The sequence below is a fragment of the Bacillus sp. PK6-16 genome (genome assembly GCF_056530295.1).
On record NZ_CP096511.1, the window covers coordinates 3537632 to 3595302 of the forward strand.

The 57671-nt window shown below is 34.6% G+C and carries 54 protein-coding genes, 2 pseudogenes, 1 riboswitch and 1 other annotated feature (2 of these 58 running past the window's edge); of the genes and pseudogenes, 13 read left to right on the forward strand and 43 right to left on the reverse strand.

Annotated elements, in window-relative coordinates:
* The 6 genes and pseudogenes from M1D66_RS18010 to M1D66_RS18035 form a co-directional block, all read right to left on the reverse strand.
* On the reverse strand, positions 1-79 hold the 5' end (the start) of the coding sequence (locus M1D66_RS18010) for a DUF4037 domain-containing protein (RefSeq protein ID WP_065223431.1). The gene continues 749 nt to the left of window position 1, outside the view; the window shows 79 of its 828 coding nt (coding positions 1-79); its start codon is at positions 77-79; its stop codon lies beyond the left edge, outside the window.
* A 92-nt stretch (positions 80-171) separates the two neighbouring features.
* Positions 172-684 carry a GNAT family N-acetyltransferase gene (locus M1D66_RS18015; RefSeq protein WP_242554671.1) on the reverse strand — a complete coding sequence of 171 codons (513 nt, stop codon included), beginning with the start codon at positions 682-684 and terminating at the stop codon, positions 172-174.
* A 78-nt stretch (positions 685-762) separates the two neighbouring features.
* On the reverse strand, positions 763-1680 hold the full coding sequence (gene cysK, locus M1D66_RS18020; RefSeq protein WP_086385848.1) for a cysteine synthase A: 918 nt from the start codon (positions 1678-1680) through the stop codon (positions 763-765).
* 10 nt (positions 1681-1690) lie between these two features.
* Positions 1691-2902, reverse strand: coding sequence for an MFS transporter (locus tag M1D66_RS18025; RefSeq protein WP_001149413.1), 1212 nt, complete (start codon positions 2900-2902; stop codon positions 1691-1693).
* A gap of 211 nt (positions 2903-3113) precedes the next feature.
* Positions 3114-4373, reverse strand: coding sequence for a GTPase HflX (gene hflX / locus M1D66_RS18030; protein ID WP_000393291.1), 1260 nt, complete (start codon positions 4371-4373; stop codon positions 3114-3116).
* Between the two features lie 483 nt (positions 4374-4856).
* Positions 4857-5410 (reverse strand): annotated as a pseudogene (locus tag M1D66_RS18035) (cobalamin biosynthesis protein CbiN).
* Positions 5411-5610: 200 nt separating this feature from the next.
* Here M1D66_RS18035 and M1D66_RS18040 point away from each other — a divergent pair.
* Positions 5611-6594, forward strand: a complete 984-nt coding sequence (locus tag M1D66_RS18040) for a ketoacyl-ACP synthase III (RefSeq protein WP_242554672.1) — start codon at positions 5611-5613, stop codon at positions 6592-6594.
* Between the two features lie 46 nt (positions 6595-6640).
* On the opposite strand, the gene M1D66_RS18045 is transcribed toward M1D66_RS18040, so the two are convergent.
* The 4 genes from M1D66_RS18045 to M1D66_RS18060 all read right to left on the reverse strand — a co-directional run bounded on the left by M1D66_RS18045 (position 6641) and on the right by M1D66_RS18060 (position 11406).
* Positions 6641-7915, reverse strand: coding sequence for an MFS transporter (locus M1D66_RS18045; RefSeq protein WP_149215405.1), 1275 nt, complete (start codon positions 7913-7915; stop codon positions 6641-6643).
* A 210-nt stretch (positions 7916-8125) separates the two neighbouring features.
* The gene (locus M1D66_RS18050; protein ID WP_063264146.1) at positions 8126-9874 is read right to left on the reverse strand and encodes an MDR family MFS transporter; all 1749 of its coding nucleotides are present in this window, start codon (positions 9872-9874) and stop codon (positions 8126-8128) included.
* A gap of 36 nt (positions 9875-9910) precedes the next feature.
* Positions 9911-10450, reverse strand: coding sequence for a PadR family transcriptional regulator (locus M1D66_RS18055; RefSeq protein ID WP_006916931.1), 540 nt, complete (start codon positions 10448-10450; stop codon positions 9911-9913).
* A gap of 152 nt (positions 10451-10602) precedes the next feature.
* Positions 10603-11406, reverse strand: a complete 804-nt coding sequence (locus tag M1D66_RS18060) for a polyphosphate kinase 2 family protein (protein ID WP_000427319.1) — start codon at positions 11404-11406, stop codon at positions 10603-10605.
* 411 nt (positions 11407-11817) lie between these two features.
* On the opposite strand from M1D66_RS18060, the gene M1D66_RS18065 reads away from it, so the two are divergent.
* Positions 11818-12282, forward strand: a complete 465-nt coding sequence (locus M1D66_RS18065; protein ID WP_049107139.1) for a hypothetical protein — start codon at positions 11818-11820, stop codon at positions 12280-12282.
* Positions 12283-12301: 19 nt separating this feature from the next.
* Here the strand turns inward: M1D66_RS18065 and M1D66_RS18070 are convergent, their stop codons facing one another.
* Positions 12302-12580, reverse strand: a complete 279-nt coding sequence (locus M1D66_RS18070) for a hypothetical protein (protein WP_063547025.1) — start codon at positions 12578-12580, stop codon at positions 12302-12304.
* Positions 12581-12606: 26 nt separating this feature from the next.
* Complete coding sequence (locus M1D66_RS18075; protein WP_016122270.1) at positions 12607-13869, reverse strand: MFS transporter; 1263 nt, start codon at positions 13867-13869, stop codon at positions 12607-12609.
* Between the two features lie 137 nt (positions 13870-14006).
* On the opposite strand from M1D66_RS18075, the gene M1D66_RS18080 reads away from it, so the two are divergent.
* A complete protein-coding gene (locus tag M1D66_RS18080; protein ID WP_242554673.1) occupies positions 14007-14492 on the forward strand; it encodes an 8-oxo-dGTP diphosphatase in 486 nt (161 codons plus the stop codon).
* 29 nt (positions 14493-14521) lie between these two features.
* Here M1D66_RS18080 and M1D66_RS18085 read toward each other — a convergent pair whose 3' ends face one another.
* From M1D66_RS18085 to M1D66_RS18095, 3 genes are read right to left on the reverse strand one after another with little or no spacing between them, the layout of a single operon-like run.
* Positions 14522-16147: a YndJ family protein gene (locus tag M1D66_RS18085; protein ID WP_242554674.1), complete on the reverse strand. Its 1626-nt coding sequence runs from the start codon at positions 16145-16147 to the stop codon at positions 14522-14524.
* Between the two features lie 5 nt (positions 16148-16152).
* Positions 16153-16764, reverse strand: coding sequence for a DUF4166 domain-containing protein (locus M1D66_RS18090; RefSeq protein ID WP_086385842.1), 612 nt, complete (start codon positions 16762-16764; stop codon positions 16153-16155).
* Positions 16765-16768: 4 nt separating this feature from the next.
* The gene (locus M1D66_RS18095; RefSeq protein ID WP_086385841.1) at positions 16769-17677 is read right to left on the reverse strand and encodes a DoxX-like family protein; all 909 of its coding nucleotides are present in this window, start codon (positions 17675-17677) and stop codon (positions 16769-16771) included.
* Between the two features lie 192 nt (positions 17678-17869).
* Positions 17870-18056, forward strand: a riboswitch (Lysine riboswitch).
* Between the two features lie 202 nt (positions 18057-18258).
* Between M1D66_RS18095 and M1D66_RS18100 the strand changes: the two genes are divergently transcribed.
* Entirely contained in the window at positions 18259-19488 is a 1230-nt protein-coding gene (locus M1D66_RS18100) for an aspartate kinase (protein ID WP_086385840.1), read from the forward strand.
* A 228-nt stretch (positions 19489-19716) separates the two neighbouring features.
* Entirely contained in the window at positions 19717-20169 is a 453-nt protein-coding gene (locus M1D66_RS18105; RefSeq protein WP_086385839.1) for a VOC family protein, read from the forward strand.
* Positions 20170-20231: 62 nt separating this feature from the next.
* Here M1D66_RS18105 and asnA read toward each other — a convergent pair whose 3' ends face one another.
* On the reverse strand, positions 20232-21215 hold the full coding sequence (gene asnA, locus M1D66_RS18110; RefSeq protein WP_000284917.1) for an aspartate--ammonia ligase: 984 nt from the start codon (positions 21213-21215) through the stop codon (positions 20232-20234).
* Positions 21216-21285: 70 nt separating this feature from the next.
* Positions 21286-21544: a binding site (T-box leader), on the reverse strand.
* A 408-nt stretch (positions 21545-21952) separates the two neighbouring features.
* On the opposite strand from asnA, the gene M1D66_RS18115 reads away from it, so the two are divergent.
* Positions 21953-22087 carry a DUF3934 domain-containing protein gene (locus M1D66_RS18115; protein WP_000047591.1) on the forward strand — a complete coding sequence of 45 codons (135 nt, stop codon included), beginning with the start codon at positions 21953-21955 and terminating at the stop codon, positions 22085-22087.
* A 98-nt stretch (positions 22088-22185) separates the two neighbouring features.
* Here M1D66_RS18115 and M1D66_RS18120 read toward each other — a convergent pair whose 3' ends face one another.
* The 6 genes from M1D66_RS18120 to M1D66_RS18145 form a co-directional block, all read right to left on the reverse strand.
* The gene (locus M1D66_RS18120; protein ID WP_144596495.1) at positions 22186-25380 is read right to left on the reverse strand and encodes an SNF2 helicase associated domain-containing protein; all 3195 of its coding nucleotides are present in this window, start codon (positions 25378-25380) and stop codon (positions 22186-22188) included.
* A gap of 118 nt (positions 25381-25498) precedes the next feature.
* Positions 25499-26431 carry a response regulator gene (locus M1D66_RS18125; protein WP_000500302.1) on the reverse strand — a complete coding sequence of 311 codons (933 nt, stop codon included), beginning with the start codon at positions 26429-26431 and terminating at the stop codon, positions 25499-25501.
* 2 nt (positions 26432-26433) lie between these two features.
* Positions 26434-27732, reverse strand: a complete 1299-nt coding sequence (locus tag M1D66_RS18130) for a sensor histidine kinase (RefSeq protein ID WP_242554675.1) — start codon at positions 27730-27732, stop codon at positions 26434-26436.
* Between the two features lie 64 nt (positions 27733-27796).
* Positions 27797-29509, reverse strand: a complete 1713-nt coding sequence (malS, locus tag M1D66_RS18135; RefSeq protein ID WP_242554676.1) for an oxaloacetate-decarboxylating malate dehydrogenase — start codon at positions 29507-29509, stop codon at positions 27797-27799.
* A gap of 74 nt (positions 29510-29583) precedes the next feature.
* Complete coding sequence (gene aspA, locus M1D66_RS18140; protein WP_000224194.1) at positions 29584-31023, reverse strand: aspartate ammonia-lyase; 1440 nt, start codon at positions 31021-31023, stop codon at positions 29584-29586.
* 24 nt (positions 31024-31047) lie between these two features.
* A complete protein-coding gene (locus tag M1D66_RS18145; RefSeq protein WP_000713293.1) occupies positions 31048-32319 on the reverse strand; it encodes a cation:dicarboxylate symporter family transporter in 1272 nt (423 codons plus the stop codon).
* A gap of 376 nt (positions 32320-32695) precedes the next feature.
* Here M1D66_RS18145 and pyrH point away from each other — a divergent pair, with 376 nt between their 5' ends.
* Positions 32696-33439 carry a UMP kinase gene (pyrH, locus tag M1D66_RS18150; RefSeq protein ID WP_001248059.1) on the forward strand — a complete coding sequence of 248 codons (744 nt, stop codon included), beginning with the start codon at positions 32696-32698 and terminating at the stop codon, positions 33437-33439.
* Positions 33440-33650: 211 nt separating this feature from the next.
* Here the strand turns inward: pyrH and M1D66_RS18155 are convergent.
* The 11 genes and pseudogenes from M1D66_RS18155 to M1D66_RS18205 all read right to left on the reverse strand — a co-directional run bounded on the left by M1D66_RS18155 (position 33651) and on the right by M1D66_RS18205 (position 44155).
* Positions 33651-34219: pseudogene (locus tag M1D66_RS18155) on the reverse strand (imm11 family protein).
* A 226-nt stretch (positions 34220-34445) separates the two neighbouring features.
* A complete protein-coding gene (locus M1D66_RS18160) occupies positions 34446-35018 on the reverse strand; it encodes an imm11 family protein (RefSeq protein WP_076775842.1) in 573 nt (190 codons plus the stop codon).
* Between the two features lie 51 nt (positions 35019-35069).
* On the reverse strand, positions 35070-36686 hold the full coding sequence (locus M1D66_RS18165; RefSeq protein WP_144596564.1) for an AHH domain-containing protein: 1617 nt from the start codon (positions 36684-36686) through the stop codon (positions 35070-35072).
* On the reverse strand, positions 36683-37045 hold the full coding sequence (locus tag M1D66_RS18170) for a DUF3958 family protein (RefSeq protein WP_153595226.1): 363 nt from the start codon (positions 37043-37045) through the stop codon (positions 36683-36685). Before M1D66_RS18170 ends, M1D66_RS18165 begins: the two co-directional genes overlap by 4 nt.
* 42 nt (positions 37046-37087) lie before the next feature.
* Positions 37088-37366 (reverse strand): TIGR04197 family type VII secretion effector, encoded by a 279-nt coding sequence (locus M1D66_RS18175; protein WP_144596566.1) that lies wholly within the window; start codon positions 37364-37366, stop codon positions 37088-37090.
* Between the two features lie 354 nt (positions 37367-37720).
* Positions 37721-38932, reverse strand: coding sequence for a cardiolipin synthase (gene cls, locus M1D66_RS18180; protein WP_242554677.1), 1212 nt, complete (start codon positions 38930-38932; stop codon positions 37721-37723).
* Positions 38933-39042: 110 nt separating this feature from the next.
* Positions 39043-40188, reverse strand: a complete 1146-nt coding sequence (locus tag M1D66_RS18185) for an ABC transporter permease (RefSeq protein ID WP_000651881.1) — start codon at positions 40186-40188, stop codon at positions 39043-39045.
* Position 40189: 1 nt separating this feature from the next.
* Positions 40190-41299, reverse strand: coding sequence for an ABC transporter permease (locus tag M1D66_RS18190; protein ID WP_001020154.1), 1110 nt, complete (start codon positions 41297-41299; stop codon positions 40190-40192).
* 37 nt (positions 41300-41336) lie between these two features.
* Positions 41337-42275: an ABC transporter ATP-binding protein gene (locus tag M1D66_RS18195; protein WP_086384930.1), complete on the reverse strand. Its 939-nt coding sequence runs from the start codon at positions 42273-42275 to the stop codon at positions 41337-41339.
* Positions 42276-42411: 136 nt separating this feature from the next.
* Positions 42412-43512 (reverse strand): sensor histidine kinase, encoded by a 1101-nt coding sequence (locus M1D66_RS18200; protein ID WP_000397683.1) that lies wholly within the window; start codon positions 43510-43512, stop codon positions 42412-42414.
* A gap of 4 nt (positions 43513-43516) precedes the next feature.
* Complete coding sequence (locus tag M1D66_RS18205) at positions 43517-44155, reverse strand: response regulator transcription factor (protein ID WP_000694093.1); 639 nt, start codon at positions 44153-44155, stop codon at positions 43517-43519.
* A gap of 325 nt (positions 44156-44480) precedes the next feature.
* Here M1D66_RS18205 and M1D66_RS18210 point away from each other — a divergent pair, with 325 nt between their 5' ends.
* Genes M1D66_RS18210 through exsE form a run of 4 tightly spaced genes read left to right on the forward strand, consistent with a single transcriptional unit; the run spans position 44481 to position 47377 of the window.
* Positions 44481-44921, forward strand: coding sequence for an RNA polymerase sigma factor (locus M1D66_RS18210; RefSeq protein WP_229163507.1), 441 nt, complete (start codon positions 44481-44483; stop codon positions 44919-44921).
* Entirely contained in the window at positions 44918-45361 is a 444-nt protein-coding gene (locus tag M1D66_RS18215; RefSeq protein WP_000972344.1) for a hypothetical protein, read from the forward strand. Before M1D66_RS18210 ends, M1D66_RS18215 begins: the two co-directional genes overlap by 4 nt.
* Entirely contained in the window at positions 45354-46424 is a 1071-nt protein-coding gene (locus M1D66_RS18220; RefSeq protein ID WP_242554678.1) for a hypothetical protein, read from the forward strand. Before M1D66_RS18215 ends, M1D66_RS18220 begins: the two co-directional genes overlap by 8 nt.
* Positions 46421-47377: an exosporium protein ExsE gene (exsE, locus tag M1D66_RS18225; protein ID WP_001261426.1), complete on the forward strand. Its 957-nt coding sequence runs from the start codon at positions 46421-46423 to the stop codon at positions 47375-47377. Before M1D66_RS18220 ends, exsE begins: the two co-directional genes overlap by 4 nt.
* A gap of 30 nt (positions 47378-47407) precedes the next feature.
* Here exsE and M1D66_RS18230 read toward each other — a convergent pair whose 3' ends face one another.
* A complete protein-coding gene (locus M1D66_RS18230) occupies positions 47408-48655 on the reverse strand; it encodes a DUF445 domain-containing protein (RefSeq protein ID WP_000058294.1) in 1248 nt (415 codons plus the stop codon).
* Between the two features lie 153 nt (positions 48656-48808).
* Entirely contained in the window at positions 48809-50140 is a 1332-nt protein-coding gene (locus M1D66_RS18235) for a D-serine ammonia-lyase (RefSeq protein ID WP_000658530.1), read from the reverse strand.
* A 150-nt stretch (positions 50141-50290) separates the two neighbouring features.
* Between M1D66_RS18235 and M1D66_RS18240 the strand changes: the two genes are divergently transcribed.
* The gene (locus tag M1D66_RS18240; protein ID WP_000427653.1) at positions 50291-50836 is read left to right on the forward strand and encodes a helix-turn-helix domain-containing protein; all 546 of its coding nucleotides are present in this window, start codon (positions 50291-50293) and stop codon (positions 50834-50836) included.
* A gap of 54 nt (positions 50837-50890) precedes the next feature.
* Here the strand turns inward: M1D66_RS18240 and M1D66_RS18245 are convergent, their stop codons facing one another.
* The 6 genes from M1D66_RS18245 to M1D66_RS18270 all read right to left on the reverse strand — a co-directional run bounded on the left by M1D66_RS18245 (position 50891) and on the right by M1D66_RS18270 (position 54665).
* Positions 50891-51571, reverse strand: a complete 681-nt coding sequence (locus M1D66_RS18245; protein WP_153595229.1) for a prolipoprotein diacylglyceryl transferase family protein — start codon at positions 51569-51571, stop codon at positions 50891-50893.
* A gap of 17 nt (positions 51572-51588) precedes the next feature.
* On the reverse strand, positions 51589-52143 hold the full coding sequence (locus M1D66_RS18250) for a TlpA family protein disulfide reductase (RefSeq protein WP_000733174.1): 555 nt from the start codon (positions 52141-52143) through the stop codon (positions 51589-51591).
* An 18-nt stretch (positions 52144-52161) separates the two neighbouring features.
* A complete protein-coding gene (ccdA, locus tag M1D66_RS18255; RefSeq protein ID WP_242554679.1) occupies positions 52162-52875 on the reverse strand; it encodes a cytochrome c biogenesis CcdA family protein in 714 nt (237 codons plus the stop codon).
* Positions 52876-52928: 53 nt separating this feature from the next.
* Positions 52929-53741: a M56 family metallopeptidase gene (locus tag M1D66_RS18260; protein ID WP_000871957.1), complete on the reverse strand. Its 813-nt coding sequence runs from the start codon at positions 53739-53741 to the stop codon at positions 52929-52931.
* Between the two features lie 4 nt (positions 53742-53745).
* The gene (locus M1D66_RS18265) at positions 53746-54159 is read right to left on the reverse strand and encodes a BlaI/MecI/CopY family transcriptional regulator (protein ID WP_000495059.1); all 414 of its coding nucleotides are present in this window, start codon (positions 54157-54159) and stop codon (positions 53746-53748) included.
* A gap of 107 nt (positions 54160-54266) precedes the next feature.
* Complete coding sequence (locus M1D66_RS18270; RefSeq protein ID WP_000347525.1) at positions 54267-54665, reverse strand: DUF3942 family protein; 399 nt, start codon at positions 54663-54665, stop codon at positions 54267-54269.
* Between the two features lie 392 nt (positions 54666-55057).
* On the opposite strand from M1D66_RS18270, the gene M1D66_RS18275 reads away from it, so the two are divergent.
* Positions 55058-55756 (forward strand): peptidase E, encoded by a 699-nt coding sequence (locus tag M1D66_RS18275; protein ID WP_000762111.1) that lies wholly within the window; start codon positions 55058-55060, stop codon positions 55754-55756.
* Between the two features lie 56 nt (positions 55757-55812).
* Here M1D66_RS18275 and M1D66_RS18280 read toward each other — a convergent pair whose 3' ends face one another.
* Both M1D66_RS18280 and M1D66_RS18285 read right to left on the reverse strand, forming a co-directional pair.
* On the reverse strand, positions 55813-57222 hold the full coding sequence (locus M1D66_RS18280; protein WP_000804129.1) for an MATE family efflux transporter: 1410 nt from the start codon (positions 57220-57222) through the stop codon (positions 55813-55815).
* Between the two features lie 97 nt (positions 57223-57319).
* Positions 57320-57671 carry the 3' end of a DUF2087 domain-containing protein gene (locus M1D66_RS18285; RefSeq protein ID WP_001280279.1) on the reverse strand. Its footprint extends 413 nt past the window's final position, so 352 of the gene's 765 nt are visible here — the last part of the coding sequence; its start codon lies off the right edge, out of view; the stop codon is at positions 57320-57322.

Sequence of the window (57671 nt, forward strand, 5' to 3'; positions counted from 1 at the left end):
CCGCTAAAATAATAGCTTCTACTTTCGGATTTTTCCTATAAATCTCTGACATCTCTATCGCTTTCTCTTTTAATCCCATTTCATTTCCCCCTAAAATTGCAGTAATCCCCTATATTTCATTTATCTATTTCGATATTATAGCTTGCATTACCTTTTCAAATTCCTACTTAATCATATTTCTATCCAATAGCGCTGAATAACTTCACCAGTACGAGAAGAAACTACTTCATTTTCTAATACACCTCCAACCTTTTGAATCGTTTTAGCAGAACCGATATTGGATTTATCGCAAGTTATTAATACTTTCTGCAATCCTAATTTTTGCGCTTCAGCTAATGCAAGCTTTAGTTGTTTCGTAGCGTAACCGTGGCGACGTTTATTTGGATGGACACTATATCCAATATGACCGCTTTCCCGTAATAATTCTGGAGTTAATCTATGTCTAATATTCACAAAACCTATAAGTTCTCCTTTTTCAAAACTTAAAAACTGACTAGATGGCACTCGATTAGCTAGTAAATTTTCTCCTAGTTCTTGTTTACTCACTTTTTCAAACCATTCATCAAGAGAATCAAAGTTTTGTAAAGAACTACTTCCATGTGGTTGTTCCCCTGAGTGTAAAAACGCTTGTCTATACGCCGTAATATGCTCACTATATTCATGGATTGGTTTTAATAGTTTCATTGTTCTTCTCCCCCTCTTCATTCCATAAAACAAACACCTTAATAGCAGCTATTCACTATTAAGGTGTTTCTATCCTTTTTATTCAAATAACCCCATGCTCAAATAACGTTCACCTGTATCAGGCGCAATACATAAAACTTTTTTACCAACGCCTAGGCGTTTCGCTATCATGATTGCAGCGTAAACAGATGCTCCAGAAGATGGCCCAACTAATAATCCTTCTTGTCTAGCTAAGTTTCTCATTGTCGTTAAAGCCTCTTCATCTGCAATTTGAATAATTTCGTTATACACTTCTGTATTTAAGTTTTTCGGAATAAATCCTGGGCTTGTTCCTACTAGTTTATGAGGACCTGGTACACCACCGGATAAAACGGGAGATCCTTTCGGTTCCACTACTGCAATATATAAGTTTGGCAATTTCTCTTTTAACGTTTCACCAGTCCCTGTAATCGTTCCGCCTGTTCCTGCCGTTGCAACAAAAGCATCAAGCTCTCCATCCATTTGTTCGTAAATTTCAAGTGCAGTCGTATAACGGTGAATATTCGGATTAGCTGGATTTTCAAATTGTTGCGGGATAAAACTATTCGGTATTTGTTTTTGCAGTTCTAACGCCTTCGCAATTGCTCCTGGCATTCTTTGTTCTGCTGGTGTTAAAACTAATTCTGCTCCGTATGCTTTCAATAAATTAATACGCTCTTTTGACATATTATCTGGCATAATTAAAATCGCTTTATACCCTTTAGCTGCTGCATTCATCGCTAAACCAATCCCTGTATTCCCGCTTGTCGGTTCAATAATTGTATCTCCTGGTTTGATGAGACCATTCTCTTCTGCAACGTGAAGTAAATTATAAGCAGCACGGTCTTTCACACTGCGCGATGGATTAAACATTTCTAGTTTCACATACACATCTGCTGCGTCTTCCGGAATAAATTTAGATAATCGGACGACAGGTGTATCTCCTATTAATTCCGTAACGTTTTCACACAATTTCATAGCGCATCCCCTATTCTATCGTTTTCTTATCACTTGGCAGTAACCATGAAGTGAGTCCAATTAATGGTAGACAACTACATAATAGCATAATAAATTGCAGGCTATATACATCTGCTAATTTCCCAAGAACTACAGCACCTAATGCTCCAAGTCCAAATGCAAGACCTACGATTAATCCTGACACCATTCCCACTTTTCCAGGCACAAGCTCTTGTGCATATACAACAATTACACTAAAACTACTTGAACTAATAAAACCGATACATAAAAATAACGGTACGACCCACACAAGTGAGACATGTGGTAATAACAGTGCAAGTGGCGCTGAACCTAACATTGAAAATACGATGATATTTTTCTTACCAAATCGATCTGCTAACGGTCCTCCGAAGAAAGTGCCTAACACACCAGCAATCATAAATGCGAATACGAAATACTGGGCATTTTTTATAGATAAACCGTAATGCTCTATTAAGTAAAATTGATAGAAATTCCCGATACCAGCACCGTACCAAGAGCGTACAAAAGTAAGAAAAACAAGAAGTATAATAACGAATTTAATGTGTGTACTTACAATTGCATTTTCCGCCTCAAGTGCAGCCCTCTTCTTCCTTCTTACAGCACCGGTTGCTAATTCATTTTTGTACCAATTCGATACGAAAATTAATAATGCAATTCCTACTGCTGCAAATGCTGTAAAACCCAATGAACCAATTTGACCGAGTGGAACGAAAATTAGCGCTGTAAAAATAGGAGCTAAAGAATTCCCCGTGTTTCCCCCAACTTGATAAATCGCTTGCGCTAACCCTCGTTTTGCACCTGCCGCCATATACGCAACACGAGCGCCTTCTGGATGAAAGACTGCGGAACCTAAACCAATAAATAAAACAGAAATAATAACAATAATAAAGTTTGGTGCAAACGCGAGTCCAATCATTCCAAGCATACTTGAAAACATGCCGAGTGGTAATAAAAATGGTGACGGCTTCTTATCTGAATACATACCAAACACCGGTTGCATAATCGATGACGTCATATTTAACGCAAACGCAATCCACCCTACTTGCATATAGGATAAATTCATCGTTTTTTCCAAAATAGGAAACAACGCCGGCACAACTGCTTGCATCGAATCATTTAAAAAATGTCCAAAGCTAATCGCAAATAATATTCGATATATTGTCGGTGTTTCTACTGTGTTTTTTTGCGAAACTGCCTGCATATGTGAATCGCTCCTTTCTGTACAAAAAATATATTTATTACAGTAGGTGTAATAAATTCTGACTTTTGAAACATTTCTATTCTATACTGCTTTCATTTCTTTTTCCAGAAATATAACTTAACTCCCATGATTGACTTGCATCCTTGTAACTTTCAGCAGTAAAACATTATAGAAAAAGGCAACCCAATCACAAACTGGGTTGCCTCTTACATTAAATTGCAAAACGCTTATACTTCTCGTAATCGCTCGTCTTACATTCCACTTCTAGTTTCGTACCTTCATTTTCATAACTCGTTGATAAAACGTGCGCATGATTATTGAAATACGAAACTACCTGTCCTTGATCATACGGAATTAACATTTCACATTTCGTATATTCTTTATAAATATGGGAACGAATCATTTCTACAAGCTCTTCCATTCCAACATGTTTCTTCGCAGATAAATACACGCGGTCTTCTTGTACTTTCGGAATTTCAACATCCACCATATCTGATTTGTTATAAGCATAGATCGTTGGAATATTTTCTACTCCAATTTTCTTTAACGTTTCATTTGTAATATCAATTAATTGTTCATAATTTGGATTTGCGTAATCTACGACGTGAATAAGTAAATCTGCTTCCGCTACTTCTTCTAACGTTGAACGGAACGCCTTCACAAGATGATGTGGTAATTTACTTACAAATCCAACTGTATCTGTTAATAAAAATGATTTATTATCTGGCAAATCAATATTTCGTACAGATGTTTCTAACGTCGCAAATAACATATCTTTTTCAAATACTTGCTTTTCTTCTGTACCATTATAAATTTCAAGCATTGCATTCATCGTCGTTGACTTTCCTGCATTCGTATAACCTACTAATGCTACAACAGGTATTTCATTTTTCTTACGTTGCTTTCGCTGTGTTTGACGCTGGGCAACGAGCGCTTCTAAATCTTTATTTAAAACTGAAATTTGTTCTTCAATTTTACGACGATCTAACTCTAACTTTTTCTCACCAACACCTTTATTTTTCGTACCAACGCCGCCGCTCTGTCTTCCTAACGATTCACGAAGACCGATTAAACGAGGCATCATGTACTGAAGATGTGCTACTTCTACTTGTAGCTGTGCTTCTTTCGTTTTCGCACGTTGCGCAAAAATATCTAAAATTAAAATGGTACGATCAATTACCTTACAATCTAAATCCTCTTCTAAATTTCGAATTTGTGAAGGAGATAATTCATCATTAAAGATGACCATATTCGCATCTATTTCGCGTACATACGCTGCTACTTCTTCAATCTTTCCTTTTCCGATATAATGCGACGGATTTACTCGTTGTAAATTTTGCGTTACTTGCCCAATTACCTCTACATCACAGGCTTCCGCAAGATTTGTTAACTCTTCCATCGAATACGCAAAATCATCTTCATTACCTACATTTACTCCAACTAAAACTGCTCTTTGTAATACTTCTTCCATATATTTATTCCTCCATTTCGATTACGTAAAATAAAAAACACAGGTCGCTGCCTGTGTTTTCGTAAACGGATAAGGGTTCACCAAAGAAATAGAAGAAAGCTATGCTTTCATCCTATTTTATAGTCAAAAAGTCCCAAGATCGTATACGTATCCACAATAAGCGTTCACCTATACAATCCCATTCTATTTATAAAGGCAAAACAAAAAGAGGGCGTATTCGTCCCTCCCTCTTTTTCACATATAAGCTTAATAAAGGGTTCCTTTAAAATAGGCAGACCAATCCCGTTCACTCTGTACACAGACAGAGCCTTTGAGCGCTATTCAATTATTGGCACAAAGTATTGAGACGTAATCTGATTAAGATCAAAGGAAGCCCCTCCGTTCATTTTAAGTTACATAAAGTGTAGCATAAGTAATTCGCTTTCACAAGGTTTAACAACCTATATCACACGAAAGAAAATCTTTATATTTTTACTTTAATCGTCATTTTTTGCGAGTTTTTCTCACAACAAAAATAAAAAAACAATCATCAATAACAAACCAATCATCAATAACAAACCAATGGAAATAATAACAACTTGCCGCCAATTTAAACCGCTCACCATCTCACCTTTTAAATCCACTTTCTTCGTCGGAACAGACTCTTTTGCAATTTGACTTAAAGCCGCTTTGTCCGCCCCTGCCTCATCCAATCTCTTCGTTCCACTACAACTATTTGTGTGTAATTGTTTTTCTGATCCTCTTTGAGTAGAAAATACTAAGTACCCTCCTCCTTCTACAAAGCGAAACATACAATCACCACCCTTTGTATATACGATAATTTGCGAAGAAGTTGTCCCTTTCCAAATTTTCTTCACTTCAAATAACACTTCAGTTCCAACCTCTTCTTTCCTTCCAACCTCAATTACTTTTCCCTCAAACACTACATCGTTTTTTTGAAATGCAGCTTCTGTTGATACTTTAATACAATCACAAGCATAAGATTTCTCAGGAAAAATAATAAGAATAAAGCTACAAATGATGACGACAGGAAACATGTGTAAAATCCTTTTCAAGGAGCTCAACTCCCTTCATTATCAATTTTAGAAACTTCTCGTATATTATTTTTACAGCACTCGCCAAATTCCTTCATAGTAAGTTAAGTATTATCGTTTTAATACAACAAAAATCTTTATCGACATTTTTATAACCTAATATTAGTATCAGGTTATAAAAATAAAAGTTAGGAGATGTTCCTATGCATTCTAAATCTCGTATTACTGCAATTGGTACTTATGTTCCAGATCAAATATTGTCTAATAACGATTTAGAAAAGATGGTCCATACGAATGATGAATGGATTGTACAAAGAACAGGAATAAAGGAAAGAAGAATCGCTAGTGACGAAGAATACTCCTCAAACTTAGCCATTAAAGCAATTAAAAATTTATGTACAACATATAAGAAAAACTTAGAAGATGTCGACTGTATCATTGTCGCTACTACTACTGCTGATTACGTTTTCCCTAGTGTTGCTTGCCAAATACAACAATACTTCAACATACCTCATACACTAGCTTTTGATTTAAATGCAACTTGTGCTGGTTTTACATATGGACTACACGTCGGTAATAGCTTAATCACTTCTGGATCACATGAAAAAATACTTGTCGTAGCGACAGAGACATTATCTAAAGTTACTGATTATAGCGATAGAACGACCTGTATTTTATTCGGTGATGGTGCTGGAGCTATTTTATTAGAAAGAGATGAAGACACCCCAAGCTTTATCGCTGCTCACATGGGAACAAACGGTGATGGCGGCATTCATCTATATAGAACAAACTTATCTACTACTATGAATGGCACATCACTGCAAACAAATGAAAAAATCGTTCAAAATGGAAGAGAAGTATATAAATGGGCAACACGCACAGTGCCAAAAGGCATAAAAGATTTAATACATACCGCAAATATGCAAGTAGATGATATAGACTGGTTCATACCCCACAGCGCTAACTTACGAATGATTGAATCTATTTGCGAAAAATCTCAAATTCCAATACAAAAAACATTAACGAGCGTGGAATATATGGGGAATACCTCTTCAGTCACCATTCCACTCGCTTTAAATTTAGCTATAAAAGAAGGAAGGTTAAATAACGGAGACACACTTTTACTATACGGATTTGGTGGCGGACTTACGCATTTAGGACTTATTGTAGAGTGGAATTTAATTTAAGTGTATAAAAAGAGGTTCTAGTCAGTAACTAGAACCTCTTTTTCATTTAATTTCTTGCCCCTTTTCGAGACCATATCACAACAGGAATAAGTAATAACGCTAACACGCCTCCAGCCAATGACAATGCCGCATAACTTGAATTCGCTACTACCATACCTGACATTGCTCCACCAGAAGCTCCAGCTAGCGCAATAAAAACATCTATTTTCCCTTGTGTTTTAGCACGTGTAGACGGTGTTGTGGAATCAACGATTTGTGCTGTACCACTTATCAATCCGAGGTTCCATCCTAGCCCAAGTAAAGACAGAGCAACGATTAATAATAATAAAGAATCACTTGGCGCTATCGCAGCTATGACACCCGCTGCAAGTAAAATCACTCCACCAGCTATGCTCATTGTAGTTCGGCCAATTTTATCAATTAACATTCCTGTAACGAGAGATGGAAGATACATTGCACCTACATGAAAACCTATCACAAGTCCTACTGCACTTAAACCGTGACCGTGGTGTCCCATATGAACTGGCGTCATCGTCATAATCGCAACCATCACTATTTGCGTAAGTATCATTACGATTGCTCCCACTGTAATACCTCGTTTATTTTCTTTCGCTTCTTCTGTTATTGGTTGTCCTTTATATGTATGTTCCTGTTTATATCTTTCTATTATGTTAGCAATAATCAAAGGATCTGGACGAAGCATAACAAAAAGAACTAGACCCGCCAGTATAAATGCTGCTGCCGATAGTATGAACGGACCTGCAAGCTTAGGAACTCCAATTGAATGAGCAAAACTTCCCATTACCCCTACTAAATTTGGTCCTGCAACTGCACCGAAAGTCGTCATTACCATCGTAATACTAACAGCCGTTGCTCTCTGCTTCTTATCTGCTAAATCTGTACCTGCATAACGAGCTTGTAGATTCGTGGCTGTACCGGCACCATATATAAGTAAAGAAATAAGTAAAAGAATAATACTATTTGTTAAAGCTGCCATTACAACACCAATTGCTCCAAATCCACCTACTATAAACCCTGTTGCAAGACCTATCCGGCGTCCATATCGTTGCGAAAGCTTCCCTACTATGAAAGCTGCTAATGCCGATCCTAATGTAAACATAGCAGTTGGTAATCCTGCAAATGCATCTGTTCCAAGCATTTGCTGCGCAAGAAGTGCTCCCACTGTAATACCAGCAGCTAGTCCTGCACCGCCAAACATTTGTGAAATGCTGACGATTATTAACGTTCGTTTGTATAGTTTTTGTTGCTCTTCTCCTGTGTACACATGATTATCTATTAAAGCCCCTGCCTTATCTAGCAATTCCCCATCCTCCTTTTAAAATTAATCCCTCTTGTTAATGTACTATGTATAACGTTACATATTCAATGGCATTTTCCATTCATCCCTTTCATTCTAAAAAACTTTCTAATCATACTCGACTTATCCCATGCTATATTAAAAATACTACTATTCACAATATGCAAGGAGAAAACAATGAAAAAAAACAGGCTAATAGCAGCCTGTTTTTCTTTACGCTTCTTCTACTAATCTTCCCCTTCTCTTTTTACTCAAAGCTTTCCCTTCCCAAAACAACAAACTTACGAAAGCACAAATTAAAATAATTGGCACACTTGCTTTATATAAATCTGTAAAACTCATAGCCATCTGATTCTTGGCATAATGATTCACATCATTCGAAAATGTGAGTACCTCTTTCTTTATACTTTCCTCTTGTTTTTCAACTTCTTTTGTCACTTGCCTCATAACTTCTTCTCTTTTTACATCTCTATATTCTACTGGAACTTCTCTTAATATTTCATCCGTCTTGTCGCGAATCAATTCTTCCTTTTTCTCTTTACTTAATCCCATTGTCATTGCATTTTGTTTCTTATTTATATTCGACTCTAAACTTTGATTCTCTATTTTTTCTTTAGTCATTTGTAAAATTTCAGTTTGCTCAGTACTATTCACATGAATATTACGCACCTTTTCTTCTGCATAACGATATACTTTTTCTTTATTTACAGTTAAATTGTGAGTTAAGTTCGAGACAAATATTGCGACCGCCAATACAATTCCGACTTGTCGTAACATTGATACAACACTTTGAGAAGCAGTTAACAATTCTCCTTCAAACGAAGACGCACTTAAAACTGTAATTGGCCCCACTACTAAACCATATCCAACACCTAATATCATACATGGAATAATAATTTCTATATTTGTTGAATGAACATCAATCATTTGCAACCAATAGTAGGAAAGCCCCATAATAAGAAATCCTGACAAAATAATAGTTACTTTTCCGAGTTTTTTAATTAAAGTTGCTGCAACTGGTGAGACAAAAAATATCATTGCTGAAATAGGTGTCACTAAAAAAGCCGCTTCAATTTCCGTTCGACCTTGTAGTTTCGTCAAGAACGTTGGAAGCAATACAGTAACTCCAATTAAAAATAAATTACTTAATATAACAACGATAGACGCTCCGACAAACATTCGATCTTGAAATAACTTTAAATTCACCATTGGATTATGAATCTTTCGTTCTACTAAAACAAATAGAATAAGAGAAATAGTGCTAATTGCATAACAAGACAAAGCAATATTACTTTGCCATCCCCATGTATTACCTTTTACTAATATGAGAGTAAATGAAAAAATTGCTGTGCTACTTAATAGTAGTCCTATCCAATCTATTTTTGAGATAATACGTTCTTCATTTTTTATTTGTAGCATGATGCAACATAACACGATTCCTATTATACAAACCGGAACATTAACGAAGAACACCCATCTCCATCCTAAATTTTGTGTAATAATTCCACCTATTACTGGTCCCATAGCAGCTGACAATCCTTGTGTTACTCCTAAAATCGCAAGCGCAACATGCCTCTTAGCTAATGGCATAGCTGATACACCAATTACCATACTTGTTGGAAATAAAATCGCTGCCCCAATACTTTGTATAAAACGAGAAAAAATAAGAAAATCACCTGTATTAGCAAAAGCGCAAAGTACCGATCCACCACCAAAAATCACCAGACCAAGAATATACATCTTTGCTTTTCCAAAAATATCAGCTATCCGCCCTAACGGAATGGCAAGTACTGCAATCGTCATTGTATAAACATTTAATACCCAAGACATCTTTTCTAATGAAGTATTTACACTCGATTGTATTGCCGGTAAAGCTATATTCATAATTGTCGTATCAATCATACAAAGAAAGATACCTAGACACATTAAAAAGACAATCTTAATACCCTTTGATTGCTCCATCTTTATATACCCCTTTATTTATTGTGAATGCGTTTTTCATTCTTCTGTTTTATTGTTTTCTTTTGCCTCTAACTCTTCTAATTTTCTCTTCAAAGTCTCCACTTGTGCACTATACGATGCAATACCTACATCTAGTGAAATTTCTTCGACGAAAGTAATACCTACTCTCCACTTTTCATATTTCAATCGAAGATCTGCAATGTACGCTTCTTTTCTTTCAATTTCATCTTTAATCCATTTTTTTATTGTCACATCATCACTATAGTTGCCAAAATACATTCTCATTAAAAAATCCGAACGTAAAACATCCTTCTCTACAGGCGTCTGCATGTATTGATAAAACTCTTCACGTCCTTCATCTGTAATAAAGTACATTTTCTTATTCGGTTTCCCCTCTTGCATGACAACCTCTTTTTTTATTTTCCCTTCATTCTCCAATTGTCGTAACGTTGGATAAATCATTCCAAAACTTCCATCAAAAAAATGAGTAAATACGTCTTCAAACACAATTTTAATATCGTAACCAGACAATTCCTTTTCCATTAATAAACCTAAAACAACATCTCTTCCCTTCAAAGTAAAACCCCCACATAGTATATAATCAATAATCATATTAACAATGTTAATATGATTATTGATTATATACCTTATTCTGTTAATTGTAAAATGTTTCTAAATAAAAAAATCCCATAATTTGGTTTCACCAATTCACAGGACCATTTTCTTTTTTACTCTTTAACACCTACATCTTGCAAAACTTCAATATCCTCTTTCATTTCATAATAATAAGAAGGCAATTCTATACCATGTTCTAAGAAATAATCCTCAATGAATGAAATAATGATTTTTAACGTTTTCACACGGGCATACAATTTATCGTTACTTTCAATAATATGCCACTTCGCATTTGGCTTACTTGTTTTTTCAAACATGTCTTCCATTGCTTCAACATATTCATCCCATTTTTCACGATTACGCCAATCTTCGTCTGTAATTTTCCACCTTTTTAAAGGATTTTTCTCTCTATCTTTAAATCTCTTTAACTGTTCCTCTTTACTTATATGGTAGAAGAACTTCCCTATTATGTAATGGTCATCTGTTAGTAGTTTTTCAAAATCATTAATCTCATCATATGCTCTCATCCACTCTTCCTTTGTAGCAAATCCTTCAACACGCTCAACTAACACACGACCGTACCATGAGCGATCAAAAATGGTGATTTGCCCGTACTGTGGAATTTTGCGCCAGAAACGTTGTAAATAATGGTAACGTTTTTCATGAGGTGCAGGCGCTCCAATTGGATTTACTTGGAACCCACGCGGGTCAAGATGTTCCGTCACCCGCTTAATTGCCCCACCTTTACCAGCCGCATCCCATCCTTCCATAACAAGCATAACCGCGATTTTTTCTTCTTTCAAAATTTGCTGTAATGCTAATAAGCGCCTTTGATATTTTTCGAGTTTCTTGTTGTACTTAGATTTTGATTCAATTTTTTTCGTTAAGTCTACTTTAGCAAGATGTCCATTTTCCATAAAACAAATCCCCCTTGTTGTATGACAATGTTATTTTAACATATTTTTGGGAATTTTTTCATATCCTAAAAAGCTGTGTAGAAACATCTCTACACAGCTTCCTTCTCTAATTTCACATATATAAGCACATTTAACTACATTAAAATAAATAATTTATACGGAACTCTTAGGAAATTCTTTTTATTAAAACGTAAAAATAGCCCTTTTAAAAAGAGCGGCAATCTAAGTATAGAAAGAAAGAAAAAATAAATTTATTCTTTCTTTCTACATACGTAATGATGCCAGCTATAAGAGTAGTGAATAAGATATTAATTCACTACTCACAATACCCATTTTACATTATATGGTATATTCACTCGTAAAAAGAAGATAATAACAAGTAAATCCATTAAAGAATGGGAGCTCTAAAAAATGAAACGAAAAATATTAACTCTCTTTACGCTTATATGTTTAGCACTACCAATGCAAGCTAATGCTTACACATTTCAGTCACTGCCGATTGCGTCAAAGTCTAAACAATGGTATGTCGAAATTGATAAATCTCATAACTCAAACAAGCAAGCAATTCAGCCAAAACAAGGTGTATTTGATACGTATAGTTTACTCGTAAAAAACATCGGTCATGATGTATCAAATGTATCTGTGGAAATACTTGATAACAATCCTACCTCTAAAGCTACCTTTAAACCTACTACACCTAATGAAAATATTTCTAAAAGTCATACAAGCTTTGACTACATGGTATTCCCATTAGACTTTAATAGTCATAATTTTAAAGTTGTGATCACTTGGGAAGAAAAGAATTTCTCTTATAACGGCCATCCGGTAAATGAAGGTAAGAAAATGAAACAAACATTTGTATTTAATGAAGAATAAGTCCTAATTTCTTTAGGGCTTATTCTTCATTTTTGAAACCTGCTTGTATCGCTTCCGTCACTTCTTTTATGATTTCTAATTTTGTTGCTTCCATACTAATCTTTTTGTGCCAAATATGTACGGACGGTTTTTCATTACAAAGGTGTTTTATTAATACTAATTGATTATATGCTAAGTTATTTTCTATTTGGGTAGCGATATAGACTGTAAAATTTTTCGCTTCAAAGACCTTTTCTTCCAAAATATATTTACTCTCTAATTGCCTTGTTACTATATCTTTCAAGTTTTCTATAGTCATGCATATCGCCCTCTTTTCCCATATAATCAATTAAATCGACGAATACTCGGTACAGACAATGCTATGCCAATTGTTAAAATTACTAAACTAGCTAGTGTTATAATAGTTATCTCGCCACCTATGACAGTAGCTAACCAGCCTACAACTACGTATCCTAATGGCAATAAAGCAAAAGAACCCAACATATCAAGGCTTGCCACTCTTCCGAATGCTTCTTCTGGTACAAGCTCCTGTAAACTCGTTTCCCAAATGAGTCCAAATATCATCATGCCAAATCCTTCAATTGCCATTAAGAATATTAAAGCGGGTGCCCAAGAAATGAATGGCATAATTAATAAAGCAATGCCACTCATCAAAACACCTCCATAAGCCAGTAATCCTCTCTTATGCCACAGCTCTTTCCCACCAAATATTAATGCGGCAATTACAGCCCCACCACCAGAAAAGGCCATGCCAAGTCCATACACGTAAGCTTCAAAATGATGATGAACATTAAATAACCATGGAATTAATACGACGATAATGCCGGCATAACAAATATTTATAAAAGAAAAAACTAAAATTGTAATCCACAGCCACGGATGACTTTTTAAAACGAAAACACCTTCCATAAACTCTTGTTTGTAATTAAGCTTACTCTTTTCAATGGGTTTTACTTTTTTAAACTTAATTTCTTTTAAAAATAATAAACATAAAAATGATACTAAGTAGGTTGCTGCATCTAGTCCGAAACCTATCCCTGCAGATGCAACCGATACGATTAACCCACCAAGTGCTGGCCCAATTAATCGTATACCTTGATTACTCATTTGAGTGAGTGCGTTAGCTGCATTACGAATTTCAGGGACGAATACTTTCGCCCTTACAGCAGAATATGCTGGTTGGAATATCCCTTCCATAAGTCCGTATATGGCAACGAGAATATATAAAATCGTAATTGTTAATAAATCCATAAATATAAGCGATGCAAGTAATAGCATTAATATACAGCGGATTATATCCGTAAATAACATTAACCTAACCCGATCAATTCGGTCTACAATTAAACCCGCAAACGGTAAAGCAAGAATATTAGGTAGCATGTACATTGCCATCGTCATCCCCATTACAACTGTTGAACCAGTTAATGAATACACAACAACTGGAAGTATGACCATAGTTATCGAACTACCTAAGGCCGAGAGTAATTGTCCAATCCATAAAAACTTAAAGTGCGTTGATACTTTAACTGGTAATAATAATTTTCCAATATAACCTAAACTTTTTTCCTTTTGTATTTCCCCTTGCATGTCTCTCCCCTCTTTTCAAATGACTATAGAATACAAAATATATGACTGAAAATTTATAATATTATATTTCTAATTATATAAGAAACAATTATGTTATGGTAAAATTATCAAAAAAATATAAAGGAGAATACATCATTATGCCTCTAAATTCACATAACATCGAACACCAGATCTATACAATGTGTATGATCCAACGTAACAATGAAGTTTTACTCATAAAACGCCCCAACCATCGAGGTTTCCCTGGCTACATCGCTCCTGGCGGCAAAATAGATTTCCCCGAAAGTATCGTTCAAGCCGCTATAAGAGAAGTAAAAGAAGAAACTGGACTACTTGTTTCCAATTTAACTTTTAAAGGATTAGATGAATATGTAAATCCGAAAGGGAATGTTCGGTACATGGTATTCAACTATTGGACAGACTCATTTGAAGGTGAACTTCTTTTGAACCCTCCTGAGGGTGAATTATTATGGATGCCAATTGATACAGCACTAAAGCTACCTATGCAAACTTGGTTTAAAGAAAGATTCCCATTATTTTTTGAAACAGGCACTTTTGAAATTCAACGTGTTTGGGATAATGAGCTAAATAAACAAATTTCTATGACAATTACCCATACATAAAAAAGCTTGGAAACCCATCCAAGCCTTTCTTACTTCTGTGCAATTTTTTCAATCTTATAATGAATATGTAAAAATTCAAGTCCAAATAGCCACATGCTATGATGAGCTGTTAACATTTTATCCTTACCCTCTGTAATGATGAAAGTCTCTGCTAACGGTAAACGGATTGTTAAGAACCGAGTATGTAAATAAATCCCCTCATCTCCCTGACCATTTTCTCTTAACTTACTAGTAATGATTAAATCATGACTATCATTATATAGTTTCAAAATACCAGTCATATTCGAATAAGGTAAAGGTAAGGCGATATTCATATATGTCTCATTCTTATTTGTATGCTTTGAATAAAGAGCTACAAAAATAGATTCACCTGCTTCATTTTTCCTTATCCAAGCCCTTACATTCTCTCTTCCATCTTTCTCATCTATTACACTAATGATAGAGCCATGCATCGTTTCCCAATTGCCGCCCATCCCTAAATGTATTTGTTCTACACGCTTACTCATTTTCTCATAGCAAAGTGCGAACGGACGGAACCAACGAGTCCATTTAATATTCGATTGCAATTCATACTCTGCTGTATTTTCATAAAAATGAATCATACTTAAAGGAACCTTCGTCACATCAAATGCCTCACTATGAAAGTCATTTACTTTATCGACTAAACCGTTGTATTCCTTACTGTCTACTAAATTGCTGCTATATAAATAAGCCTCACCAATTGCCACATTTCCTCTTAACTTACTCATTGGTTTCCCATAGTATTTATAATTCGGAACACTCTTTTCAATCACCCAGCCGATAAATGCCGGTAAAGCTACTCCAATTCCATTGACAACACCATGAATCCAAACCATTTGAGCAATTGTAATCGTCATTACATGCTTCAAATTTCCGTATGAATATATAAGTGAGAACATAATTGTAACCATGAGTGTACTAGACGAAACAATTAGAAGAATCTTTGCACTGATAGCATTAAATTTTGCTCTCCAAACGTAAAATCCATACCCATAAATTGCACATAAATATAGGAACACTGCAAAAAATTCAAATATTCTTGAGTATGTAATTCCTATTGCAACTGTCATAGGTGAAATCATGATGATAAACATAATAGCATCATACACTTTACTTCTCTTTTCTCTTTTTCTCCCTATTAAACCAGCTGATAATGGCAATAGAAACGCCGAATAATGAAAATGTGCAGCTGTGAGTAAAACAATGTCAGAGCTAAAATGCATAATTGAAAGTTTTGCTACTGAAGCAGAAAACCAAAAACCACCTAAAAACAAATAAATAAACGCACTATCTATGGCGATCTCTTCTAACGGCTTCCATCCTCTTTCTAGCAATCTACTTACACCAAATAACGCAACAATTCCTGTATATACAAACCAAACTAGCGCAAATACATATTGATTTGTGACGAAAGCTAGCATTGCACAAATTGCTGCGATTGGATATAAAAATGATACGGATTTATAAAATAATAATTGCGATCCATCTCTTTTTCTTTTATCAATAATACAAAGTGACATTGGTATAAATAATAAAACAGATAATAATATAATTGCTTCAACAGGATTTATATTTGACCACTCACATATTAGAAAAATAACATAACAAGCAAGCCCAAATATTATATTTTTCATATCGTTTATTCCCTTTCCACAAATGTTCCCTTATATGAAAAAAGCGAACCAATTAACGGGTTTCGTACTTGTACATGAATTCGAAAACACTGAAGTGTTTCATCATAACTTTCAACAATTTTTGCCTCACCATACAAAAATTTTGGTAACGGCATTTTTCTTCCAAACATATAAAACCATTGTTTCTTTGAAGAAATATGCATTGCCCCTAACTCATCGATATGAAAATGCAGTGTAGAAACGAGTAAATGTGGTTCACCAAAATAATCTACAATTTCATTTTCGTTTTCATCCAATTGCATAACTGCATTAAAATATCTTTTCTTATTATGGAAATAAAAAGTACGGTTCCACCTTACTAATTCTCGTCCATATTCATCTCGCTCAGCTATGTTTTGTATCGTAAATGGAATTTCCTCTCCTCGTTCCGAGAAAAACATTCGAAACTTCGATGTAATGTTCAATATAAATTTCACGAAAAAAGAGCCACCGTAAATTTCATCCATCTTTCCTTCCCCTGTAAAACTATTCTCTTCTGTAATCGCATAACGCTTCTGCAATTCAGGATGAAGATTTTTATAGGTATCCCCTAATAATCGTTCATACATATTAGCCATACACTTATCCCTTTCTCGCCCTCTTGCAATTTTTCGCGCTTGGTAAATCGAAACTATTTATATAACCGACAATTGATAACCCCATTAGAAGAACATTTAATGTAATCGGATTAAACGCCCCTGTAAAGCTTGCAATATTCGTAAATCCTGCTGCTAACGTTAAAACTAGTAATACAATAATATGCAGTATAAATAATTTTCGTTTTATTATTGGCCACAGCCATACGACACCGAAAATTATTTCTAACATCCCAATTATTTTAAGTATACATATACTACTTTCATTTGAACCGATTAATACAGAAAGCATCTTTACTTCTTCTAAATGAGTAAACAGTAGTTTTGGCACTATCCCTTGATATATCCATACAAAAGCAAATAAAAAACATACGAGCCAATACGTCATTGTTCTTCTAATTAGTAACCTAGGATGAAGCCCCTTTTCTAACCATAATTTTAAAGCATCAAAACTCCAAGCAGTCGCCCAACCTAATAACGGCCGAAATATATAGCAATCTATTACATTCCCTACACGACCAAATCTTGTATCATAATCATATTGTGTCTCAAAATGGATGTATTCTTTATTTGGCGTATACTTCCAATAACCACGTCCTATTTGAATAAGAGATAATGTATTATCCGTCCAAAATTTTAAAGAAGAAATTCTTTCACCAGTTTCTTTTCTTATTTCACCTATTGATTCCCCTTCTCCAGCTATTTCAAGCCCAAATCCAATCTTTGTTTTATACAAAAACTTCTGTGGTTCTCCTTCTTTTTTCTCTAAATACGAAATTTCAGTAAAGCGAGCATCCCACTCTGTATGTATATGTGGTTCTTGCGTATATTCCCATAATTTTTCCATCGTCGTGTTCATTTTTGTCGCAACATAAATAGGCTGTTTCCTTTTCATTCTCCCCACCTCCTATGCACTATAAGTTTAATGTACATGCAATGAATTTATTTTGCTACATTTTTCACAAACTTCCCCAAAAAAAGAAAGAATTTTTAAAATATATATAAAACACTTGATTCCCCGAAAAATTTAAATTATTATAAAACAAATGTTACCAACAACTTCATAAATCAAACACTCTCGCCTAAAACGTGAGATAGAGGTTGCGATACTTATGAGTATTCTAATGGAGACACAGAGATGTCTATGAAGTTAGATAAAAGGAAGTATTGCCGAAATTGATAAATTTCTCTGCATTTATCAATTGGGGCTGTTTTCGAATAGAAACAGAACTGTCATATGTACAAACGTGTACGTATGAAGAGCTATCTACAAAAAAGAGATATCATTTTTTATGATATTCCTTTTTTGGCGGTTTTTTTATTAGCTCCGTTTTCTGTTTCCCTTTTCCTGTAACAGCACCATCCTCACTTATTTGAGATGGTGTTTTTTGTTTGTCTTTCTGGTAACTACAGGAGTATTGGGATTTATATATTTCCTAATCTATTCTTAAAAATAGACGAAAGAAGGAATCTGTAATGGAAACAATTGTTCAAAAATTCGGTGGCACTTCTGTCGGAAGCGTCGAACGCATTCAACATGTAGCAAATTTAATTATTGAAGAATATGAACGAGGTCATAGCATTGTCTCTGTCGTTTCAGCAATGGGAAAAAGCACAGATGAACTTGTCGCACTCGCTAACGCTATCACAGAAAATCCAAGTAAACGTGAAATGGATATGCTTCTATCTACAGGAGAACAAGTAACTATTTCATTATTAACAATGGCACTGCAAGCAAAAGGCTATCATGCAATTTCATTAACAGGGTGGCAAGCAGGTATTACGACAGAATCTGTACATAGTAGCGCACGGATTACTGACATTCATACAGATCGTATTCAATCTTATCTTGCTGAAGGTACGATTGTTATCGTAGCTGGTTTCCAAGGTATAAGTGTAGAAAATGAAATTACAACGCTTGGCCGTGGTGGCTCTGATACGACCGCTGTCGCACTAGCCGCTGCACTTAAAGCAAAAAAATGTGATATTTATACGGATGTTACAGGCGTATATACGACGGACCCACGAGTTGTAAAAGATGCTTACAAATTAGACGAAATTTCTTATGACGAAATGTTAGAGCTTGCTAATCTCGGTGCTGGCGTATTACACCCACGCGCCGTTGAGTTTGCTAAAAATCATAACGTAGTTTTAGAAGTTCGCTCAAGTATGGAACAAGAAAACGGAACAATTGTAAAAGGAGAATGTAACATGGAACAACAATCAATCGTTAAAGGTATTGCATTTGAGGATAATATTACACGTGTCACAATTAAAGGACTAGAACAAGGCTCGCTTTCAACAGTTTTCTCTACATTAGCATCAGCACACATTAATGTAGATATCATCATTCAAAGTATTACAAATGAAGGAACTGTACATCTCTCCTTCTCCATTCACTCGAATGATTTAAGAGAAACTTTAAAAGTTTTGGAACAAAATCAAGAAACTCTTCACTATGAATCTGTAGAACATGAAAACCACTTAGCAAAAGTATCAATCGTAGGATCTGGCATGGTATCTAACCCAGGTGTCGCTGCAAATATGTTCACTACTTTAAAAGAAGAAGATATTCATATTAAAATGGTAAGTACATCAGAAATTAAAGTGTCTGTCGTTATTGACCGCCTTCATTTAGTAACAGGCGTTGAGGCGCTGCATCAATCATTTATGGCGAAAATTGAGCCTTTCGTGCAAATGAGCTAATTTGATATGTTTAGTAACGCTTATAAAAAAATCATATTAATCTACTTCCTTCCTATTAAATAAAAAGCTATTCGTTAACAAGATGCTATATGACATATTAAAAGCACCTTGTCACATTTTCCTATACTGTGACAAGGTGCTTTTGACTGAAAGGAATTTGTAACTACTTAGTAGTATAATTATGAGGATGATTAAATAATGAACTTTTATACATAAGGAGATAAGACTATGGCAAAAAACAAATTACTACGAATGGACAATGTCAGCATCGTTGTAGAATCTCTTGATAACGCAATCTCTTTCTTTGAGGAGATTGGCTTGAATCTCGAAGGTCGAGCCAATGTCGAAGGTGAATGGGCTGGTCGCGTAACTGGACTCGGTTCTCAGTGCGTAGAGATCGCTATGATGGTCACTCCAGATGGCCACAACCGAATTGAACTTTCGCGATTTCTCACCCCTCCTACTATAGCAGATCACCGAAAAGCTCCGGTAAACGCCCTCGGTTATCTACGCGTCATGTTCACCGTTCAAAATATTGACGAAATGGTATCAAGACTCACTAAGCATGGTGCAGAGCTCGTTGGCGAAGTAGTTCAGTACGAGAACTCGTATCGTCTCTGCTACATTCGTGGAGTCGAAGGAATTTTAATCGGTTTAGCGGAAGAACTCGGTAATAAATAAGCAAGTGAAGTTTTATAAAAAAGAGGGAATAGCTCTATATTTAAGCTATTCCCTTACTTCTATTAAAACAGATGAATGTTTTCTTTCTTGCAAGCTTCACGTAAATCGTCAGGCCATACAGAAGATTGAACTTCACCGATATGTGCTTTACGTAAGAAGTACATGCACATTCTTGATTGTCCAATGCCACCGCCGATTGTTAATGGTAGTACGTCTTCTAGTATACCTTTATGGAAATCATACTCACGTTTGAAGTCTTCACCAGTTTTCGTTAACTGCTCATCAAGTGATTTACTATCAACACGAATTCCCATTGATGATAACTCAAATGAAGATTGTAGTACTGGGTGCCAGAATAAAATGTCACCGTTTAATTTCCAATCGTCATAATCAGCTGCGCGTCCGTCATGCTTTTCACCTGAACGAAGTGCATCACCAATTCCGATAATGAAGACTGCACCGTGTTCTTTTGCAATTGCATGTTCACGATCTTTCGGTGTTAATTCTGGATATTTATCTTCTAATTCTTGAGAAGTAACGAAAACAATTTCTTCCGGTAAATACTTTCCAAGGAACGGATATTTTTCAAATAAGTGATCTTCTAAATCTTTGAATATTCCATAAATTGTTTGTACTGTTTTTTGTAAGTATTCGACAGTACGCCATTCTTTTTGAACGATTTTTTCCCAATCCCATTGGTCAACATAAATGGAATGCGTTGCATCAAGTTCTTCATCACGACGAATCGCGTTCATGTTTGTATATAAACCTTCACCAGCTTCATATCCGTATTCATGTAATGCAAATCGTTTCCATTTCGCTAGTGAATGAACAATTTCTAATTCTTCTCCTGAATGTAACATATCAAATTCAATTGGACGTTCTACACCGTTTAGGTGATCGTTTAATCCTGATTTTTTCGTTACGAATAATGGTGCAGATACGCGGAATAGTTCAAGGCGTTTTGCTAATTGGTCCTCGAAAAATGTTTTAACTTCCTTAATTGCAATTTGAGTCTCTCTTACTGTCATTAATGATTGATACATGGTGGTTTCCTCCTAAAATGTTTGGATGTTGTGAAAAGAAGCCAACAAAAAAAGCCCTTCTTTCCCAAAAAACTGGGACGAAAGGCTTTGGTTCCGCGGTACCACCCAAATTAGCAACAGAGGTTGCTCACTTATACAATACGGAGATGAAATATCTCGATACTGTTCTTCTTGTAACGGCGAAGTTCCCGGCTAAGTCTACTTTCCTATAAAGGATTTCGGTTAGCAACTCCAGGAGGTTCTTCATAATAGGCTTCGTATCAGGCTCACACCACCCCTGACTCGCTTAAACTACGTCCTACTACTACTCGTCCTTTCATAGTCGTTTTGTTGTCACATCTCTGAAACATTTTATTAATGATTATTCTATACAAAAAATAAAGAAAGTCAACAAAAAGTTTTAAAATATTTTTCAATTCTTTATTTTACGGCTTTATTGATTGTTGTTAATTTAACATCTTTACTTTTTCTGCCTCGTCAATCCAAAAAATGTTTCACTGACCGAAACTAACGTATACACAATAATTAATGTGATCGTTCGGAATATAGAATCCGCAGTATTTCTTATTATTTTCATTTTCTTTATAATTCCTTTCAGTTTACTTGCAATTTCATGATATACTATAGCATTCAAGCAGTTTGTTTTTACTTAAAACAAACATAGTCATTTATCCAGAATATTTTTCTAAAACATTGGCTATTATTAAATAAGATTTTTTATATAACGGAGTGATCACATGAGTAAAACGAAAGCGAAACCCAAAAAAGGTGTAGGACAAGGTACAGGAAGTAAAGGATGGAACCGTTGGCAATCGAGTGCAAAGAAAAAGAAAGCTGCAAAGCCATACAAAAGTAAAGGTACAAAGAAGTAATTTAAATAACATTTGATTTCTTTACTTTGCACAAAACAAAATATAATTATTACAACAAAAAGCTATGCTTTCACATGTGAAAGCATAGCTTTTTCATATTAAATCATTAAAATATCTCGTATTTCTTCCTCCGTGATGGATGCTAATTTTTCTTCTCCCGGCTCAATCACTTCAGCAATTAAATTTTTCTTACTTTCTTGCAGTTCATGCATTTTCTCCTCGATTGTACCGTGGGCTACTAGCTTTATAACTTGTACTGTATTTTTTTGCCCCATTCGATACGCTCTATCAGCCGCTTGTTGTTCAACAGCTGGATTCCACCATAAATCGTATAATATCACTGTATCTGCACCAGTTAAATTAAGTCCGGTACCACCAGCTTTTAAAGAAATGAGAAATAGATCCCCTTCTCCTTCGTTAAACCGATTGCACAGCTTTACACGTTCCTGTGCTGGTGTGCTCCCGTCTAAATAAAAGTATGGAATTGCTTGGCGATTTAACTCACGACCAATAATAGAAAGCATCTTCGTAAATTGAGAAAAAATTAATATTCTCTTTCCTGTACTTCTACATTCCTCTAAAATCTCTAACAGTTGTTCAAATTTAGCTGAACTTCCTTTGTAATCATCAACAAATAAAGCAGGATGACAACAAATTTGTCGCAATCTCGTTAAACCAGCTAAAATTCTAATTTTATTTTTACGTAACGTATCTTTGTCTAAATGCTTTAACGTTTCTTCCCTTAACTTCGCTAAATAAGCAGCATAAAGACTCTTTTGATCGGGTAATAACTCCGATGATTGTAAGTGCTCTATTTTCTCTGGTAACTCATTTAATACGTCTCCTTTTAATCGTCTTAATACGAATGGTTTCACTCGCTTCGCTATATCTTCACGCCTTAAATCACCGAACTCTTTTCTTCCTGGTAATAATTCTGGGAAGACGACATGGAAGATAGACCATAGCTCTTCTAATGAATTTTCTACAGGTGTACCCGTTAGCCCAAAACGGTATTCAGCTTGAATTGTTTTCACAGCTCTTGCCGTTTGCGTTGTAGGGTTTTTAAACGCCTGCGCTTCATCAAGGAATAGTGTATGAAATGGTCTTGCATACAATCTTATATCTCTTCTCAGTAATGGATATGACGTAATTACAACATCAAATTCTGTTATATCTTTCAAAATTTTCCGGCGCTCTGCTTGAATTCCATCTGCAATAACAGCTCTAATATGCGGGGCGAATTTTTTCAATTCACTAAACCAATTATAAACAAGAGATGATGGTGAAACGACTAATATAGGCAGTTTCTTTTCTCGAATCTCAGGCAAAACAGAATCTATAAAAGCAATGCTTTGCAACGTTTTTCCAAGTCCCATATCATCTGCTAAAATACCCCCAAAACGGTAATGAGCAAGTGTTTTCATCCATTCGAACCCATATACTTGATACTTTCTCATTTCTGCATTTAAAGTATTTGGCACAGCAAACTTTAATTTTTTCGGGTTTTGAATGTTTTCTACTAACTCTTGAACAGAATCATCCAAACTTAAAACATTACCTTCATGAAGTCCGTTCATCCATTTTACACTTCGAATAAGCGGAACATTTACCTCTTCTCCATGTAAAAATTCTTTCCGAATACCTGATTCTTTTATAAACTGATTAATTTCATTAAACTCTTTACTCTCTAGCGATAAAAACGAACCATTCGCCAATCGATAATATTTACGTTTCTCTTCAAGGGCCGCTAATACACCTTTAATTTCTGCTTCTGGTATTCCTTTTATATCAAAACGAAATGACAACCAATCAATTCTTTCTTTTCTTCTCACTCTAATAAGAGGAACTGCATCCCCTTTACTAATTCGCAATTTGATTGCTGTCGTCGCATAAATATCAACTAAACCTTTTAATGTTGGCACAACGTGATATAAAAAGTTATACTCAGCTTCTTCATTATGCATAAAGTAACCGCCTTCTGTTTTTGCAAAGGCACTTTCACTCATAATGTCTAAAATCTCTTTTTCCTTTTTCTCATCACGATTAAAAACAGAAGGCTGTCCATCCTCTTGTAGCGGATTAATCATGACGTTCCCATAGTGAAATTCAACACCTGCTAATAAGCGATTTTTCACGCGGTCTAAATACAATTTCGCTTTTAGCGAGGGTGTTTCAACACGATCCGATATTACTTCATCAATGTGTACAGTTCCGAGCTTCATTAATCCTGGTACAACTTTCGCGACGAAATGTTCCATCTTACTTTCTGGAATATAAAACTGATTACTATTTGAGCGACTCATCATCTTTTGTAATTCAATAAGTCGCATACAATCTTCAATGTGTAAGTGATATAATTTCCCATCGTAAAGTGCATTGTTATACATATCCATAACTTGTACACGATTTAGACCATCTATATGAAGTGTAAATCCGCCATTATTTCCCTTCGTAAATTCAAAGTGTAACGGCAACAAACCTTTTGAAACTTGTAATCCCTGAAACAGTTGTTTATTTTGTTTCAGCTGTACATATTCAACTTTAGAAAGTGAAGAGAGCATATCTTTCCATGAAGCTGGTGGTATAAATATCATACTTTCATCTTGTTTCGCATGTACTTCTAACGCATCCTCATACATTTTTTCGTTATGATACATTTTAATGAGCTGCTGAATAATCGCATCCGTTTCTTGTTTGAAACTATGTACATCTGGTGTATATGTAAATTCATTTGAACAATGAAAAGACTCTCTTTTCTCCACCTTAGAAAGAAATTCTCTAATATAATTTATGAAATACACTTTGGCAAGTTTCAATTGAATTCCAAGTAGAGCCCCACCACTTCTCGTAGCTACTGGTGTACATATAAACTCAACATCTAATATTTCACGTGTATCAAAACGGTGTTGTTTACTTTTTGGCCTCAGTGGTTTGTCCGCGAACAGCTGAAACATACCACTTGTCAATTGATCATTTCTGTTACTAGTGGAGCTCATTCCACCTGTTTGTTGATTATAGTTTATTTGTATTAATACTGCTGCAACATGTTGACAGTACGTTTGAAAAGACGCTAATGAAGGACAACTACATTTTGCAACAATATCACCTTTTTTAGCTTTTTTTACTGTAACACGGAAATCCTCGTTCCCTTTTACTGTCGCCTCACAAATTTCTTTATTTTCATCGTAATGATCTATTATCACTTTATTTGATTTATAATAGGCTTCACCTCTTTTATATGAGGTCTCTCCGCACACTTCTTTAATAATCGATTTATTCAATGTGAAACTCATCGCTTTGACACTTCCTTAATATAAAACCATTTTCTCTTACTTAACATTTTACATGCTCCACAAGAAAATATAAAATGTTGATTTAACAAAAGAAGATGCTTATTTATAAGCATCTTCTTCACTCTATCTCCATCAACCTCTTCGCCTCAAAATACAACACTTGAATAAACTTCTTCGTATTAATTCGCGTATGACCAGAAGATGCGAGTTCATCTTTCGTCATTTCTGTCATCCGTTTTCTAACTACGGTAAAATCGAAAAATTTTGGAGCATAGCTTTCAAATTTTGGATTTGAAAAGTCTGTTAATCCTAAAGAAGCCAAATGATTTAACGACTGATAAATAGCTCGACGTACTCTTTGTTCAGACGCTTTTTTCTCTTTATCAATATCCGCCTCTAAAGCTAGATCCCCTAATTTCCTTATCGTAATATGATGAAAAATTTCTTTTAACGCAGGAAAGCCAAACTCAAATGTCTGTGCCTTTTCTTGACCATATAAATATTCCAGCATACTAAGTAAATCTTTACTTCCATTCTCTCCGGCAATACCGAGTTCTGATAGTAAAAAGCGCCCTAAATCCCCTATCTTTTTTCCTTCTTGCACTGGTTCAGTACGCAATTGCGGCTTTTCCCACTGAAACACGTTATTCAATGATTTTTGAATATCATGTATAGAACGCTCCAATCTAATACGCTCCATCACTTTGCGTACAACAGATACAACTTCGATTTTGTTTAATGGTTTTGTAATATAATATTCTACACCAAGTGTATATGCCTCACCTATAAGCTGCTTCGATTCCACTTGAGAAATCATAATGATTTTCCCCGTGAAAGTTGACGCAATGTGACGAACTGTTTCAATTCCGTCCCTCATCGGCATCAACAAATCAATAAATAAAATATCTACTTTTTTAAAATTTAGTTGATCCGCTTCAATAAAAGCTCCGTCATCCGCCTCACCAATTACTTCTCCAAGATCTCCATCTTCAATAATTTGCGAAAGCATCGAACGGAAAACTTCATCATCGTCTACGATATAATAAAACAAATCTATTCCCCTTCCTGCTTTAAACTATCCTCTGGTAAACAAACGATAAACTTACATCCTCTTTTATTTTCTCGGTCTTCTAATTTCACTTCTCCGCCTAGCTCTGTTACCATTTCATTTATGTAAGAAAGCCCAATACCAGTTGACGGTGTTCCCGTTTGATCATACTTGGAAGTAAATCCTGGCTTAAATACTAATTTCTTATACTTTTGTGTAATACCAGGCCCATCGTCAATTACTTCAAAAAATATATGCTGATTTCTTTTATATAGCTTAATAATAACGAAACCTTTATCTTCAATTGCTTCAACTGCATTTGCAACTAAGTTATTAAAAATTGATAGCACTGTATACACGTGGTATGCAGCATGCTCACCTTCTATATGTTTAGAAAAACGTATATCCTTTTCTAGCATTTCAGCATACTTCTCGTTTATTCTAACAATCATCTCTGCTAACTCATGTCCTTCTACATATTCAGCCACATTTTTATCTAATAACAGTTTAGATAATCCTGCAAATATCCTTTGATTATCCTTTTTTATTTCATGCACTTCCCCCGCTATTTTCAATGCTGTTTTACTACTTGAATCAGCGCTTACTTGTAATTTTCGATATAGTTGATATGCTTCTTGTGTAATTAACTCCGCATTTTGTAACGTCTTTTTCAAATGAACAGATTCCACATATAAATTAGAAAGATGCATTAACATATTTTCATTTTCTTTTCGAACTTGCGATTCTTTTAATTTCGTTTCATATAAATTCATCATATTTAAAAAACCAAGTGCAAAGAAACTACGAAAAATAGCAATAATAATAAGTTTATTCACTTCAGAAATCGTTATTGTTGTACCTAGTACTAACATGTGATAAAACGCAAGTTCTGACATACTTGCAACAATTTCAATTGAAATTCCAAGGCATCCAATAATGATTGGTTTCTGATGGAACTTATTTACCCTACAAAGCGAAAAAAAACTGCCATAAATAAAATAATAGAAGAACACAGGATAACGCAAATAAAATGATTCTGTCATATGAAATGAACCTTGCATGATCCAGTCAAGACATACTCGGAATAAGACTACAGATATACCAACAAGAATACCTGCAACTCCTGCTGGTACTCTTCTTAAAAATAATAATAAAAAGAAGAATAGCGGTGTACCGAAGCTAACTCGAAACGTATCATTAAAGGGATGAAAGTTCAGCTCCCCAGCAATCGGAACAACGACCATTAATATAATTAAAAGGGACATATCTTTCTTCCATAATTGATTCCAATTCAAAGGTGACACTTCCTATACTTTTTTTCAGTAGTAAAAGTGAAAGCCCGCTTATTGTTATAAACGGGCTTTTTTTCTATATTCTAACCTTTTCTACCGCTTTTATTTGGCGATACTCTGGCTTCCACATTGCTTCTTGCACTGCCATCTTGATATCGTTATCACTTAAGTTCACTCTTGCAACACCTTCTGCAACTGCAACTTTCGCTACTTCAATTGCAACCATTTCTGAGATATTACGTAATTCTTCGACCTCTGGTAAAATAGGTGCTCCTGGCTGACTTGTATCTACCATACTTGCAACTGCTTCAGCTGCTGCTGCGAACATTCCATCCGTCATGACACTTGCTCGTACTACAATTGTTCCAAGACCAAGACCTGGGAAAATCAGTGCATTATTTGATTGTCCAATCACATACGTTACACCGTTATATGTAACTGGTTCAAATGGACTTCCTGTTGCAACTAACGCTCTTCCTTCTGTCCACTCGATTAAATCTGCTGGTTTCGCTTCAGCAAGTGGCGTTGGATTCGACATTGGTAAAATAATTGGTCTTTCTACGTGAGAAGCCATTTCTTTAATAATCGCTTCTTTAAATGCACCTGCAACAGTAGATGTACCAATTAAAATTGTCGGTTTTACATGTTTCACAACTTCAGCAAGTCCGATCACATCATTTTGCTTCCACCCACTTACTTCTGCTTCTTTTCTTGCGTACGGAATTTGGAAATCAAGAAGATCTTCCATATTATCTGTAACTAACCCGTTACGATCAATACACCAGAAACGCTTATATGATTCTTCTTCAGATACGCCTACGCGGACCATCGCATCTCTAACTTGATCTGCGATACCGATTCCAGCCGTACCAGCACCAAATACAACAACGCGGTGTTCACTTAGCGGTACACCAGAAGCTTTCACTGCCGATAATACTGCCGCAAGTGAAACTGCACCTGTACCTTGAATATCATCATTAAACGTACAAACATCATGACGATATTTATCTAAAATTTTTCGTGCGTTACGAGAGCTAAAGTCTTCCCAATGTAAAAGTGCTTTCGGGAATTGTTTATTTACCGCTTGTACAAACGTATCAATAAATTCATCGTAAGCTTCACCTGTTATACGAGGGTGACGATTTCCAATATAAAATGGATTGTTTAATAGCTCCTCACGGTTTGTACCTACATCTAAAATTACCGGTAATACACGACTAGGATCGATTCCAACTGCAGCAGTGTAAACAGCTAATTTTCCGATTGCGATGTTAATACCACCAACGCCCCAGTCACCAATTCCTAATATGCCTTCTCCATCTGTTACAACGACTAAATCAATGTTCTCAGCTGTTGCACCGATATTCGTGAATGCTTCTTCGATACCTGATGGATCGTTAATTGATAAATAAACACCACGTGGTTTACGATATTCATGACTATATCTTTGAATTGCTACACCGACAGTTGGTGTATATACAATCGGTAACATTTCACGTAAATGATCTGTTAATATACGATAAAATAATACTTCATTTCGATCATGTAACGCAGTTAAGTATACATTCTTTAATAAATCATCCGGCTGAGAACTAAATTGTTCGTATGCTCGGCGTGCCTGTTCTTCTAACGTTAAAACCGCTGGCGGTAATAACCCTTTTAAACCTAACTCTTCTCTTTCATTTTGTGTGAAAGCTACCCCTTTATTTAAAAGTGGTGTTGATAATACTTCTGCTCCTCTTAATGTTGTTTCTAATGCACCATTAGGAGCTACTGTAAACTTGCTCATAACATCCCTACCTCTATTCATATATAGCATTTCTATATTGTAAACAAAAAAGAGGGGATTGTCCCCCTCTTCTTTTAATTTTTCTTTAAAAGAGTTGCTCCTGCAATCCCTGGGTGTGTCATTTCGAATGGATCTAGAATTAACTCTAAGTCTTCTTGTGACAATACACCATTTTTCACACAAAGTTCTCGAACGGATTGGCCTGTTGCAATTGCTTCTTTCGCAACGCGAGCTGCTGCTTCATAACCGATATGAGGGTTCACGGCTGTAATAATTCCTACACTTTTCTCAACATACTCTTTTAAGCGATCTTCATTCGCTTCAATTCCTTTTAAGCAATTATCTGTAAAGGCACGGAAACCGTTATTCATAATGCTAATCGATTGCAGTAAGTTGAAAACAAGTACTGGTTCCATCACGTTTAATTCTAATTGTCCTGCTTCTGAAGCAAGGCAAATTGTATGATCATTACCTATTACTTGGAACGCAATTTGATTAATAACTTCTGGCATAACAGGGTTTACTTTCCCTGGCATAATAGAAGAACCTGGTTGACGAGCTGGTAACATAATTTCCGCTAAACCAACACGTGGACCTGATGCCATTAAGCGAAGGTCATTTGCAATTTTAGACATATTCATCATACATACTTTAAGCGCTGCAGATACTTCAGTATAAGCATCCGTATTTTGTGTCGCATCTACTAAATCTTCTGCACCAACAAGCGGTAATTCACTAATTGCAGCTAAATGTTTTACAACTGCTTCAATATATTCTGGATCTGCATTTAAGCCTGTACCAACTGCAGTTGCCCCCATATTTACTTCATATAAATGTTGACGCGATTGTTGAATTCGTTTCATATCACGTTCAAGTACGCGAGAGTATGCTTTAAATTCTTGTCCAAGACGGATTGGCACAGCATCTTGTAAATGTGTACGACCCATTTTAATAACATGGTCAAACTGTTCTGCTTTTAATTCAAATACATCATGCATATAACCCATCGTTTGTAATAAGCCTTCTAATGCATTTAATGTTGCGATATGAATCGCCGTTGGGAATGCATCGTTTGTTGATTGCGCCATGTTTACATGACTATTTGGACTAATATAATGATAATCTCCCTTTTCCATCCCTAATAATTCAAGCGCACGATTGGCAATGACTTCATTTGCATTCATGTTCATTGAAGTACCCGCTCCGCCTTGGATTGGATCTACGATGAAATGATCATGCCATTTTCCATCAAGAATTTCTTGAGCAGCCTCTGCGATCGCACCGCCCTTGTTCAATTCCAATCTTCCTACATCTGTATTCGCAAGCGCTGCTGCTTTTTTTACAATTGCGAACGCTCTAATTAAGCCTTCATGGATTTTGTATCCTGTAATTGGGAAGTTTTCAACTGCACGCATTGTTTGTACGCCGTAGTATGCATAGTTTGGTACTTCTTTTTCACCTAAAAAATCTTTTTCAATTCGAACACCATTTTTAACTTCAGTTAATGTTGCCATGATTATTCACTCCTTAACGATTTCTTATGCTGCTTTTGTTTCTTTGACTGTTTCTACATATTGTTTTGCTTTCTCATTATCGAATTCGCCTTCCCACTTCGACATAACAATGGCCGCTAATGCATTTCCTAATACATTGACAGATGAGCGAATCATATCTAAAATGCGGTCAATTCCCGCAATTAACGCGATACCTTCTAGTGGTAGCCCCATCGAACCTAACGTTGCTAATACAACAACGAACGATGCACCTGGAACTCCCGCCATACCTTTGGATGTTAACATGAGAACGAATAATAACGTTATTTGCTCCGTTAGTGACATGTGCACACCGTACATTTGTGCAACAAATAATGCCGCTAACGCTTGATAAATAGCCGATCCAGTCAAGTTAAATGTATAACCTGTCGGAATTACGAAAGAGGCAACTGCCTTTGGACAACCGAACTCTTCCATTTTTCTCATTATATTAGGTAAAACAGCTTCTGAACTTGCTGTCGTAAACGAAAGAATCAGTTCTTCTTTTAAAATTTTCATTAATGTAAAAATGTTTACTCCAACCATTCGTGCATTAATACCTAATACAATCACAACGAATAGTATAACAGTTACGTATACAGCTAGCACTAGTTTTCCTAGCGGAAGTAATGTTGCTACACCAAATTTTGCAACCGTAACGGCAATTAATGCGAATACACCAAATGGTGCAAATTTCATAACTTGATTTGTAACCCAAAACATGGCTTCGAGTACACCTTCAAAGAAGTTAAAGACTGGCTTTCCTTTTTCTCCAATTGCTGCAACTCCTAAGCCGAATAGTACTGAGAAGAATATAATCGGTAATAGGTCACCTTGTGCAATCGATTCAAATACGTTTTTCGGTACAATGTGAACAATTGTCTCAGCAAAACCTTTCTTCTCTGTTGCATCTGCAGTTTGTTTATAAGAAGAAATATCACTTTGCTGTAAATTACTCATATCAACGCCAGTACCTGGTTGGAATATATTCGCTGCAAGTAATCCCATTAAAATAGCAATCGTCGTAATAATTTCGAAATAAAGAATTGTCTTACCACCCAGTTTCCCAAGCTTCTTCATATCTCCTACACCAGCTACTGCAACAATTAATGCTGAAATAACAATTGGTACTACAATCATCTTAATTAAGTGAATAAATATATCCCCAATTGGTGTGATATAAGAAATCGCTGTTTTATTGCCATAAAAGACTGCCCCTACTACAATCCCTAAAACAAGCGCGACAAAAATTTGTGTTGCCAATCCGAATTTTTTCATTTATGTTCATCCCCTTCATGCGAACGCTTTCAATTTGAATTTATAAAAGCTACTCACACATCTTATAAGCGAACCTACAAAATCATACAAAAACCTACAAGTTCGTCACAAAAAATTCAAATATTTTTCTTCTTTTTTTCATTGACACCATTTTGTTAAAAAACGATAAAATAAACTTGATAAGTAATCAGATTGTTTCGTATAATCAAAAAGATATATACTTAAAACAAATCAAAATGAAAAGGAGTGGATGTTATGAAAAACTATACAAAGCAATTCGTCCTATCTTCTTCTTTTCTTTTTCATTTTCTTAAAAAGGAACAAAGGCATTCGCCTTTGTTCCTTTTTTATTGCGATCTATATAGGGGGAATTGTTATGAGACCATATAAACGTGTCTTAATTAAATTAAGCGGCGGTGCACTTGCCGATCAAACTGGAAATAGCTTTAACTCCAAACGATTAGAACATATCGCAAACGAAATTTTATCCATTGTTGATTTAGGTATCGAAGTATCCATCGTCATCGGTGGCGGTAACATTTTTAGGGGGCATCTAGCTGAAGAATGGGGAATCGATCGCGTAGAAGCTGATAATATCGGTACGTTAGGTACAATCATTAACAGCTTAATGCTTCGCGGTGTTTTAACAAGTAAAACAAATAGAGAAGTACGCGTTATGACGTCCATTCCATTTAATGCAGTAGCTGAACCATACATTCGCTTGCGTGCAGTCCACCATTTAGATAACGGTTATATCGTTATCTTTGGAGGCGGAAACGGGCAACCGTTCGTGACGACAGATTATCCAAGTGTACAAAGAGCCATTGAAATGAATAGTGATGCCATATTAGTCGCAAAACAGGGTGTCGATGGCGTTTTTACAAGTGATCCGAAGCATAACAAATCAGCAAAAATGTACAGCAAACTAAACTATAATGATGTCGTTAGACAAAATATACAAGTTATGGATCAAGCGGCATTACTGCTTGCCCGGGACTACAATTTACCAGCACATGTCTTTAACTTTGATGAGCCTGGAGTCATGAAAAAAATATGTTTAGGCGAACATGTGGGGACATTGATTAATGATGATGTTACGATGTTGGTGCATGAAAAATAATATTTTGCATCGGAAGTTTTGTTCATCTCCAGGAATTATTAGCCTTTTACAAACAGTTGATCTCCCACCTCACCTCTTTGCTTCAGCCGAATTTCGAGGTGGGAATCTTACTGCTCGTTAATGCAGAATAAATAGTCCCCTACTTTGTATAACAAGGGGACTTAAGTTTTATCGTAACCTTATCAGGACCATTTATAATTTTAGAATTTATTTATGAGAGCTCTTCTGAATCCCAGATTTGAATAAATTCAAAACCTTTTAAATCACTTTGTTCAATAAGAACCTTCAATTCATCTGAAATAAAAACAGCTGTGGGATGAATTTTCCCATTTATATAAACCTTAAAAATCATCTCATTTTGAACAGTATTACTATCAAATGCGAATTTTTCGCATCCTATTATTAAACCTGTAATCAGTTTTTTAAAAATTGCTTTATCACTATCAATTGCATCAAGTACATTCAACACGTGGACCAAGTAATATACCTCACTAGTTGAATTGCGTAAGAGTGGTAAAAATTCAACATTATCACCTATTAAAGGTTTAAGTACTTGCTTGGCTTTTTCACTAATCATTGGAGCACCAGTTCCTCCCCAAAATTTAGGGAAATCACTATGAATATCTCCTTCAATACACTATATATATTTCCCCATGAATTTGCTAAATGAGTTACTGAATTTATTTTTTCATCAATATATTTTTTGTGATCTTCTTCAAAATTTAATAACTGGAAAGACTCATAGTTATCTAATACACTCTTTAATCCCCATATTTTCATGCTTATTCCCCTTAACTATTCTTTTATCTTCTAAAGTAAAATAGAATATTACGTAACAAAAAATTGTTTACTACTAGTTACTTTGTGATTCTAAAATATATCTTGAATATGAATTACCATCATTTTCTATACTTATTCATAAAAAAAAGCTTATACAAGTGCATAAGCTTTTTTTTACTCTATTAGATATGGGTTCACATTACTAATCTAATTAAATTAGATTTCTTTACGCACCCTCTTCTGAATCCCATACCTCAACAAATTCGAAACCTTTTAAATTGTTTTCTAAAACTTTATTTCTAAATTCATCAGATACTAAGACAGTAGACGAATGTAATCTTTGATTTAAGAATGTTTTAAATATTATCTGCCCCTCAACTTTATTGGCTAAAAATGCGTATTTTTCGAACCCTATTATTAACCCTGTACTTAGTTTTTCCAAAACTGCTTTATTGTAGTTAATTGCATCAACTGTATTTAGAACGTTTATTAGGTAATAAACTTCACTTGTAACATCATGAATTAATGGAAGGAACTCAACATTATTACAGATTAGAGGCTCTAATATTTCTTTTGCTTTTCTGCTAATCATTGGTGTACCAAGTTCTCCCCAGAACATAGGACAGTCACTTTTTTTATCACCTTCTACACATTCAATAAAAATTCCCCCCCACGAATCAGACAGTTTTATTGCCAAATCAATTTTCCCATCAAAATATTTTTTACGGTCTTCTTTTAAATTTAGTAGCTGAAAAGATTGATAGTTATCAAATAAGCTTTTTAATTGCCAAATTTTCATACCTTTTTACTCCTTCAGAATTTAATTATTAAGTATCTATGATTGGTTAAATTAATTTAGTTTTAAACTACCATCCAATAACCTCTCTCTTATACTATGCAAGGCAGCAACTGCATCTTCTTGATTACCCCCAAAGCGTTTCACTTCACTTAATACTCTGTATACTTCCCTTATATACTCTGGACTATGATTACCTATATGTAGCGCTTCAGTAGTCACATAATCGTTCACTTTATAGGGTAAAAATACTCCATTAGCCGCTGAATCATGGTGTATTTCAAACTCTTCTAATAGCTCTTGCACTTGTTTCGCCCTTTTATCCTTCCAAGGTGCAATATGATGTGTTGCATTAGGATATGGCGGTGTTTCAACTCCTGCATCTTTAAGTTCTGCACGCAGTTTTTGAGATGCTGAATAGGAATCGGGATATTCATTTTTCATCTCAACTCTATCAAAAACTTTATCTGCATAGTCCTGAATTACTTCTTGTACATCTTTAACTTTACTTCTTCCACCAGTTTTTGAAAACATAAATGTTTCACGAGCTTTGCGTAAAACTTCAAATGTTTTTATTTGATTGCTTCCAAATCCACTTGCACCTGCAAATGCCAACCGATCCGTCAGTGGCAATTTATTTGCGAAAGAAGGCATTCCTGTAGAGAATTTTGCACCTTTTGCTAATGTAGTAACTTTACTTATCCCCTTATCACCAATAAGTCCAAGTCCAATTTGTGTAAAAGCATAACTTCCCCACTTAGCACGACTTTCAGCGTCTCCATTTATTACATCATTAATAAACGAATCTGATAATGTGTTCCACATAGCAGGTAAGGTTTCATTTAAATGAGTAAAAGCGTACCCCATGTTCTCCCATGTTTCCCATTTACCAAGTGCCACAACACCATCTATTGTATCTTCAACTGCTTGACCCGTACCTGCTAAAATACCATCTATAATTTGTTCAGAAGTAGATTTTTCAGGAGGTTTCTTGCACACCGCTCCCTCTTCTATTGATCCTTCCTTTAAAAGATTATCAACTTGACGGTTTCTTTCATCAGCAATTTCTTGGATCGAAACGGTCCAATCCATATTTAATCCTTGTGTACTAAACGTACCACTTACAGGACTAAAGCCTTTTCCACTTTGGACTTCAGCAAGGCCGGCAGTAAGACTAGCCACAAGTTGAAGAGCTGTGTTGTAGTTATTACTGGATGTATAGTTAAATTCATATAGATGCTCTAATTTTTCTTGCAGTTTTTTTCTCATCTCCACTAAAACAATAACCATGGCATCTATTCCAGGCAACACTGTAGCAATACTAATCGATTCTATACTTGAGATCATTCGATTAATTTCTTGAATTTGCTCTCTTATTTCTTGTTCAATGACATCTGTAGAAGCAACTTGTGATTGAAAATCGCTTGGAAATGCATCATTTTGACGGATTAATTCTTCACATAAATAAATGATACCTTGTGCTAAAGGACGAAAAGTTTGGACAAAAAATATTTTTGCACTACTATATGTTTGCCCTTGTAAAACTGTATCAGTTGCAAAGGTATCAATTGATTGGATTGCTTGCTCCATAGCTTGGATCGTAGCGACACATACAGCATTCATGCTTTGGGTCTGATTTTGTACTTCCCCTAAATACATATTTAAACTCATGCTTTGTCCTCCCTTTTTAATCGCTGTTGCCGATAGGTAAGGTCGGTTTCTAAATCAATAAGATTGCGTCTTTCTTTAAGTAATGTTTCTTTTTGATTTTCCAATTCCAATGTTAATTTCCGCTCAATATGTTGCGACTCTTGAAGCTTATTCATAAAAAAATGAGAAACATCTTTATCACCATGCCATGTTTCTAAAATCCTATTAAATAAACGATTATTTCGATTTCTCAATTCGTGAAAGTCCATTTCTGCTTGTCTCTGAATTTGAATCTCTTTTTGATTTCGATCCTGTTTTTCAAATACTATCCGTAATTCATGATTAAATTCATTTATTTGTTTTGTCACATCTTGACTCATCTTATTCTCCCTACCCTTCTCCCTTTACCGTAGGTTGCCACATTAGCGAAATGTCTTTTGTAGTTCGTTATCCATCCTTTCAAAATCCTTAGCTACTAAATGAATATTATCAATTGCTTGTTGAAAGGCCCCACAAAATTGTCTAGTCAAATCTAGCATTTGTTGATTCGCTTCTTGCGCCTGAGCATTAACAGATAGTGTAGTACGGCTCGCCTTTTTTATACAACGATTTGTCGCACCTTGAATTGTATCCGATGCATTTTTCATTTGTGTAGCAATTTGTGTAGCCGTTTGAAAATTACTTTGAAAGTTTCCCATCATTTAAACACCTTCTAGTTTCAAAATTATCAATAAAATTATATCACGTTAATTGTTTATGTTTGTCAAAAAATTCAGTTATGAAACTTCAGTTTTTTTTAGAACCCTTAATAAGATAGAAGCAATATCTTAACTTTATTTTAGCTACATATTTCATTTTTTTGCTGAAGTGCAAATAAAAACAGCGGAGCCCCCGATAAACCAAACTGTTTTTAACTACCAATAATGAATAATGAACTATAAAACAAGAAAGAACCTTCTATTTTTGAAGGTTCCTTCTCACTTCTCTACTTGTTGAATAAACAATACAGCTTCCTATTTACTATATTCTAAATACCCAGTATCTCAGTTAAATCATCACAAATAAAAATCCACCAACCCTGCAAACTTCTCCTTACAGCGCTCCCAAAAAGATAACTTTTCAAAAAACTCTTTCGTCATTTCTTTCGAATCATGAAAATCCTCTGTTAACGCCTTATTAACTTGTCCTACAATAGGACCACCATAAATATAAAAATTCATTTCATCATTTATATTGAAGCTACGCGAAGTAAAGTTTGTTGTACCAATAACGGTTAATTCATTATCAATAAGCATTAATTTACCATGGAACATTCCTTTTTTATACCCATATACAGTAATCCCATTATTAACAGCTTGACGTATGTATGGATACGCCGCTTCTTTTATAAGAGGTAGATCTGGTTTATATGACCAAAGTATTTTTACTGTAACACCACGCTTTTGCGCCGCGATTAAAGCATTCATGGATTCTTTATTTTTTGCTATAAAATACGGCGTTGCAATTACAATGGAGTGCTGAGCTTGTTTTATGAGCTCTATATATTTTTCAGCAACGTAATGCCCATTGTAACTAGTCATAGTATGTAATGTATTCCCTTTACTAGCTTTATTCGTACTTCTCTTTATCTCTTCTTTCGTATCTCGTTTCCAGTCTAAAGCGAATTGCTGTTCTAAATCTTTTGCTCCTTCTCCTTTAAGTCGTACATGATAATCACGCCAATATCCAAATCGCTTATCTTTCCCTAAGTACTCATCTCCTATATTAAATCCGCCTGTATAGCCAATCTCCCCATCAATCGTCGTAATACGGCGATGATTACGATGGTGAAGTGAATAAAATCCGAATGGCAATGTAGGTTTTCTACTATATGTAAAATGTACACCACTTTTCCGCAATTCATTTATCACCTTTCTTTCAAATGATAAATCATTAATGCGATCAACTGATAAATAGACGTTTACTCCTTCTTTTGCCTTCTCTTTTAATAAGTTTAAAAAAGTATGACTACTTTTATCATCCGACAAAATGAAGAAATACGTGTAAATGGAGCTTTTGGCTTCTCTTATATCAGTAAATAATTGTTTATAAAAAGACTTCCCTTCTACATATAATTGAAAGTCACTATAATGAGGCGCATACTCTGTCGGCATGTTTTTCCCAGCTTCCATTTTCCTACCTAAGGTAACATCGATATGCATCCATATTAAAATAAAAACGAAAATAGCAATAACAATAGAAGTAACTCGCAATATTTTTTTAATCATTTTGATTTCCTTCCGATCATTTTCTTTCCACCTTTCTATTTTGTCATTCAAATTTAGATTTCATGCTTCATACAAAAAAGGATGTGACTTAACGTCACATCCTTTTCACATTAAACAAAATTCCTCGCATCATTATTTCTTCCAAACTTATAAATAGCAATTAAGAAGAATGCAATTGCGAAAGCGAATAAAATTAAAATGTTTAAATACAACTCCGAGAATGGTATTCCTTGTTGTAGTTTCGATACTGTGTCTAACAACCAGCGCTGCGGAAGAAAATTAGCTACTTTTTGTACTGCACTTGGCATAATGTCATATGGGAAATAACAACCCGCTAGTAAGCATGTTGGTACAATGACCATGTTTTGCATCGCATTTGCCGATGCTGAGTTTTTCGAAAAAGCTACAAGGACTAATGATATTCCAATTGCGATTAATGCAAATAGCATTAGTACGCCCATCATCACTATGAAAGGCATATTGATATTCGTATGAAAAACATTCGTTAGGAATAGGATTGTAATCAAAATTTGTACTGTTAGTATTATCATATTTACCCCGACATTAGATAATATGAACTTCTTCCCATCTATCGGCGTTGATAATAGTCTAAAGTACGTTCTATTCTCTTTTTCTTTTAAAATATGACCTGATAAGTTCGCTGCTGAAAACAGCATAAACATAATAAGGTAACCCATCGTTTGATTTGTCATATCTTTATTTTTCGAAGTATCTTCTAGCGTCTCAGTTTTCATTTTAAATGAACTTTTTTGATACCCTGCGTACATATTGTCGAATGTACTTTGATCTGTTCCTGCTACTTTACTAATAGCTGCTATATTATCAATATAATTATATAAATATGATTTTATAAATCCTGTTACTTGATCACCTTTAATCGATGAAATTTCAATATGCTCTGGTTTCCCTTCTCGAACACTTTTTGAAAAACCAGAATCTAATGTAATAACTCCATCAAGTTTTTTGGAAGTGAGTTTATCTTCTACTTCAGACTCCTTAACCTTACTCACATTCACATGATTTAATCCTTCTAAAAACTTTATCGTATCATTTGCTATTGGCTCATTTTCTTTATTTACAATCCCGATATTTAACGTTCCTTGCCCTGCATTTCCGTATATCGAAAAGGAAATGAGCGTCCCTATTATCGGCAAGCTAATTATAATGAGTAAACTTTTTTTATTTTTCAAAAGCACAGATAACGTTTTTTGTATGAGCCATAAAATATCCTTCATGCTATAGCCCCTCCCGTCTACGTAATGCAATAATTGCAATTAATAAAAAGAGTGCTGAAATTCCAATGTTTAAAGAAATGACTGGTAGTGCTGCCCCTACATCATTTGCATAAATAATTTTCATAACAGCTGTATTTGCCCAAGTTAATGGCGATAAATTCGTAACGAAATTTTCTTCTACTACGAAATATGCACCTCCAAAAATAGAAGCTAATTGCACAACAACCATAATAATTGCCCTAGACGCTTCAGCTGTTTTCGTGATATATCCGATTCCTAAACCAAAGCTAATTGCTAGAAAGACTTGTGTTAATAAAATAAGAAATATGATTCCAAGATGGTCGCCCCAATTCGCTTGAAAAACAAATTTACTAAATAACATGACGAGTAATATGCACAGGGCATTTGCTACTAGGCTACCAAGTACTTTTCCAATGAATATTTCAGCTTTACTTATAGGTGCAGCAATGAGACGATCTCCTGTTTTACGTATTCGTTCTCCTCGAATTAAAGAACTCGCTCCCATCGCAGCATATAGTGCAATCATCGTTGTCATTACAACCGCATAGTAATCCATAGAACCTGGTTTTTTCGCAGCTTGTAAAGATGTTTCTTTTATATAATCATTATGATTTCCGTTTGAAATAACCGTACTAACCTTAGTAGGATCTACTTTTGCAACTTCGACCGCTACATTGTACTTATCAACAAATGTTGTAAGCATTCCCTCCACAATACTTCCCTCAATACTACTTTTGTCACTCCCATAAAATTTTGCACCATCTTTATTTAACTCTACATAAGCAGCATATTTATTTTTCTTCACTTCTTCTTTCCCATCTATACTGCCGGAAGCTTTTTTAAAATGAATACCTGATTTATCCACTTCTTTCGTAAATGCTTCAAATGATTGAGAAAACGTGCTACTCGCTTCATCTTTATATAGCACTTGTATATCTTTAATCGAATGACTATCACTATTAAATGCGTTGGTTAACGCTGTTCCTAACACAAGCATAAGCACAATCGGAAATGCTAACATAAAAACTAAAGTTCTTACGTCTCTGAAATCTCTTTTAATATGCATAATTGCAATATTGAAGATGTTCAATTGATGAACCTCCCTTTACCTTTTCTTCATTTACTTTTTATTTATCTCGTAAGTTTCTTCCCGTCAATGTAAGGAATACTGTTTCTAAGTTGGGAGCCTGCTCCTCTAATGAACGAATTTCAATATCATGATTGATACAGTGTTGAATGATTTTATTTAAATTATTTAATCCCGCATCAGAATTCACTTTAATTACGTTTTCTTCAATTTGAACTGCTTTCACACCGTTTATCTCTTTTAATTTTTTCACGTCTAAATTTTCCACCGACTTCACTTCAATCCAAATATCTTTCGTATCAGTAATAATCGATTTTAGTTGTTCTTTCGTACCTTCTGCAATCACTTTACCGTGATCTACAATAGCTATTTTCGTACAAATCTCTTCTACCTCTTCCATGTAGTGACTCGTATAAATAATAGTGCTTCCCATTTCATTTAACTTCCGGACAGACTGAAGAATATAGTTTCTTGACTGTGGATCAATTCCAACTGTCGGTTCATCCATAATAATTAACTTCGGTCTATGTGCAATTGCACAAGCAATATTCAATCTTCTTTTCATCCCGCCAGAAAAGTTTTTCGGATAACTTTTCTGTTTATCACTAAGTCCTACAAATTGAAGTGCTTCCTCTACTCTCGCTCTTAGTTCGGCCCCTCTTAATCCGTACAATCCAGCAAAGAACTTCACATTTTCATAAGCAGTTAACTCTTCATAAATCGCAATATCTTGCGGAACAATACCAATATTCATCTTTGCAAATCGATTATGTTTCTTTATATTTTTTCCTAGTATGCTAATTTCACCTTCATTACTTCTTAACAAACCAGCAATCATATTTATCGTTGTACTCTTACCAGCACCATTTGATCCTAAAAAGCCAAATATTTCTCCTTCTTTAATAGATAAAGACATATTATCAACTGCGATGAAATCACCAAATTTTTTCGTTAAATTTTTAATTTCTAATGTATTCATCATTTCACCCCTATTTCGGTTTCTCTGCTGTTATTATAAACAAAAAGAATGAACCTGCTCAGTGCAGAAATTCATTCTTTTCACATGAGAATATTCACTTTTTTCATATGAGATGGTTCATCTTCATCCCATTCTCTTATATCGGAAACAACATTGTCACTGAAAAACCACTTGTTCCATCTACAATAATTTTTCCGTTTACTGATGCTGTTCGCTCCTCCATCCCCATAATACCGAGACCTTTCTTAACAAAAGCTGCGCCTTTCCCGTTATCCTTCACTTGCACCTTAACCATCTTGTTAAGCACATGAATATCTATAGAAATAACTGTCGCATCAGCATATTTCATTGCATTTGTTAGTGCTTCTGTAACATTCTCACCGATAATTTTCCACTGAATGGGAGAAATCATATCTAAGTTCCCTTTGTATACAAAAGGAATATTCACATCATTCTTACCGGCAAATTCCTCTATGAATAATTTCATACGATGAATACCAATTTGCTCAGTTGGTGGCTTCATATTTTTTAATGTAATGCGAATACTTTCAATTCCATCTTTTGAAATGTGAATTGCATTTTGTAATAACTCCGCAGATTTTTCTTTATCTATTTCCATTAATCTTTTTGCTGCTTCCATTTGAATAAGTGCACCCGTCATCGAGTGACCAATTTTATCATGAATTTCTTGCGATAACCGATTTCTCTCTTCTAGCTTAAATGTGTATTCAGATTGTCTTATGTACTCTTTATTTTCATGTAAGCTTTTCGTAAGTCGTTGCATATCTTTTCGCATCTTATCATTTTGCGATTCAAGCTTTACTACACGCGATATATATCGATCTGCCATAGTTAAAACGAGAAAAGAAAATGCAACAATTAATCCATAAGTCATTCGAATACTTTCATCTGCAATCGTAATTGGGAGCATCATAACGACAAAGCGTGGCCAATTCTTTTCTATGTAATGGAATGTAATTTCGTATAAGTTCAAAGGTAAAAACAAAATAAAAAATGGATGAACCCTCCATGTAAATAACATAACTATGCCAATGGACATACAGATTAATATTTTTTTATACATATCTTTTTTAAATATAGAAATCATTACGTTTACAGAGAGGTAAATAAGTAATGTAAATATAACCCATGGTAAATTTGCTACATTTGCGTAAATATAACTAAACACAATATATAAAAAGACAATTAATTTACTTACAGTTAACCAAAACTCCATATCATTAATCTACTTTCCCTGTTAAGTAATAAATCGCAATTTGTGTGCGATGTTCAAGTCCAGTTTTCCCTAAAACTGACGTAATATAATTTGCAATTGTTCCCTCAGATATAAAAAGCTGTTTCGAAATTTCTTTATTTGAGAAACCTTTTGCAATTAATGCGATAATACTAAGCTCCCTTTCTGTGAAAAGACTCTTATCAATTTTACATTCTTCCTCTTTACTTTCCATTAAATTAGACTTAATTTTATCGAGGACAACATCTTGCATAACAGTTTGACCGTTATATACTCCTTTTATCGCATCACGAATACGCTCCGGATCGTTATTTTTTAATAAATAACCTTTCGCTCCGTTTTTTACTGCATCCAAAATATACTCATCATCATCAAACGTCGTTAAAATAAGCGGTTTTGTTTTCGTCTCTTCACAAATGAATTTCGTCGCCTCTACACCGTTCATATTTGGCATACGAACATCTAAAAGAGCAATATCAACTTCATGCTTTTTACAATATGCTACAGCTTCTTCCCCATCATTTACAGTATCTACCACTTCGAACTCTTCGTATGTATTTAAAATAATTTTCATGCCTTCTCTAATAAAAGAGTTATCATCCGCTATTAATATTTTAATTTTCATGTTTGTTAGTATGGCCCTTCCCCTACTAACATTCACATCCTTTCTTCCCATAACATTTCCTACTTGCTCATTATATACTTCTCTTTACCATTTTTTCACACCTTTTTTCATCTAGCTCTCCTACAAAAAATATATTATTCTTTTTTTACAATATGTGTAGGGTGACTTATCATTCTTTACGTCTATATAATAGAATGCGTCAAAAAGGAGGGAGAGACCGATTGAGGAAAAACAATTAATTGAAAAAGCAAAGCAAGGAAGCGAGCATGCTTTTCGTATCCTTGTACAAACATATCGTCATTATATTTTTCAAGTTATCTTTTCTATTTTAAGACATGAAGAAGATGCGAAAGATGTTACACAAGAAGTATTCGTAAAAATTCACACCTCTCTCCCAAATTATCAATTTCGCGGATTAAAAACGTGGATGGCACGTATTGCCACCAATCACGCTATTGATTATAAGAGAAAGAAAGCTAGAGAAAACGAAGAACTCTCCTTATGTAAAGAAACAGAGGAAAATATAAAATCCTCTCATAACATTGAAGCTTTACTATTGACGAAAGAGCAAAAATTACTCATTGCTCAAAAACTGAGAGAACTTCCCGAAAATTACCGTGACGTCGTTCTCGCACATTACTTAGAAGAAAAAAGTTATCAAGAAATTGCTTTACAGGAAAACATCGAAGTAAAAACAGTCGAAATGAAACTGTATCGGGCACGAAAATGGATTAAAAAACATTGGAAGGAGGAAGAGTTTCTATGATGCATTATTCAAAAGAAGATTGGCGCAATTATACATTAGATTTTATAGAAAGCAATGAACGTGAATCTATGGAAGAACATCTTTATGAATGTGATGATTGTTTAGCACTTTATATGGAAAGTATTGATGAACAACATGAAAACCTTCCAATGATAAATGATGATTCATTTACGAACGAAGTTATGACGCAAATTAATTTTGAAACACTACAGTCTAATAAAAATATAAAAACAAACTCACTAAAGCGCACAATCATTCACTACATAATTGCGACTGCGGCTACAATTATTTTTATGGTAAGTGGTTTATTCCAATATATTTTTACAGCGACATCAAATTTCGAGAAATCTTCAAAACATAACGAGTCTTCTATTTCACAACAAATTGTAAACAAATCGGTAGACACATCGAAAAAGGACGGAGGTTCAAAGCATGAATAAAAATCCCTTTTTAGCACTTGTATTAGGGCTAATTTCTGGGCTTGGACATTTATACTTAAAAAAGCTAGGACGGTTTATTTTATATAGCGGGGGATCACTATTTCTATTCTCCTTTGCAGTATTTTGTACCATAGTAGTAAGAGAACGTGATATTGCTTTTCTTTCTCTATTTTTACTAGCTGTTCTATGGGCAATTAACTTACTAGATTTAGTTATCACCATTATAAAACAAACGAAAAAACAAGAAGCTGGAGAAGTGATAAATTCCTCTAAAGAGAGCGAACGATTTTATATCATTCTCTTATCCATCATCCCTGGACTTGGCCACTTCCAATTAGGACTTATGCAACGCGGACTTACATTTTTAGTAGCTTGCACAGGAATCGGAAGTATGATCATTTTCGTTGCACTTTTAACATCGCAAGAAAGTTTTCTTATCTTCCTTATTACGTTACCTGTTTTATGGATTTATAATTTCTTTGACGTTGTTCAGCAACTACAGAAAAAAGAACGTGGCGAGCAATTAATTGACCGTACTATTTTCGAAGATTTTGAAGAACATCGAGAGCAGGGAAAGAAAAGTAAAACATTTGCTTCTATTTTAGCGATGTTCCCTGGAGCAGGTCATATGTATTTAGGCTTACAACGCCGTGGTCTTCAGCTTATGGCAGCCTTCTTACTATCTATTTATTTACTCGACTTATTAAGACTTTCTGCATTTTTGTTTTTAGTACCAATCATTTGGTTCTATAGCTTTTTTGATGCGTTACAGCAAACAGCAAAATACGGAAAAGAACGAGTTCAAGACGAACCCATTATCGATTATTTTATAAATCATCAAAGATGGATCGGTATCGGATTAATTACACTCGGTGGTTATTATTTATTAAATCAAACAGTCCTTCCTATTTTGAATGATTATTTTGCAACTATATTTAATATTCATCTTAGTGAACTATATTATCGCTATTTCCAAACATCTATCGTTGCGCTCCTTTTAATTGGCGGCGGCTTTAAATTGTTACTTGGAAATAAAGAAAACAAAGGTGGGACAAGCGAATGAGGACTTGGCGTGTTGGAACATTCTCAATGGGGCTTTCTATTATATCGTTAGGATGCTTTTTACTATTTTCAGTCGTAAAAGGAATTCAAGTATTAGATACACTAACTGCATGGTGGCCAGTTTTACTTATCATACTTGGAGCCGAAGTTTTACTATATCTTCTATTTTCTAAGAAGGAACAATCATTTATTAAATATGATATTTTTAGTATTTTCTTTATCGGCGTTTTAGGAAGCGTCGGAATTGCTTTTTACTGTTTATTATCAACTGGATTACTAGAAGAAGTTCGTCACTCTATTAACACAACGAGGCAAACGAGTAATATTCCAGACGGACAATTTGATATACCTGAATCTATCAAAAAAATCGTAGTAGATGCAGGACATCAACCTCTAACGATAGAGGGAAATAATACAAATCAAATTCATCTTTTGGGAACTTATGAAATGACAACGAAAGCAAATGAAAAACTCAATTTAAAACGAGATGATTTCCTTTCAGTTCAAACGGCTGGAGAAACGATGTATATCACTTTAAAATCATTACCTGTTCAGCATACGTTATTTAATTCAGCACCACAGGTGAAACCAACGCTTGTTCTTCCGCAAAATAAAAATGTGGAAATCCGTGCTTCAAATAACGAACTATCTCTTTATCCAGGTCAATTACAAAATAATTGGTTTGTACAGGAAAGCTCAAGAGTGTCTGTCCATCTTGCAAAAGAAAGTGATATATCTTTAACAGCAGTAACGAATCAAAAAGAAACACATGGAAGTACACCTTGGGAACAAGTAGAAGATTTAACGAAAAACGAAAATACTTCTTCAGAAGAACATCCAGAATTAAACAACCAAGAACATTGGTATAAAAATTCGATTAAAACTGGAAATGGGACGTACAAGTTAAATATTGAGAAAGCTTATAATTTGAATATGAGTGTTCTCGAAAAATAAAAAACCTTCCGCAATTGCGGAAGGTTTTTCTCATATAATCGCTTTAATTCCTTCTAACACTAATCCAATCATAAATCCGCAAACAGCCCCGTTTACTCGGATCCACTGTAAATCTTTACCGACGTTATTTTCAATCATTTCGATTAACGTCTTATCATCTAACTTATCAAGGTTTTCTTGTACAAGCTTACCAATTTTCGAATGGTTCTTCTCAACAAGACTTACAACTTGTTTTTGTAACCAATCTTCTATTTTTTGAACTGTCTGTTCATCTTCTTTTATTTTATTCATTTGTTTTTGTAAAAATGGAATAACATATTTATCAGCAAATTCTTCATTATTTACAAAAGCAACTGCTCTTTGCTGTACTTGCTCTAGCATCTCTTTTATTTTGTCAGTAGCATTCCAATTGGCAATCCATTTTTCTTTCCAATTTTCTAATTCTTGTAGTAACGCTTCATTTTCTTTTACATTTATAATTTCTTGACGAATTTTCGCTAATATAAGTTGTCTCGTGCTATTATCTGCATCTTGTAAGCTGTTAATATTGCTAATAATAAACTTCTGCAAAATGCCGCCAATTTTATCTTCATCTACAATATTCATAAACGATTTCAATGTAAACTGTAAGAATCCATCTACTTTTATATTTTCCATCGCCTTCATACCTAAACTTCCAAGCTGGTAGCGTGCTTCATCTTGCGCTGTCCAATCTTTCACTTTTACTAAAATGTAATCAAGTGTCTTCTCATCATATTCTTGCACAACTAATTGATCAACAAGCACTTGTAAGATGTTACTTGTATTAATTGTATGTAAATACGTCTTTAATTCTTTTTCAATAATAACCGCTAATTTTTCTGTATCGATTGAAACAATCGCCTTCTCAGCAATCGTTACAATGCCTTTTTTCACAGCATCAGACTGTATTTCTCTCTCTGCAATTTGTAGCACCATTTGTGCTAGCTGCATTTCTTTTACTTTATTCGTAATACTTTCTTTCGTTAGCCACTCATTTTCTAACGTATTGATGAGCCCTTTCGTTACTCGTTTACGGTTTTTAGGTAACAAAGCTGTATGCGGAATTGGAATTCCCATCGGGTGACGGAATAATGCTGTAACTGCGAACCAATCTGCAAGCCCGCCAACTAACCCAGCTTCAAATCCCCCTTGTATAATCTCTCCAGCTATCGTTCCTTGAAAAGGGATAGAAGCCGCAAAGCCTACACCCATAACCCCAAGCGAAATACCCGCTATATATTTAGTCTGTAATGACATCGTATACACATCCTCTTATTATGTAAAATAAAGCTTTTTGTTGTATTTATTCAATATTAGCTATCCTTTATATATACTATAAAGAACTATTGTGAAAATAACAAAGATTTTTATGTACATGAAAAAATGAGGCTACAACTAGCCTCATTTTTCTTATACCGTTAATTCCAAACCTTTCCTATAATATTCATTCATTACATCTTTTGGAACCATACTTCCACCCGTTCCCCACACAATATGAGTACCTTTTTTCACCTTCTCTGTTAACTGTTGCTTTTGTAAATACTCATCTTCTTTACATACTTTCACTGGCCCTATCATACCTGCTAGTGCAGAAGGCTCTAAATAAATATTCTCCGTATCAGCTAGTTCTTTTAACAATCTATATAACTCTTCATCGCTTACTGTGTAATTCCCACTCAAAAATGGTTCCATCGTTTTCCCGACAAATCCAGATGGCCTTCCTACCGCAAGTCCATCCGCATCCGTTACATTATCAATTCCGATATCTTGAACGGCAATTTTGTCATGAAGGCCTGTCATTAAGCCGAGTAACATACATGGAGAGTGCGTAGGCTCTGCAAAGAAACAATGAACATTGTCTTTATACAATAACTTTAAACCGAATGCTACTCCACCCGGTCCTCCTCCTACTCCGCACGGAAGGTAAACAAATAAAGGATGGTCTTTATCTACTACAACCTCTAACTCTTCTAATTGCTTTTGTAATCGTGATGCTGCTACTGCGTATCCTAAAAATAAATCATGTGAGTTTTCATCGTCTACAAAATAACAGCTAGGATCCGCATCCGCTTGTCTTCTTCCTTCTTCTACTGCTTTACTATAATCATCTTCATATTCAATAACGTTTACACCTTTACTTCTTAATAAATCTTTCTTCCATTCTTTTGCGTCTGCTGACATATGAACAGTTACATTAAAACCTAGATTCGCACTCATAATCCCTATGCTAAGTCCTAAATTCCCTGTAGAACCTACTGCAATTGAATGTTTGGCAAAAAACTCTCTACATGTATCACTATCTAAAATGGAATAATCATCTTCTTCTGTTAACATACCGTGCTGCAAAGCTAATTGTTCAGCATATTTTAGCACTTCATAAATGCCACCCCTAGCTTTAATTGATCCTGATATTGGAAGATGACTATCACATTTTAATAATAATTCTCCTGAAATAGGTTGCTTGTAAGTTGTCTCTAAAGCTTCTTTCATAGAAGATATTTTCACTAAAGGTGATTCGATTATGCCGTTCGTCCCTTTCGTTTCAGGAAAAACTTTCGCAATATATGGTGCAAAACGCTTTAATCTCTCTTCCGCATCTTTTACATTCTCTTCATTAAGTGGTGAATCTTTTATTGCCCTTTCATACTTTTCTATGTGTGGGTTTATCCAAAATACTTCTTCTGTTGCAATAAGTTTATTCACTAATGGGTATTCTGCTTGTAATGCCCCTATTTCTTTCATTTTGTTTCCTCCTTATATCCTTGTAGCTCACCATATAATAAATTATAATTAAATTAATTTTAATATAGTTTAACACAAATCGTTCACTTTAGTTAATTTTAATTTAATTTATTTAAATATAATTTAATGATTCTTAAGGAGATTTTCATTATGGAAAATATAGATATTGGTAAAAAAATTGAAAAACAAAGAAAAGAAAAAGGTTTAACTAGTAAAGAACTAGCAAAGATGGCCAATATTACACCATCAATGTTAAGTCAAATTGAACGTGGGTCCGCTAACCCTTCTATTCAAACATTAAAAGTGCTTGCTAAAGCTCTTGATGTGCCAACATTTAGCTTTTTACTTGAAGATACAAATACAGACGATTTAATTGTACGTTCCCATAAACGAAAGAAAATGATTATCGATAATTTATCATATGAAATGCTTTCACCTGATTTCACTGGAAATTTAGCAACAGCAATTATGACCGTCCCGCCTAATACAGCTTCATCAGAAAATGTGCTAGAACATAAAGGAGAAGAATTAGCATTTGTCTTAGAAGGGAAAATCACATTATATTTAAATGAGGAAGAATACGTATTAGAAACTGGTGACAGTGTAAAAATACCTGCTTATTTAAAGCATAAATGGGTGAATCATTTTGAGAAAAATGCGGTAGTCTTATTTTCTGTTACTCCGCCGATTTTTTAATATATGTAATAAAAAAATAGCCATGTACGGGGAATATCCGTTAATGGCTATTTTTTATTTTTTAGGCACCAACAAAATCCCTAAACTAATAATACAAAAGCTCATTATTTGCTGTGCTGATAGACCAAACAGAACCGAATTTTGTTCACTAACAAGCGAAATAATAATATGAGCAAACCCCTCAACAATTAGAAAAATACTTATATTCCTTCCATTTCCGAGCCTTTCATTTTTCATCCATAACAAGCCCATTATACAAAGAGCAAGGATGATCTCGTATACGAAAATAGGGTGATATAATAGTTTAGATTCATATATTTTCATTCCCCATGGTAATGTCGTTTGTGCACCTACTTCATGATGAAATAGAAAATAAAAGATAATGCTCACACACAATCCAAAAGGGAGTACATCAAGTAAAATACGAAGCGAAAATTCTTCCTTCTTACTTTTCCAAACAATGTATACACTAGCAATTACGCATCCTACTACAATATGTCGCATACTTCCAACAGCTAATAATGCTTGCACTGGCGATCCAAAAGCCCATACAGGATTTAAAATTGCTGGTGCAAACTTCCATACAAATACGATGATAAGAAACGCATTTGTTACGGCATCCATCATTTTTTCATATGATACATTTTGATGCCTCATCTTTCGTTTCATCAACATAAATCCAAATAGACTTCCAATTATAAGAGATACGGGTTGTAATCTCACGATCCACTCCATCATCACGAAATCCCCTTTTAGCTCTCAATCAATTTCTTAAATTTCTTTTCTAATTGATCTGGTGGCAATACACCTCGTACATGATCTACTATAATTCCATCCTTATTAACAAAAAATGTCGTCGGTAAAGAGAATACTTTATAATCTAGTCCAGCTACTCCGTCCATATCTAGTAGAACCGGAAACTCAAATCCATAGCGATTAGCAAATGCGCTTGCTTCTTGTACTGGGTCACTAACAGTTGCATTCACCGCAAAAATTTCAACATCCTTTTTATATTTATCATACATATGAACTAAGTCAGGTGCCTCCATTTCACACGGCCCACACCATGATGCCCAAAAATTAATAATATATGGTTTTCCCTTGGCATCATTTAACGACTGCAACTTTCCGTCTAATCCTTTTAATGTGATGCCAGGTGCTTTAAAACCTACTTGTGGTAATACTTCTTTCTCTTGTAACTCTGCTTGCTTTGCTTTTCTTTCCTTTTCTTCTTTCTTTGAATTATAAAAGTTAACCCCCGCCCAAGCGAGAGCACCTACTAGTATAATAGCAATTAGTTTCTTCACTTTTCTTCCTCCTCATTTTTAAAAACCTGTAAATCCACCGAATAGACGAATAAAGAATGCTGTAATTTTCGTCATTTGATTTGTATACAATAAAATACCTGTTACAATCATCATTCCACCGCCAATTTTCATCATGACATTGGCATATGTAACAATCCATTTTACCTTCCCAATAAAGAATGCCATCACGAAAAATGGAACCGCAAACCCAAGAGTATACGCTGTAATATAAAGAAGCGCCCCTTCAGGATTCGTCGCGCCAAGCATGAGTACAGCTGAAAATATCGGTCCAACACATGGCGTCCAACCTGCTGCATATGTCATACCGACTAAAATCGAGCGAATATATCCAGTCGATTTACTTCTATACTGCACCTTTTTCTCTGCCATAAGCCACTTAGGCTGAAACAAGCCCGTCATAAATAGCCCCATTAAAACAATAAAAATCCCACCAATTTGTTGAATCAATTTTTGGTTAGATGAAAATGTTATTCCAATCCAACTTACCGATAAACCTAACGCGTAAAATATAACCGAAAATCCGATCATAAAAAATACTGTATGTATAATCGCTGATTTTTGCATAATCCCACGATTTTCTTTTAAATCTTGAATAGACACACCTGTAATATAAGATAAATAAGATGGATATAGCGGTAAAGAGCACGGTGATATAAATGACAATACTCCCGCCCCAGCCACAAGCCAAATTCTTAAATCTGCTGCATTCATTTTATTCCCCCTAAAACACTACAATGAGTAGTGTTTATTCTTAAAAAAAGAGGCTATATGCACTCTCCGACAATAAGTACAACCGACATACAGAATAAACCTACTGTTACATATACCGAATTCGTATGTAACGGAATAGTAAGCTTAACAACCTTTTCATTTAACACTTGCTCGATTCGTAAATTTATTGCTGTTTTTGCAAATGAAGCTGTAACACATCGATTTTCCATTGTCTTTATTTTAATTAATTTTAATAACGCGCTACCTAACTCAAATGAAGATTCCATTTTTTGCATCGCATATTTATCAGCAGCTAGCTCCTTATACGTATGATATCGCTGTAACAACCCTTTTAATATCGGTATGTACATCATTCCTTCTGCTAATAGCGTAAAACAAAATAATTTTAGCGGATCCCAATTCTTTTGATGATATTCTTCATGGAAAATAATCGCATCAATTTCTTCATTTGAAAATGTTTGAAGCAACCCTTCCGACATGACAACTTTCGGACGAAATAGCCCAATTGTAAATGCCGCAACTTCCGTAGTCGGCAATATATATATTTGTTTTCTTTTTCGGACGAAAGGGATAAGTACTTTTTGTAATTTTTTACTATAGAAAAATTGTCGCCAAATTCTTTTGCACACGATTAATACAGTAAGTAATAATAATCCAGCGATTATAATACGAATCAGCGATAATTCTTTCATATGTTTTTCTAACTGGAACAAGCAAAAATTTGAAAGAAGGAACATCTTATTTTGAAACAGAAATGGATATGTAACGTAATACACTAACATACTGAAAAAGAGGGTACTAACAATTACTGCTAACAATACGATTTTACGCATTTGCCATTTCATTTCATTAATCCTCTCTTTTTAACTGACTCAATTTGTCTTCTAACTTTTTTATTAAAGTCGGATCAGCCTGCTCTAACTCATCTAACATATGATTTACAACTAAATCTCCAAATTCCCCCATCAATTCCTGTGTCATTTTCTTCGTTTGATTGGATAAGAATTCTTCTTTTGTTTGTACAGCACGATATATACCACTTCTTTTCACAGTCTGTTTTTCTAAGTGTAATTTCTCTACTAACCTGTTCATAACTGTCATAACAGTGTTAAAATTCACAGGTGATTCTTCACTTAATTTCTGCTGCACTTCTTTAATAGTAATACCATCGCTAGACCAAACAATCTCCATAATTTTCGCTTCAAGCGGTCCAAAGAAATGATTTAACCCTTGCTCATTTAACTTATAGTTTTGAGTAAACATTGTACAACTCCTTTCACACTACGAATTGTAGTATAAATTAAATGAAAGGTCAAACGTAAATGATATATATGAAAATTAACTACCCATAAATACATAGGCTATTCCATTCATTTTAAACCTAATTTTTCTCCAAATGTATCAAAAAGATACTGCTCTAATATTTGTACACTAAACTTCTCATTACGTCCAAGTGCAAATAATTCCCGATCTTTCGCTACGATAGTATCTAACGGAATAGCTACATTATCCACTATTTTTGTAATTTCAATTATATTACTTTTTACATTTACTTCTGTTTTAAATTCAACGTTTTCTAACACTATATGTGAACGTCTTCCTGATGCAAAAAAAGTAAAATTAGGATTTTTAACAACGCCAATTTCAGTCTCTAACGCATATAAATAGTGAAAAATTACATCTCTGTGTCCATCTTTTATTATTTTTTCATCCTTCTCATCGTCTAAATATTCTTTCAGCTTTGTTGTAAATTCAAATCGAAAATCCACTTTTTTCACGCTCCTTCTTTGTATTTCATATTAAATAAATATATTGAAATAATTTTAACATATTGTAATACAACTTCCTATTAAAAGTAAAAACTGTTTTAAAAAATCGCTATTATTTCCGATACCCTTTTAAAATATAAGTATAAATTCAATATGAATCAATGCGTCATTATATCTATTTAAACATATTTTTTCCATATTTTGAAACATTAGTATGAAATATTATATATCAATGTATGGTTTCTAATGCATTGGTATATATAGTCAGTAGTTTCTTTACTATTCCGATATACTTAAGCTACATTTTCTAATTATTGATTACATTACGGAAGGAATGTAACTCTCTTCTATCGAATTTTTATATAACAAAAATAATTAGGTGGTGCTTTACTATGAAATTAGCTGTCATTGGTGGCGGTGATTTACAAGATTCAAATCACTTGCCTATTAATGAACGCCTTATAGAATTAACAAATAAACAGTACCCAAAAATATTGTTTATTCCAACGGCTAGTCATGATGATGAAAGCTATATAAAATTATTTTTAGACACGTTTGAAAAACAATTACATTGTGAAGTACAAATTTTACGCATTACAACAGATTCACCTTCTAAGTATGAAATAGACGAGATGATTCATTCAGCCGATTTAATTTATCTAGGTGGCGGGAACTATATTCACATGCTTACGCAATGGAAAGAACATAGACTCGATGAAAAATTATTATTGGCTCTGCAACAAGGAACACTTATTGCTGGTTATAGCGCTGGTGCTATGTGTTGGTTCACGTCTAGTATCCGATCAGATTATGAGGGTTCTGGTTATATAGAGAGTAACGGTTGGGGAATTGTTAATAAAAGATTCTGTCCACATTATAATCAATTAAACAGAATGAACGCCTTCCATTCCTTTTTACAAAATCATCAAGGGAATATAGAAGGAATTGCACTGGAGGATAATTGCGCTTTATATATTACAGAGGAATCCTTTGAGATTATCGGTGAATCGGAAAAAGCATGGGAGTTTTATATGAGTGATAAAACACTCATTAGACAACATTTTGATATAACTTTAAAAAGCTATTTGTAAACCTGCACTTACGAAAAAATGTCCCTAAGTCTAATAACTTAGGGACATTTTTCTATTTAACTAACTAATCGTGTAATTCGTTTCTTTTGCCATGAAAGCTTATAATATGCATACTGCAATAGTAAGCTGACAATAAATGCTGCTGGATACCCGATCCAAATGCCTTCTATTCCAAGACTTGTATGGTAAGAAAGATAATATGCTACGGGTACTTCTACAAGCCAAATTGAAACAACTCCAATAACAGTTGGCCAAAGTACTGTACCGCTCGCTCGCATTGTCGCACTAATAATTTGTGCATGACCGAAAATTAAATAACTCCATAACGTAATCATAACTAAGCTATGAGCAATTTCAATTGTAGTTTGACTCGTTAAAAATAGTGATAAAATGTCTCTTGAGAATAAGTAAATAAGAGATATTAACACACCACCGATGACGTAGTTCATAATAATTCCGGCCTTCACAACTTTTTGCAATCTATCAAATTGATTCGCACCAATCGATTGTGCCGCAAAAATAGAAACTGTAATACCAAGGCTAACTGCTGGCATTTGTACATAACTTGCAACTTGATTCACAACGCCGTAAGCAGCTGTTGCATCCGAACCGTAACGATTTACAAATGCGATTACGGCAATTTCAGATAATGAAACTAATATCATATTAATACTCGCTGGAATACCGAGCCTTAGTAATAGCTTTAATAACTCCCCATCCATTCGAAGGTATTTTCTAACCGTTCCATCTAGTTGTAATGGGTGATTTTTCTTCTTTAAATACACAAGCATGACAATAAACGTAATAACTGTAGATATAACAGAGGCATAGGCTGCTCCATACACATCTAATTTCGGAGCCCCTAACCATCCAAAAATAAGAACTGGTAATAAAATCATATTTAGCCCTGTACTTACAATTAAAAAGTAAAATGGCGTTTTAGAATCTCCTGTACCTCTCATAAATGTTGTATATGCGAAATATAAAAATAATACTGGCATCGATATAAATAAAATCCGTGCATAATGTACACTTATTTCAATGATATTTTCTGGCGTTCCCATTAGACGCATAATATCCATCGCAAAAATACTGCCTATTATCGCCAACACAACTCCAATAATAAAGGTAAATGTCAGCGTCGTACCAACGATAGCTTTTAAACGATCTTCGTTTTTAGCACCAAACGCCTGACCAATTAAAATAGAGCTTCCTGAACCTATACCAATTACAAATGAAACGAGCAAGAAAAATAATGGGAAGAATGCTGATATAGCCGCTAAATCATTAACTCCAAGCCATCTTCCTACTACTACCATACCAAATAATTGTCCAACCGATTGTAGTACATTACTTAATAATAACGGTACTAAAAACATCGACATCGATTTCCAAATCGGTTTACTCTCACTTTCCAACTTATGTGACTCCGCACCTTCTTTATTGTTATCTGCAGGTGGTTTCAAATGTCATTTCTCCTTTTATTAAAAATCTATTTTCAATCTCTATCTCTTTGTATAGTTGTTATAATACTGTGCTTCTATTCATTTTCTTTTCGTATGATTATAACTTCACCCAATATTGACTTCCATCGGCTGTTCGATCTAAAAATCCATATTCGATTAAATATCTTCTTAAAGTTACAAAATCAGGGTATACATTTTCTATCACTGTATTTACTTCTTTTTCAGTATACTTTTTATTACTATCAAACTTCTTCACTAAATGGCGCAATATAATTAATTTACGCTTTTGTTTCTTCGGAAATTTAGAGAGAGGTCCATCCAATCCTTCTGGAAAATGAGCTTTTAATACTTCATTATTTTCTTCTTCCGTAATATTGTATCGATCATCCACCATCGTTGCTGTTCTATGAATTGGCACAAATTTCGTTTGTACTTTTGATTTTTCTTCT

Excerpts from the sequence above, each read along its gene's own strand:
- M1D66_RS18025 (WP_001149413.1), bottom strand. The coding sequence starts at position 2,902 with ATGCAGGCAGTTTCGCAAAAAAACACAGTAGAAACACCGACAATATAT.
- M1D66_RS18170 (WP_153595226.1), bottom strand. The coding sequence starts at position 37,045 with ATGAGTCAAGATGTGACAAAACAAATAAATGAATTTAATCATGAATTA.
- M1D66_RS18165 (WP_144596564.1), bottom strand. The coding sequence starts at position 36,686 with ATGAGTTTAAATATGTATTTAGGGGAAGTACAAAATCAGACCCAAAGC.
- M1D66_RS18075 (WP_016122270.1), bottom strand. The coding sequence starts at position 13,869 with ATGCAAGGGGAAATACAAAAGGAAAAAAGTTTAGGTTATATTGGAAAA.
- M1D66_RS18195 (WP_086384930.1), bottom strand. The coding sequence starts at position 42,275 with ATGAATACATTAGAAATTAAAAATTTAACGAAAAAATTTGGTGATTTC.
- malS (WP_242554676.1), bottom strand. The coding sequence starts at position 29,509 with ATGAGCAAGTTTACAGTAGCTCCTAATGGTGCATTAGAAACAACATTA.
- M1D66_RS18205 (WP_000694093.1), bottom strand. The coding sequence starts at position 44,155 with ATGAAAATTAAAATATTAATAGCGGATGATAACTCTTTTATTAGAGAA.
- asnA (WP_000284917.1), bottom strand. The coding sequence starts at position 21,215 with ATGTATCAATCATTAATGACAGTAAGAGAGACTCAAATTGCAATTAAG.
- M1D66_RS18245 (WP_153595229.1), bottom strand. The coding sequence starts at position 51,571 with ATGGAGTGGATCGTGAGATTACAACCCGTATCTCTTATAATTGGAAGT.
- M1D66_RS18100 (WP_086385840.1), top strand. The coding sequence starts at position 18,259 with ATGGAAACAATTGTTCAAAAATTCGGTGGCACTTCTGTCGGAAGCGTC.
- M1D66_RS18015 (WP_242554671.1), bottom strand. The coding sequence starts at position 684 with ATGAAACTATTAAAACCAATCCATGAATATAGTGAGCATATTACGGCG.
- M1D66_RS18040 (WP_242554672.1), top strand. The coding sequence starts at position 5,611 with ATGCATTCTAAATCTCGTATTACTGCAATTGGTACTTATGTTCCAGAT.
- M1D66_RS18095 (WP_086385841.1), bottom strand. The coding sequence starts at position 17,677 with ATGAAAAGGAAACAGCCTATTTATGTTGCGACAAAAATGAACACGACG.
- M1D66_RS18085 (WP_242554674.1), bottom strand. The coding sequence starts at position 16,147 with ATGAAAAATATAATATTTGGGCTTGCTTGTTATGTTATTTTTCTAATA.
- M1D66_RS18215 (WP_000972344.1), top strand. The coding sequence starts at position 44,918 with ATGATGCATTATTCAAAAGAAGATTGGCGCAATTATACATTAGATTTT.
- M1D66_RS18065 (WP_049107139.1), top strand. The coding sequence starts at position 11,818 with ATGAAACGAAAAATATTAACTCTCTTTACGCTTATATGTTTAGCACTA.
- M1D66_RS18260 (WP_000871957.1), bottom strand. The coding sequence starts at position 53,741 with ATGAAATGGCAAATGCGTAAAATCGTATTGTTAGCAGTAATTGTTAGT.
- M1D66_RS18175 (WP_144596566.1), bottom strand. The coding sequence starts at position 37,366 with ATGATGGGAAACTTTCAAAGTAATTTTCAAACGGCTACACAAATTGCT.
- M1D66_RS18145 (WP_000713293.1), bottom strand. The coding sequence starts at position 32,319 with ATGAAAAAATTCGGATTGGCAACACAAATTTTTGTCGCGCTTGTTTTA.
- M1D66_RS18185 (WP_000651881.1), bottom strand. The coding sequence starts at position 40,188 with ATGAAGGATATTTTATGGCTCATACAAAAAACGTTATCTGTGCTTTTG.
- cls (WP_242554677.1), bottom strand. The coding sequence starts at position 38,932 with ATGATTAAAAAAATATTGCGAGTTACTTCTATTGTTATTGCTATTTTC.
- M1D66_RS18105 (WP_086385839.1), top strand. The coding sequence starts at position 19,717 with ATGGCAAAAAACAAATTACTACGAATGGACAATGTCAGCATCGTTGTA.
- M1D66_RS18265 (WP_000495059.1), bottom strand. The coding sequence starts at position 54,159 with ATGTTTACTCAAAACTATAAGTTAAATGAGCAAGGGTTAAATCATTTC.
- M1D66_RS18060 (WP_000427319.1), bottom strand. The coding sequence starts at position 11,406 with ATGGAAAATGGACATCTTGCTAAAGTAGACTTAACGAAAAAAATTGAA.
- M1D66_RS18090 (WP_086385842.1), bottom strand. The coding sequence starts at position 16,764 with ATGGCTAATATGTATGAACGATTATTAGGGGATACCTATAAAAATCTT.
- M1D66_RS18240 (WP_000427653.1), top strand. The coding sequence starts at position 50,291 with ATGGAAAATATAGATATTGGTAAAAAAATTGAAAAACAAAGAAAAGAA.
- ccdA (WP_242554679.1), bottom strand. The coding sequence starts at position 52,875 with ATGAATGCAGCAGATTTAAGAATTTGGCTTGTGGCTGGGGCGGGAGTA.
- M1D66_RS18220 (WP_242554678.1), top strand. The coding sequence starts at position 45,354 with ATGAATAAAAATCCCTTTTTAGCACTTGTATTAGGGCTAATTTCTGGG.
- hflX (WP_000393291.1), bottom strand. The coding sequence starts at position 4,373 with ATGGAAGAAGTATTACAAAGAGCAGTTTTAGTTGGAGTAAATGTAGGT.
- cysK (WP_086385848.1), bottom strand. The coding sequence starts at position 1,680 with ATGAAATTGTGTGAAAACGTTACGGAATTAATAGGAGATACACCTGTC.
- M1D66_RS18050 (WP_063264146.1), bottom strand. The coding sequence starts at position 9,874 with ATGGAGCAATCAAAGGGTATTAAGATTGTCTTTTTAATGTGTCTAGGT.
- M1D66_RS18160 (WP_076775842.1), bottom strand. The coding sequence starts at position 35,018 with ATGAAAATTTGGCAATTAAAAAGCTTATTTGATAACTATCAATCTTTT.
- M1D66_RS18275 (WP_000762111.1), top strand. The coding sequence starts at position 55,058 with ATGAAATTAGCTGTCATTGGTGGCGGTGATTTACAAGATTCAAATCAC.
- pyrH (WP_001248059.1), top strand. The coding sequence starts at position 32,696 with ATGAGACCATATAAACGTGTCTTAATTAAATTAAGCGGCGGTGCACTT.
- M1D66_RS18200 (WP_000397683.1), bottom strand. The coding sequence starts at position 43,512 with ATGGAGTTTTGGTTAACTGTAAGTAAATTAATTGTCTTTTTATATATT.
- M1D66_RS18080 (WP_242554673.1), top strand. The coding sequence starts at position 14,007 with ATGCCTCTAAATTCACATAACATCGAACACCAGATCTATACAATGTGT.
- exsE (WP_001261426.1), top strand. The coding sequence starts at position 46,421 with ATGAGGACTTGGCGTGTTGGAACATTCTCAATGGGGCTTTCTATTATA.
- M1D66_RS18230 (WP_000058294.1), bottom strand. The coding sequence starts at position 48,655 with ATGTCATTACAGACTAAATATATAGCGGGTATTTCGCTTGGGGTTATG.
- M1D66_RS18070 (WP_063547025.1), bottom strand. The coding sequence starts at position 12,580 with ATGACTATAGAAAACTTGAAAGATATAGTAACAAGGCAATTAGAGAGT.
- M1D66_RS18115 (WP_000047591.1), top strand. The coding sequence starts at position 21,953 with ATGAGTAAAACGAAAGCGAAACCCAAAAAAGGTGTAGGACAAGGTACA.
- aspA (WP_000224194.1), bottom strand. The coding sequence starts at position 31,023 with ATGGCAACATTAACTGAAGTTAAAAATGGTGTTCGAATTGAAAAAGAT.
- M1D66_RS18120 (WP_144596495.1), bottom strand. The coding sequence starts at position 25,380 with ATGAGTTTCACATTGAATAAATCGATTATTAAAGAAGTGTGCGGAGAG.
- M1D66_RS18235 (WP_000658530.1), bottom strand. The coding sequence starts at position 50,140 with ATGAAAGAAATAGGGGCATTACAAGCAGAATACCCATTAGTGAATAAA.